At 43.2% G+C, this 53,854-nt stretch carries 51 protein-coding genes, 12 tRNA genes, 2 pseudogenes and 1 other annotated feature; of the genes and pseudogenes, 18 read left to right on the forward strand and 47 right to left on the reverse strand.

From position 1 onward, the window contains the following. From G4407_RS12220 to eno, 6 genes are all read right to left on the reverse strand, one after another. Nucleotides 1-74: transfer RNA gene (locus tag G4407_RS12220), tRNA-Pro, on the reverse strand. A gap of 53 nt (nt 75-127) precedes the next feature. Next, nucleotides 128-198, reverse strand: a tRNA-Gln gene (locus G4407_RS12225). Nucleotides 199-262: 64 nt separating this feature from the next. Further along, nucleotides 263-336 (reverse strand) — tRNA-Pro (locus G4407_RS12230). A 54-nt stretch (nt 337-390) separates the two neighbouring features. Then, a tRNA-Gln gene (locus tag G4407_RS12235) sits at nt 391-461 on the reverse strand. 137 nt (nt 462-598) lie between these two features. Next, a complete protein-coding gene (locus G4407_RS12240) occupies nt 599-1,042 on the reverse strand; it encodes a GNAT family N-acetyltransferase (RefSeq protein ID WP_173689123.1) in 444 nt (147 codons plus the stop codon). 153 nt (nt 1,043-1,195) lie between these two features. Then, a complete protein-coding gene (gene eno, locus G4407_RS12245; RefSeq protein WP_173689124.1) occupies nt 1,196-2,503 on the reverse strand; it encodes a phosphopyruvate hydratase in 1,308 nt (435 codons plus the stop codon). A 218-nt stretch (nt 2,504-2,721) separates the two neighbouring features. On the opposite strand from eno, the gene G4407_RS12250 reads away from it, so the two are divergent. Further along, nucleotides 2,722-3,564, forward strand: a complete 843-nt coding sequence (locus G4407_RS12250; protein WP_173689125.1) for a YitT family protein — start codon at nt 2,722-2,724, stop codon at nt 3,562-3,564. 103 nt (nt 3,565-3,667) lie between these two features. Further along, the gene (locus G4407_RS12255; RefSeq protein ID WP_243259134.1) at nt 3,668-4,381 is read left to right on the forward strand and encodes a GTP pyrophosphokinase; all 714 of its coding nucleotides are present in this window, start codon (nt 3,668-3,670) and stop codon (nt 4,379-4,381) included. Nucleotides 4,382-4,458: 77 nt separating this feature from the next. On the opposite strand, the gene G4407_RS12260 is transcribed toward G4407_RS12255, so the two are convergent. Both G4407_RS12260 and G4407_RS12265 read right to left on the reverse strand, forming a co-directional pair. Further along, the gene (locus tag G4407_RS12260; RefSeq protein WP_173689126.1) at nt 4,459-5,460 is read right to left on the reverse strand and encodes an asparaginase; all 1,002 of its coding nucleotides are present in this window, start codon (nt 5,458-5,460) and stop codon (nt 4,459-4,461) included. Nucleotides 5,461-5,489: 29 nt separating this feature from the next. Beyond that, the gene (locus G4407_RS12265) at nt 5,490-6,026 is read right to left on the reverse strand and encodes an HD domain-containing protein (RefSeq protein WP_173689127.1); all 537 of its coding nucleotides are present in this window, start codon (nt 6,024-6,026) and stop codon (nt 5,490-5,492) included. Between the two features lie 157 nt (nt 6,027-6,183). Between G4407_RS12265 and ymfI the strand changes: the two genes are divergently transcribed. After that, on the forward strand, nt 6,184-6,918 hold the full coding sequence (gene ymfI, locus G4407_RS12270) for an elongation factor P 5-aminopentanone reductase (protein ID WP_173689128.1): 735 nt from the start codon (nt 6,184-6,186) through the stop codon (nt 6,916-6,918). Nucleotides 6,919-6,921: 3 nt separating this feature from the next. Here the strand turns inward: ymfI and G4407_RS12275 are convergent, their stop codons facing one another. The 9 genes from G4407_RS12275 to G4407_RS12315 all read right to left on the reverse strand — a co-directional run bounded on the left by G4407_RS12275 (nt 6,922) and on the right by G4407_RS12315 (nt 13,880). Next, entirely contained in the window at nt 6,922-7,677 is a 756-nt protein-coding gene (locus G4407_RS12275) for a hypothetical protein (RefSeq protein ID WP_173689129.1), read from the reverse strand. A 206-nt stretch (nt 7,678-7,883) separates the two neighbouring features. After that, nucleotides 7,884-8,636: an exodeoxyribonuclease III gene (locus G4407_RS12280; protein WP_173689130.1), complete on the reverse strand. Its 753-nt coding sequence runs from the start codon at nt 8,634-8,636 to the stop codon at nt 7,884-7,886. Between the two features lie 27 nt (nt 8,637-8,663). Next, complete coding sequence (gene truA, locus G4407_RS12285) at nt 8,664-9,443, reverse strand: tRNA pseudouridine(38-40) synthase TruA (RefSeq protein WP_173689131.1); 780 nt, start codon at nt 9,441-9,443, stop codon at nt 8,664-8,666. Nucleotides 9,444-9,497: 54 nt separating this feature from the next. Beyond that, a complete protein-coding gene (locus G4407_RS12290) occupies nt 9,498-10,262 on the reverse strand; it encodes a type III pantothenate kinase (RefSeq protein ID WP_173689132.1) in 765 nt (254 codons plus the stop codon). 3 nt (nt 10,263-10,265) lie between these two features. Further along, complete coding sequence (locus G4407_RS12295; protein ID WP_173689133.1) at nt 10,266-10,931, reverse strand: ECF transporter S component; 666 nt, start codon at nt 10,929-10,931, stop codon at nt 10,266-10,268. A gap of 55 nt (nt 10,932-10,986) precedes the next feature. Then, nucleotides 10,987-12,186, reverse strand: a complete 1,200-nt coding sequence (coaBC, locus tag G4407_RS12300) for a bifunctional phosphopantothenoylcysteine decarboxylase/phosphopantothenate--cysteine ligase CoaBC (protein WP_173689134.1) — start codon at nt 12,184-12,186, stop codon at nt 10,987-10,989. A gap of 14 nt (nt 12,187-12,200) precedes the next feature. Next, on the reverse strand, nt 12,201-12,650 hold the full coding sequence (gene nrdR / locus G4407_RS12305; protein WP_173689135.1) for a transcriptional regulator NrdR: 450 nt from the start codon (nt 12,648-12,650) through the stop codon (nt 12,201-12,203). Between the two features lie 118 nt (nt 12,651-12,768). Then, on the reverse strand, nt 12,769-13,464 hold the full coding sequence (locus tag G4407_RS12310; protein WP_173689136.1) for an NUDIX domain-containing protein: 696 nt from the start codon (nt 13,462-13,464) through the stop codon (nt 12,769-12,771). 158 nt (nt 13,465-13,622) lie between these two features. Then, nucleotides 13,623-13,880, reverse strand: a complete 258-nt coding sequence (locus G4407_RS12315; RefSeq protein WP_173689171.1) for a PRC-barrel domain-containing protein — start codon at nt 13,878-13,880, stop codon at nt 13,623-13,625. Between the two features lie 278 nt (nt 13,881-14,158). Between G4407_RS12315 and arcC the strand changes: the two genes are divergently transcribed. Next, entirely contained in the window at nt 14,159-15,088 is a 930-nt protein-coding gene (arcC, locus tag G4407_RS12320) for a carbamate kinase (protein ID WP_173689137.1), read from the forward strand. A gap of 373 nt (nt 15,089-15,461) precedes the next feature. Here the strand turns inward: arcC and G4407_RS12325 are convergent, their stop codons facing one another. From G4407_RS12325 to G4407_RS12380, 12 genes and pseudogenes are all read right to left on the reverse strand, one after another. Beyond that, nucleotides 15,462-16,595 carry a toxic anion resistance protein gene (locus G4407_RS12325; protein ID WP_173689138.1) on the reverse strand — a complete coding sequence of 378 codons (1,134 nt, stop codon included), beginning with the start codon at nt 16,593-16,595 and terminating at the stop codon, nt 15,462-15,464. A 21-nt stretch (nt 16,596-16,616) separates the two neighbouring features. Next, entirely contained in the window at nt 16,617-17,993 is a 1,377-nt protein-coding gene (locus G4407_RS12330; RefSeq protein ID WP_243259135.1) for a 5-bromo-4-chloroindolyl phosphate hydrolysis family protein, read from the reverse strand. Nucleotides 17,994-18,006: 13 nt separating this feature from the next. Then, complete coding sequence (locus G4407_RS12335) at nt 18,007-18,558, reverse strand: nucleotidyl transferase family protein (protein WP_173689139.1); 552 nt, start codon at nt 18,556-18,558, stop codon at nt 18,007-18,009. Nucleotides 18,559-18,777: 219 nt separating this feature from the next. Next, complete coding sequence (locus G4407_RS12340; protein ID WP_173689140.1) at nt 18,778-20,742, reverse strand: ABC transporter permease; 1,965 nt, start codon at nt 20,740-20,742, stop codon at nt 18,778-18,780. Then, nucleotides 20,735-21,502, reverse strand: coding sequence for an ABC transporter ATP-binding protein (locus G4407_RS12345; protein WP_173689141.1), 768 nt, complete (start codon nt 21,500-21,502; stop codon nt 20,735-20,737). Before G4407_RS12345 ends, G4407_RS12340 begins: the two co-directional genes overlap by 8 nt. A gap of 423 nt (nt 21,503-21,925) precedes the next feature. Further along, nucleotides 21,926-22,948, reverse strand: coding sequence for a sensor histidine kinase (locus G4407_RS12350; protein WP_173689142.1), 1,023 nt, complete (start codon nt 22,946-22,948; stop codon nt 21,926-21,928). Continuing rightward, nucleotides 22,945-23,616, reverse strand: coding sequence for a response regulator transcription factor (locus G4407_RS12355; protein WP_173689143.1), 672 nt, complete (start codon nt 23,614-23,616; stop codon nt 22,945-22,947). The genes G4407_RS12350 and G4407_RS12355 overlap by 4 nt, the downstream gene beginning before the upstream one ends. Nucleotides 23,617-23,629: 13 nt before the next feature. Beyond that, complete coding sequence (locus tag G4407_RS12360; RefSeq protein WP_173689144.1) at nt 23,630-24,505, reverse strand: YitT family protein; 876 nt, start codon at nt 24,503-24,505, stop codon at nt 23,630-23,632. Between the two features lie 206 nt (nt 24,506-24,711). Next, nucleotides 24,712-25,821: a 16S rRNA (cytosine(1402)-N(4))-methyltransferase RsmH gene (gene rsmH, locus G4407_RS12365; protein ID WP_173689145.1), complete on the reverse strand. Its 1,110-nt coding sequence runs from the start codon at nt 25,819-25,821 to the stop codon at nt 24,712-24,714. A gap of 223 nt (nt 25,822-26,044) precedes the next feature. Further along, nucleotides 26,045-27,801: pseudogene (locus G4407_RS12370) on the reverse strand (S8 family peptidase). 67 nt (nt 27,802-27,868) lie between these two features. After that, nucleotides 27,869-28,903 carry a bile acid:sodium symporter family protein gene (locus tag G4407_RS12375; RefSeq protein WP_173689146.1) on the reverse strand — a complete coding sequence of 345 codons (1,035 nt, stop codon included), beginning with the start codon at nt 28,901-28,903 and terminating at the stop codon, nt 27,869-27,871. A 165-nt stretch (nt 28,904-29,068) separates the two neighbouring features. Continuing rightward, nucleotides 29,069-29,313: a binding site (T-box leader), on the reverse strand. Nucleotides 29,314-29,375: 62 nt separating this feature from the next. Beyond that, complete coding sequence (locus G4407_RS12380; protein ID WP_173689147.1) at nt 29,376-30,392, reverse strand: glycosyltransferase family 2 protein; 1,017 nt, start codon at nt 30,390-30,392, stop codon at nt 29,376-29,378. 143 nt (nt 30,393-30,535) lie between these two features. Between G4407_RS12380 and G4407_RS12385 the strand changes: the two genes are divergently transcribed. Beyond that, entirely contained in the window at nt 30,536-31,756 is a 1,221-nt protein-coding gene (locus G4407_RS12385; RefSeq protein WP_173689148.1) for a 6-phosphofructokinase, read from the forward strand. 243 nt (nt 31,757-31,999) lie between these two features. Here the strand turns inward: G4407_RS12385 and G4407_RS12390 are convergent, their stop codons facing one another. Continuing rightward, nucleotides 32,000-33,544, reverse strand: coding sequence for a hypothetical protein (locus G4407_RS12390; RefSeq protein ID WP_173689149.1), 1,545 nt, complete (start codon nt 33,542-33,544; stop codon nt 32,000-32,002). A 462-nt stretch (nt 33,545-34,006) separates the two neighbouring features. On the opposite strand from G4407_RS12390, the gene G4407_RS12395 reads away from it, so the two are divergent. Together G4407_RS12395 and G4407_RS12400 are read left to right on the forward strand one after the other, a co-directional pair. Beyond that, nucleotides 34,007-34,507 carry a DNA-deoxyinosine glycosylase gene (locus G4407_RS12395; RefSeq protein ID WP_173689150.1) on the forward strand — a complete coding sequence of 167 codons (501 nt, stop codon included), beginning with the start codon at nt 34,007-34,009 and terminating at the stop codon, nt 34,505-34,507. A gap of 160 nt (nt 34,508-34,667) precedes the next feature. After that, nucleotides 34,668-34,741: transfer RNA gene (locus G4407_RS12400), tRNA-Arg, on the forward strand. A gap of 452 nt (nt 34,742-35,193) precedes the next feature. Here G4407_RS12400 and G4407_RS12405 read toward each other — a convergent pair. The 5 genes from G4407_RS12405 to G4407_RS12425 form a co-directional block, all read right to left on the reverse strand. Then, on the reverse strand, nt 35,194-35,484 hold the full coding sequence (locus G4407_RS12405; RefSeq protein WP_173689151.1) for a DUF2325 domain-containing protein: 291 nt from the start codon (nt 35,482-35,484) through the stop codon (nt 35,194-35,196). Nucleotides 35,485-35,682: 198 nt separating this feature from the next. Beyond that, nucleotides 35,683-36,114 (reverse strand): flavodoxin, encoded by a 432-nt coding sequence (locus G4407_RS12410; RefSeq protein WP_173689152.1) that lies wholly within the window; start codon nt 36,112-36,114, stop codon nt 35,683-35,685. Nucleotides 36,115-36,167: 53 nt separating this feature from the next. Continuing rightward, nucleotides 36,168-36,767: a DUF3793 family protein gene (locus G4407_RS12415; protein WP_173689153.1), complete on the reverse strand. Its 600-nt coding sequence runs from the start codon at nt 36,765-36,767 to the stop codon at nt 36,168-36,170. Nucleotides 36,768-37,019: 252 nt separating this feature from the next. Beyond that, nucleotides 37,020-38,051, reverse strand: a complete 1,032-nt coding sequence (locus G4407_RS12420) for a 3-deoxy-7-phosphoheptulonate synthase (RefSeq protein WP_173689154.1) — start codon at nt 38,049-38,051, stop codon at nt 37,020-37,022. 26 nt (nt 38,052-38,077) lie between these two features. Further along, nucleotides 38,078-39,103, reverse strand: coding sequence for an alpha-hydroxy-acid oxidizing protein (locus G4407_RS12425; RefSeq protein WP_173689155.1), 1,026 nt, complete (start codon nt 39,101-39,103; stop codon nt 38,078-38,080). A 329-nt stretch (nt 39,104-39,432) separates the two neighbouring features. Here G4407_RS12425 and G4407_RS12430 point away from each other — a divergent pair, with 329 nt between their 5' ends. Further along, nucleotides 39,433-40,527 (forward strand): DUF4352 domain-containing protein, encoded by a 1,095-nt coding sequence (locus G4407_RS12430; protein ID WP_173689156.1) that lies wholly within the window; start codon nt 39,433-39,435, stop codon nt 40,525-40,527. A 145-nt stretch (nt 40,528-40,672) separates the two neighbouring features. Here the strand turns inward: G4407_RS12430 and G4407_RS12435 are convergent, their stop codons facing one another. From G4407_RS12435 to G4407_RS12460, 6 genes are all read right to left on the reverse strand, one after another. Beyond that, the gene (locus G4407_RS12435) at nt 40,673-43,255 is read right to left on the reverse strand and encodes a YfhO family protein (RefSeq protein ID WP_173689157.1); all 2,583 of its coding nucleotides are present in this window, start codon (nt 43,253-43,255) and stop codon (nt 40,673-40,675) included. Then, nucleotides 43,242-44,198: a glycosyltransferase family 2 protein gene (locus tag G4407_RS12440; RefSeq protein WP_173689158.1), complete on the reverse strand. Its 957-nt coding sequence runs from the start codon at nt 44,196-44,198 to the stop codon at nt 43,242-43,244. The genes G4407_RS12435 and G4407_RS12440 overlap by 14 nt, the downstream gene beginning before the upstream one ends. 159 nt (nt 44,199-44,357) lie before the next feature. Then, nucleotides 44,358-44,531 (reverse strand): chorismate--pyruvate lyase, encoded by a 174-nt coding sequence (locus tag G4407_RS12445; RefSeq protein ID WP_173689159.1) that lies wholly within the window; start codon nt 44,529-44,531, stop codon nt 44,358-44,360. 27 nt (nt 44,532-44,558) lie between these two features. Next, nucleotides 44,559-45,905, reverse strand: a complete 1,347-nt coding sequence (locus tag G4407_RS12450; protein WP_173689160.1) for an FtsW/RodA/SpoVE family cell cycle protein — start codon at nt 45,903-45,905, stop codon at nt 44,559-44,561. Then, the gene (locus tag G4407_RS12455; protein ID WP_173689161.1) at nt 45,892-46,233 is read right to left on the reverse strand and encodes a PadR family transcriptional regulator; all 342 of its coding nucleotides are present in this window, start codon (nt 46,231-46,233) and stop codon (nt 45,892-45,894) included. The genes G4407_RS12450 and G4407_RS12455 overlap by 14 nt, the downstream gene beginning before the upstream one ends. Before the next feature lie 187 nt (nt 46,234-46,420). Then, nucleotides 46,421-46,669 (reverse strand): hypothetical protein, encoded by a 249-nt coding sequence (locus G4407_RS12460; RefSeq protein ID WP_173689162.1) that lies wholly within the window; start codon nt 46,667-46,669, stop codon nt 46,421-46,423. A 136-nt stretch (nt 46,670-46,805) separates the two neighbouring features. Between G4407_RS12460 and G4407_RS12465 the strand changes: the two genes are divergently transcribed. The 6 genes from G4407_RS12465 to G4407_RS12490 all read left to right on the forward strand — a co-directional run bounded on the left by G4407_RS12465 (nt 46,806) and on the right by G4407_RS12490 (nt 47,387). Then, a tRNA-Glu gene (locus G4407_RS12465) sits at nt 46,806-46,877 on the forward strand. Nucleotides 46,878-46,912: 35 nt separating this feature from the next. Continuing rightward, nucleotides 46,913-46,985: transfer RNA gene (locus tag G4407_RS12470), tRNA-Thr, on the forward strand. Between the two features lie 28 nt (nt 46,986-47,013). Continuing rightward, nucleotides 47,014-47,087, forward strand: a tRNA-Ile gene (locus G4407_RS12475). A 19-nt stretch (nt 47,088-47,106) separates the two neighbouring features. Continuing rightward, nucleotides 47,107-47,180 (forward strand) — tRNA-Asp (locus G4407_RS12480). 22 nt (nt 47,181-47,202) lie between these two features. Further along, nucleotides 47,203-47,275 (forward strand) — tRNA-Val (locus G4407_RS12485). Between the two features lie 26 nt (nt 47,276-47,301). Next, a tRNA-Leu gene (locus tag G4407_RS12490) sits at nt 47,302-47,387 on the forward strand. A gap of 297 nt (nt 47,388-47,684) precedes the next feature. Here the strand turns inward: G4407_RS12490 and trxA are convergent. Together trxA and G4407_RS12500 are read right to left on the reverse strand one after the other, a co-directional pair. Next, nucleotides 47,685-47,993: a thioredoxin gene (trxA, locus tag G4407_RS12495; RefSeq protein ID WP_173689163.1), complete on the reverse strand. Its 309-nt coding sequence runs from the start codon at nt 47,991-47,993 to the stop codon at nt 47,685-47,687. Beyond that, nucleotides 47,984-48,442 (reverse strand): RrF2 family transcriptional regulator, encoded by a 459-nt coding sequence (locus tag G4407_RS12500; RefSeq protein WP_173689164.1) that lies wholly within the window; start codon nt 48,440-48,442, stop codon nt 47,984-47,986. Before G4407_RS12500 ends, trxA begins: the two co-directional genes overlap by 10 nt. 196 nt (nt 48,443-48,638) lie before the next feature. Between G4407_RS12500 and G4407_RS12505 the strand changes: the two genes are divergently transcribed. From G4407_RS12505 to G4407_RS12515, 3 genes are all read left to right on the forward strand, one after another. After that, a complete protein-coding gene (locus G4407_RS12505) occupies nt 48,639-49,727 on the forward strand; it encodes a sensor histidine kinase (RefSeq protein WP_173689165.1) in 1,089 nt (362 codons plus the stop codon). Then, nucleotides 49,712-50,416, forward strand: coding sequence for a response regulator (locus tag G4407_RS12510; RefSeq protein ID WP_173689166.1), 705 nt, complete (start codon nt 49,712-49,714; stop codon nt 50,414-50,416). Before G4407_RS12505 ends, G4407_RS12510 begins: the two co-directional genes overlap by 16 nt. A 164-nt stretch (nt 50,417-50,580) precedes the next feature. Continuing rightward, the gene (locus G4407_RS12515; protein WP_173689167.1) at nt 50,581-50,724 is read left to right on the forward strand and encodes a hypothetical protein; all 144 of its coding nucleotides are present in this window, start codon (nt 50,581-50,583) and stop codon (nt 50,722-50,724) included. Nucleotides 50,725-50,770: 46 nt separating this feature from the next. On the opposite strand, the gene G4407_RS12520 is transcribed toward G4407_RS12515, so the two are convergent. The 3 genes and pseudogenes from G4407_RS12520 to G4407_RS12530 all read right to left on the reverse strand — a co-directional run. After that, nucleotides 50,771-51,685, reverse strand: coding sequence for a DMT family transporter (locus G4407_RS12520; protein WP_173689168.1), 915 nt, complete (start codon nt 51,683-51,685; stop codon nt 50,771-50,773). Nucleotides 51,686-51,799: 114 nt separating this feature from the next. Then, nucleotides 51,800-52,372, reverse strand: a complete 573-nt coding sequence (gene pdxT, locus G4407_RS12525; RefSeq protein WP_173689169.1) for a pyridoxal 5'-phosphate synthase glutaminase subunit PdxT — start codon at nt 52,370-52,372, stop codon at nt 51,800-51,802. Next, nucleotides 52,372-52,755: pseudogene (locus G4407_RS12530) on the reverse strand (beta/alpha barrel domain-containing protein); the annotation flags it as partial. The gene pdxT and the pseudogene G4407_RS12530, both read right to left, overlap by 1 nt. Before the next feature lie 45 nt (nt 52,756-52,800). On the opposite strand from G4407_RS12530, the gene G4407_RS12535 reads away from it, so the two are divergent. After that, nucleotides 52,801-53,550 carry an aminotransferase-like domain-containing protein gene (locus tag G4407_RS12535; RefSeq protein ID WP_330586076.1) on the forward strand — a complete coding sequence of 250 codons (750 nt, stop codon included), beginning with the start codon at nt 52,801-52,803 and terminating at the stop codon, nt 53,548-53,550. Nucleotides 53,551-53,659: 109 nt separating this feature from the next. Here the strand turns inward: G4407_RS12535 and G4407_RS12540 are convergent. Continuing rightward, nucleotides 53,660-53,731 (reverse strand) — tRNA-Asn (locus G4407_RS12540). Between the last annotated feature and the right edge of the window lie 123 nt (nt 53,732-53,854).

Consider the following 53,854-nt stretch of genomic DNA (forward strand, 5'->3'; position numbering starts at 1 on the left):
TCGGAGTGACAGGATTTGAACCTGCGACCTCTACGTCCCGAACGTAGCGCTCTACCAAACTGAGCCACACTCCGATAACCGTACCGGACATCTTATCTGTCCGGTTAAATTCTTATTCAATTAAAAACTACGGATAGAGGACTCGAACCTCTACTAACAGAGTCAGAGTCTGCTGTGCTGCCATTACACCAATCCGCATCAATCATCTGTTAATATCTGTCCACCAGAATGAACAAAATATTATAAATTTTAGAAAACCAAATCGGAGTGACAGGATTTGAACCTGCGACCTCTACGTCCCGAACGTAGCGCTCTACCAAACTGAGCCACACTCCGATAACCGTACCGGACATCTTATCTGTCCGGTTAAGTCCTTATTCAATTAAGGAACTACGGATAGAGGACTCGAACCTCTACTAACAGAGTCAGAGTCTGCTGTGCTGCCATTACACCAATCCGCATCATCTGCATGTCCGCCCTGGTTCTCAACAGCGAACAAATTTATTATAGCAAATCTTTACGGAAATGCAAGCACTTTTTTACATTTTTTTAAAGAAAGTCATTTTGTGTACTTTTTCTACTTTTTTCTGACATTTTTCTAATGGAACTCTTTTATCATCTGATCATATTCCAGCCAGTCATATCCCTGCCTTTTGTACAGCTTCCAGGCTCTTTCATTTTCCTTCTCGACCTCCAGACGGAATCTTGTGACCCCTTCTTCTTTGTGTTCTTCCATATATCCGAAATACTCACTTCCAAGTCCTTTGGAGCGATACTCTTCCAATATATACAATTCCTCCAGCCAGTATACCATTCCGCCTGCCTCCTGTGAAAAGGTCTTGGCGATCAGTCCATATCCTGCGATCTCACCTTCCCATTCCAGGATAAAAAGCTCTGCATAGGTATCGCTCTTCATACACTCTTCAAATGTTTTTTCCAGATATGAATCCGGAACCGGATGATCCACTGCTGGCATCCGGTAAAAATCATGTGCCATTTTTATGTAAAATTCTTTATCTTCCGCTTTTATCTTTCTTATCATTTTCCGGTTCTCCTTTTATTATCCTCACGAAAAGAGGTCACTCCCTGTTCGCTTAGAAAGTGATCTCTTTTCCCATTCTTATACTCTGCATGATATCATGCACTGCTTTCATTTTCAATACCTCCTGCCCGGAGGCGGAATTTTCCGGAAATCTTATGAAAATCGTACAAATGGGTTCTCATATCTGGCAATATTCCCCAGCCTCTCCTCAATCCGTAGAAGCTGATTATATTTCGCCACCCTCTCAGATCTGCACGGTGCACCGGTTTTGATCTGTCCCGTATTGAATCCCACCGCCAGATCTGCAATAAACGGATCTTCCGTCTCTCCGGAACGGTGTGATACGATTGCCTGATAACCGGCTTTTTGCGCCATCTGAATCGCATCTACCGCTTCTGTCAGTGTCCCGATCTGATTGACTTTGATCAGAATTGCATTCGCGATCTCTTTTAAAATTCCGGCATTTAGCCGTTTTACATTGGTGACAAACAAATCATCTCCTACAAGCTGCATATCCAGTCCCAGCCTTGTTGTCAGAAGCTCCCAGCCTCCCCAGTCTTCCTCATCCAGAGGATCCTCAATGGAAAGAATCGGAAATTCTCCCGCCAGTTCTTCATAATAATCAATCATCTCTTCTGTAGATCTGGCTACCCGGTGTCCATGCATCCGGGCTTCTCCTTCGAATATATACTCTTTTCTCTCTTTATCATACAGTTCACTTGCCGCCACGTCCAGTGCAATCACGATCTGCTCTTTCGGCTTATACCCGGCCTTTTCAATTGCACGCATGATCATCCGGAGTGCTTCTTTTGTATCTGGAAGATTTGGTGCGAATCCTCCCTCATCTCCGACAGCTGTCGGATAATCGTACTGATCCAGGATCGAGCGAAGCATTTTATAAATCTCAGCACACATCTGAAGTCCCTCTTCAAAACACACTGCCCCGACAGGCATGATCATAAACTCCTGAATGTCAATAGAATTATCTGCATGTCTTCCCCCATTTAAAATATTCATCATCGGCACCGGCATCTGTTTTGCATTTACCCCTCCAAGATACTGATACAGCGGAATTTCAAGTGCATTTGCCGCTGCCCTCGCCACAGCAAGTGACACACCCAGGATTGCATTGGCGCCAAGGTTGATCTTATTATCCGTCCCGTCAAGTTCCAGAAGCATCTGATCGATCTTTGCCTGCTCCAGTACATTCATACCCAGGATTTCCCGGATGATCCGGTCATTTACATGCTCTACCGCATGTCTGACTCCAAGTCCCTGATAACGGTGCTGCCCGTCTCTTAACTCGATCGCTTCATATTTTCCTGTCGATGCCCCGGAAGGAACCATCGCCCTTCCTGAAAAATGACTCCCTGCAAGCACCTCTACTTCTACAGTCGGGTTTCCGCGCGAGTCCAGAATTTCCCGCGCAATAATATCTGTAACCGGTATATATTGTTCCATAATCCATCCTCCTTTTTTGCCTTTTAGTATGTCCTTTCGGGTGCTGAATCATGCACGAAAATCCCCGTATTTTCGTATCATCGTATACATTGCGAAAATGCTCTAAAACGGTTGACTTCATACATTTTCGGCGTTACAATACCAACGGAAATCGGGTGATATTTTTTCAGTATTTCATCCGTTTTCTGAAACTTTATGAATCAATCGGGGAATATAAAATGAGAGAAAAAATCAAAAATTTTATTGCAATGAGCGGAGCAACTCTGCTGATCGCAGTAGGGACTTATTTTTTTAAGTTTCCGAACAACTTCACATTTGGCGGAATCACCGGTCTTGCCGTACTGATTGCCAAAACCGGACTTATTTCTGCTGCCGACTTTTCATTCGTTGCCAACATGTCACTTCTGATTCTTGGCGCATTGATTCTCGGCAAAAAATTCGTTGCAAAGACAGCCTACTGCAGCGTCCTGCTTTCTGTTGCGCTTTCTTTATTTGAACGAATCTTTCCAATGAACCAGCCATTTACCAATCAGCCTATGCTTGAGGTAATGTTTGCGATTGCACTCCCGGCACTCGGTTCTGCAATCCTCTTCAATATCGGATCTTCCAGTGGCGGTACAGATATTATTGCCATGATCCTGAAGAAATTTACAAGTGTTGACATCGGACGTGCACTGGTTTGCTCCGACGTTGCGATCACCGTTGCAGGTTTCTTTATCTTCGACGTAAAAACAGGACTTTATTCCTGTTTCGGACTGATCATCCGTTCCTTCCTTGTAGACAGCTTTATCGAAAGTCTGAACCTTTCCAAATATTTCAACGTTGTCTGCAGTAACCCGGAACCGATCTGTGATTATATCGGCCACTCACTCGGTCGAGGCGCCACAATCTGTGAAGCACACGGAGCCTTTACCGGTGAACAGAAATACATTATTTTCACAGCGCTGAACCGTCAGCAGGCAATCAAACTCCGTAACTTTATCAAGGCAAATGATCCTTCTTCCTTTATTCTGATTTCCAACACCAGCGAGATCATCGGAAAAGGATTCCATAGCATTTAAAAGATTGTTATTTTTAAGACAATTTCCGCACTCTGTATGCTATGCACCTTCCCTCAGATATGCTATAATAATATAAGCAACCAGAATAAAAAGGAGTAATCATATGGAGACACAACTTAACTTGATTCCGGCTTCTGAGCATCCGACTGCGCTGGAATCACAGTGGTTAAATGCGATTAGTCCGGCTGATTTTATCAATAATAATAAGAACTTTGATGTTCTGATGATGAAGTATCGCTGTGCGATCCGCGAGATCCAGACAAAGCTTGAAGTCCTTGATGATGAGTTTTCAGCAGTAAACAAACGCAATCCAATCTCATCTATCAAATCCCGTGTAAAAAGTCCTGCCAGCATCTATGAAAAGCTGCGCAGACGTGACTTGCCATTTACAGAGGAAAGTATTGTCAGGAATTTGGACGATGTCGCCGGAATCCGGGTGATCTGCCCGTTTATCAGTGACATTTATGCAATTGCCAACCTGATCACTTCACAGGATGACATTACCGTTCTTAAAATCAAAGACTACATAAAAACACCAAAGTCAAACGGTTATCGAAGCTATCATATGATCGTTGAGATCCCCGTTTTCTTTACAGAAGGGAAAGCTCCAATGCGCGCCGAAATCCAGATCCGCACGATCGGAATGGATTTTTGGGCAAGTGTAGATCATCAGCTTCGTTACAAAAAAACAATCGGTGCTGACAAAGACATCGAGGCTATCGAAGCTGAACTTTTGAAATGTGCACAAACTGTAAGCGAGACGGACTGCCACATGGAAGAGATCAAAGACATGATCGGCGACTTTGAAAAAATCTAACCGGATAAAATTAAATATTCAAAAAGAGGAAGGTGTTCCATTCATCCGGAACCCTTCCTCTTTTATTTGCACCTGCTTTATCCTCTCTTTGTAAAAAGAATATCGTGATTGATCTGCGTGTAGAATGCTTTCTGCATATCCTGTTCTTCTCTTCCCATCAGCCACATCAGCTTTGTGATCACTGCTTCCAGCGTCATATCATAGGCTTCGATCATATTGAAATCCTGCTTAACTTTTTTCCCGACTTCATAGACCGTCATATTACTTCCCTCATTGGCAACCTGTGTTGTCATTACGACAAATTTGCCCTTACCTGACCATTTTTCCATCTCCTGATAGAATTCCTGAACAAGCGTCTGCGGAATACCACCTACGCCAAAGCTTTCAATTACCAGGCAGTCATAGTGTTCAAACAGATAGGACAGAATATCCGGCTTCATTCCCGGAATCAGCTTTAGTACATATACACTGTCCTTCATATCATAATAAAACTTAACTGCATGGCGGCACGGGATCTCCGGAATATACCGGACCAGGATACCATCCTGAATAACTGCAAGATACGGAAAATTGATACTCGAAAATGCATTATAACTCTTTGCATGCTCTTTCTTTGCACGTGTTCCGACAATTACCTTTCCGTCAAATACAAGGTTGACACCCTGGGAATCATCATCCGCCGCATAAATAAAGCTGTCCAGCAGATTTGTCTTCGCATCTGTCACATCCATATTGATCGGCTTCTGCGCTCCTGTAATAACAATCGGCTTGGCTGAATTCTGTATCATATAAGAAAGTGCCGCCGCTGTATATGCAAGCGTATCCGTACCGTGGCAGATTACAAACCCATCATAATATGCATAATTGTCTTCCACTGCTTTTACCATCATTTTCCAGTGTTCCGGTGTTACATTCGTGCTGTCAAGATTACACACCTGCTTTGTCTGAACCTCACATACATTTTTTACAGCCGGAATATAAGATAAAATATCCTCCGGTGTCAGTCCCGGTGCCAGTCCATCCTTTGTCTGACGGGATGCGATCGTCCCACCTGTACCTAACATCAAAATCTTCTTCATCTCTGATTGTCCTCTCTTCTACCTCATTATTATCCAAAATTTTTGTCAATCAGACTACAGTATTCTGCAAATGCTTCCGTCTCTGCAAATGCTTCCCGTAATGCTTCTCTGACACCTTTATAATACCATCCGATCGTTGCTTTGTCTTTCATCCGGAATCTGTTCCACAATTCCTCTCCACATACAGGATAATCCCGATCAATATCCCGCATATTCGACAGCTTGTCCGCAAGTCCGATCATCTGAACCTCAATTGGTGCTGTCTTAAGCCTTTCTATGGTTGCACTTTTTCTTTCCATCCAGGTCTTGGATTTATCTTCGCTTTCCTGTGATACGATTCCTGCAACTCTTGCTGAAAACATCGCTTTCAACACATTTGCATCCACACCCTCACAGTCCTCGATCGTATCATGCAGAATCGCTGCACTGATGATCTCCTCATCCTGTGTCATCGTGGATACTATCTTTCCTACTTCCATCGGATGTACAATATACGGTCTGTCGGTCCCCTTCCGATACTGACCTTCATGTACTTTGGTGGCAAAATCAATGGCTTCCTGTACCATGTTTTTCCTCCTCGCATCTGTATGACATTTTTTCAATACTTATCATAACACCAGCGTCTTTAAATCACAAGAAAATCAGTGTATAATATTGTCTGATTATGTAGAAAAAAACAACTGTAAAGTAATACTTATAAATAGCAAAAAGGAGTTTTTATAAATGAACAGAAAACAGATTCTTGTCACCGGCGCTTCCCGTGGAATCGGAAAAGCCTGCGCTATCCACTTTGCAAAAGAAGGATGGCATGTATTTTTAAACTGCCGCAAATCCATCAGTGAGTTGCAGGATACTGCTGATTTTATCACAAAGAAAACCTCCGGTTCCTGCGAAATCCTTCCAGGAGATGTAGGTGTTCCATCCGAAGTCAGACGTATCTTTGACCAGATTGAAATGTCCGGCTCCGGTCTTGACGTACTCATCAACAATGCCGGAATCGCATGGATGGGACTTCTGACGGATATGAGCGTTGAAGAATGGAACCGAATGATCTCCACAAATCTTTCTTCCGCATTTTACTGCTGCCGCGCAGCACTTCCTTACATGATCCATCAGAAAGCCGGACGTATCATCAATATTTCTTCGATGTGGGGAACTGTCGGTGCTTCCTGTGAAGTCGCTTATTCTGCCGCCAAATCCGGTCTGAACGGTCTTACCCGCGCACTTGCAAAGGAACTTGCTCCAAGCAATATCCAGGTCAATGCGATCGCCTGTGGTGTCATTGATACCGTAATGAACGATCTTCTGGATGCGGAAGAAAAAGCTGCACTCGCAGAAGAAATCCCTGCCGGACGTTTCGGGACACCGGAAGAAGTTGCGCTTCTCGCATGGCAGCTTGCAAATGCCCCTGCCTATCTTACCGGGCAGATCCTGGGCATGGACGGAGGATATATCTAACTCCTACTCCCAGATCTTGTCCCACTTCGCGTAAAGTGTAATACTGGATGCCGGGTATCTTTCGGATTCCCGGTTTTCCAGAAGCTTTGTCTGCTCCGTATATTTCTCATTCAGCTCATCTTCAAGTGTCCCATACTGCTCCTGTTTTGCAAGCTCTGCCAGTTCTTTTTCCTGCACAACTCCGTCATCAGTCCACGTATACCAGCCTTCAAATCGATATCCGTCTTTCACTGCCGTTGGCATACATCCTTCACTTAACCGGAGGCTCTGCCCATACACAGTATAATCTGCCGCAAATTTTCTTTTGTTCTTTCCTTTATTCTGCCCGGCTTCAAGCTCTTCACCATTTCCCCTTGTCGCAAACAGCCTTCTTCCTCCTGCTGTTGCCGTACCGTAATTCTCAATCTCACCACCTGCAGCGTCATAATAAATAACCGTATAAGGTGCCCAGACATATGCCGTACCAAACTTTTCTGTCTCTGGTCCTGTCCCGTTTCTGTCAAACCGGAATCCGTAATGGTATTCTTTTCCCTCATAAAAATAAGTGAAAAATCCTGGTATTCCTGCCGGGATCCCAACCTCCTGATTTACCGACTTGTGAAAATCAAACCGGATCAGCTCTGCTCCATCCGGTGTCTCTCCATCATCTGCGTAAACCGATATTCCTGCACTATTGCACGCCCAGACGATCACTCCACCAAGCATCACCGGCAGCAGATACCGACCTATCATCATCCAGATACTTCCAATCCGTCCCATACATGTCCCTCCTCATCCAAAAAGCAATAAATACCCATGTATATTTATATGCAGCCAGAATTTTATATATTCCCTCAAACAGGATCCTCCGATAGCCCCGAGCGAAAAATTGTAAAAAAATAAACTGATCAGATTCCATTGCACAAAAGTGAATCTGATCAGTTTATTTTTTTACAATTTGATGTCGCAGCCTGTCGATCTCATCCCTACTTCAAATCCAGTTCCACCGGACAGTGGTCAGACCCAAATACATCCGTCAGAATCTTCGCATCTTCCAGCCTGCTTTCCAGTGCTTTTGATGTACAGAAGTAATCGATACGCCAACCTGCATTCTTTTCTCTTGCCTTAAACCGGTAGGACCACCAGGAGTAGATCCCTTCTTTATCCGGGTAGAAATAGCGGTAAGTATCAATGAATCCCGCATCCAGAAGTGCTGAGAATTTTGCGCGCTCTTCATCTGTAAATCCGGCATTCTTCCGATTAGTCTTTGGATTCTTCAGATCAATTTCTTTGTGTGCCACATTCAAATCTCCGCAGAAGATCACCGGTTTTGTCTCTTCCAGCTTCTTAAGATAAGCAAGAAATGCATCTTCCCAGGTCATACGATAGTCAAGTCTTGCCAGTTCACTCTGGGAATTCGGTGTATACACGGTAATAAAATAAAAATCCTCAAATTCCAGTGTGATCACGCGCCCTTCCTGATCATGTTCTTCTATCCCAAGTCCGTAAGTAACTGATAACGGCTCTTCCTTTGTAAAAATTGCAGTCCCTGAGTATCCTTTTTTCACAGCCGAGTTCCAGTACTGATGATATCCCGGCAGATCAAGTACAAGCTGCCCTTCCTGCATCTTTGTCTCCTGCAGGCAGAAAATATCCGCATCTGCCTCTTTAAAAAAATCCACAAATCCTTTCTGCACACATGCACGGATTCCATTTACATTCCATGAAATAAACTTCATCTTCTCTTTCCTCCATTTCTTTGGTTTTTATTTTTCGCGGATCTTCTGTACCGCTTTTTCAAGCTCCGCTTCTGTATAAAAAACACGGTCTAAAAACAGTCCCTTCGCAGGTGCCGGAAAACCAGATTTCTTCCGGTCTTTTGCTTTCAAAATCTCCGGTATCTCTTCCGCTTTTATCTTCCCGGTTCCCACATCCAGAAGTGTTCCGGTAAGTATCCGGACCATATGATATAAAAATCCATCTCCAATCCACGATAACGTAAGTGTATCCTTTTCATACACGATCCCGACCGCATAAATCGTCCGTACCGTATCTTTGTCCTCTTTCAAATCTGTAAATGCGGAAAAATCATGGGTTCCCACCAGATACTCTGCTGCTTTTTCCATCGCACCGATATCGACCGGATGCGGAAAATGGAACCGGTATTTCCGATGAAATACTTCCATCTTATCACGCAGATCGATCCGATACTCATAGCATTTCCCGACCGCACTCTTTCTTGCATGAAAATCCCGTTTTTCTCTGCTGATATCCAGCACTCTGATATCTTCCGGGAGAAGTTCATTTAACTGCTTCTCAAAACTGTCCATATCAATTTCCTGTTCCAGATACAGACTGCACTCCTGCCCTAACGCGTGTACACCACTATCTGTTCTTCCGGAACCGCTGACCACCGTCTTTTTCCCTGTAATTTCCGAAATCCGCCGTTCCAGAATTCCCTGTACAGTGAGTTCCGTATTCTCCTGTCTCTGCCATCCACGATACGCCGTTCCATCATAGGCAACTGTTATCCGGTAAGTATTCATCCTTTTATAAAAGGGGCGAAAACTCTGCAAGTCCTCGTCCCTGTCACCTTTCTGTTATCTGTTTTTCCGATAAATGATCAGAAGTCCTTTCAGAAGCAGATCATCATCCAGTATGATCTCTCGCTTACAATACGGAACAATCTTTTTGGAAAGTCCGCCCGTTGCAATTGCTGTCACAGGCTGTCCAACCGCTTCCTCAATCCGGTCAATAATTCCATCAATCCCTGCAGCACTCGAATAAAGAACACCACTCTTCATACATTCGATCGTATTCTTTCCAACAATTCGCTTCGGTGCTTCCAGTCCAATTCCCTGAAGCTGGGATGCATTTTCTGTCAGCGCATTCAGTGAAATATTCACACCCGGATAGATCATTCCACCAATATAATTTTTCTTCTCATCGATCACACTGACAGTTGTCGCTGTTCCCAGATCGAAGATCATCATCGGTGCTTTATATTCCGCAATTCCGGCAACCGCATTTGCCACCAGATCACTTCCAAGCTGGGCCGGATTGTCCATCAGAATGTTCAGTCCGTTTTTCACACCCGGTCCGATGACCAGTGTCTCTTTTTTCAAAATCTTTTCGGCTGCTTCTTTTACGACATATGTAATCTGCGGAACTACCGAGCTGATGATCGCTCCTTCCAGTTTCTCCGGTTTGATCCCATGAATATCCAGAACCATCTTGATATCAATAGCATATTCCAGTTCCATCTTTGTCTTGATCGTGGAAAGTCTTTCGATAAAATAGGTTTTGTTATCATCCACGCATCCAAGTACAATATTTGTATTTCCTATATCAATCGCAAGTATCATTTTTTACACTCCTAATCTTTCCTGTACCCCTTTTTTCATCAGTGTTTTCCCAAGTACCAGCGTGATCACCGCCGCTACGATTGCCTCCGGAACCCCATTGATTCCGATAATGCTCAGAATAAATCCATATACCGCTTTTACGGTAACACCATTGGCTGCCGCATAGTCATTCCTGAAAAATACAAAAATAAGATTCATGACAAGAAGCGTATTGGTCAGTGCTCCGGAAAGTCCTGCCGCAACCAGTCCAACAGACGATACTCCGTTGTTCTTAGAAAGCTTCCTGATCAGACGGTAAACATAAAACGGTACTACACCGATCAGAATACGCGGCACAAAACAGATGATCAGACTTCCGATCCCTCCACTGTATTCACCCAGACTGTAAAATGGGGTAAATACGAATGATGTCAATGTCGGATTTATCGTATTATTGATAAAACTTGTAAGACCAAATACACCTCCAAGCGCTGCGCCCTTCTTCGGTCCAAGCATCAGAGATCCCATGATCACCGGAATATGGATGATCGTCGCCCTTGTAAATCCCAATGGGATATATCCGATAAACGGGGTGAATGCCAGCACTACAATAAGTGCTGCAAAGATTGCCATCTGTACGAGTCCCTTTGTTTTGGACATGGATGTAGTACGTTCATTGCTTTGATTCATTTTTCTTTTCCTCCTGTTACTATTCTCTTTACGAGATACAATACATTTTGGCTTTTTATTTATTCATGCACTCCAGAATCTTGTCCAGAATACAAGCTGCTGTCTCTTCCTTGCTGATCAGTGGAAGTGCAGTCTCATCTTCCTTCGTGATCAGTGTCATCTGATTTGTATCGCCCTGAAATCCTGCTCCGGCAACTTTAAGATTATTTGCCGCGATCATATCCAGATTCTTCTTTTCAAGCTTCTTTCTGGAATTTTCAACCATATTCTCGGTTTCCATTGAAAATCCACACAGAAACTGTCCGTCTTTTCTGTGCTCCCCGAGATATTTCAGAATATCGTCCGTCTTTTCCAGCTCCAGACTCATCTCACTGTCTGACTTTTTCACCTTTTCATCCGCAATATGCTTTGGCCGGTAATCTGCAACCGCTGCTGCCTTACACACAATGTCTGCATCTTCCGCTTCTTCCTTTACCGCCTCGAACATTTCCTTTGCGGTCGTGACCGGAACGATCTTCACAAACATCGGCTTTTTTATCTCTGTCGGTCCGGTGACAAGCGTAACATCCGCTCCTCTTGCCGCAGCAACGCGTGCAATGGCATATCCCATCTTACCGGATGAGTGATTTGTAATGTAGCGCACCGGGTCGATTGCTTCTCTTGTCGGCCCTGCTGTGACAAGAATTCTCTTTCCGGTCAGATCTTTCTCATAAGCAGTATCCCGGTAAATATATTCATACAAAGTCTCCGCTTCCGGCATCTTCCCGGCTCCGTTATCTCCGCATGCCAGATGTCCACTTGCCGGCTGGATCACTTCATATCCATAATGCTCCAGAAGTTTTAAATTATCCTGTACGACCGGATTCTCATACATTCTTGTGTTCATCGCCGGTGCAAGGATCTTCTTACATTCGGCACATGCCATCACAGTCGTAGTCAGCATATCATCTGCAATCCCGTGTGCCAGCTTACCGATCACATTCGCTGTAGCCGGTGCGATCATCACAATATCTGCCCATTTTGCCAGTGTCACATGTTCCACACTGTACTCAAAATTGCGGTCAAATGTATCGATCAGGCACTTATGCTGTGTCAGCGTCTCAAATACCAGCGGATTGATAAAATTCGTTGCATTCTGTGTCATCACAACTTTTACATCGTATCCTGTCTTTACCAGCATACTTGCCAGTGTTGCAATCTTGTACGCCGCAATACCGCCGGTCACGCAGAGCAATACTGTCTTTTTCCGTTCCATTTGTCTTTCCCCTTTTATTCTAATATTTTCTTCAGTTCATCCATGAATGTATTCACGTCTTTAAATTCCCTGTATACCGATGCAAAACGTACATAAGCAACCGGATCCAGCTTTTTCAGGCTTTCCATAACAATCTCACCGATCTGGCTGCTCGGAATTTCTTTCTCTTCCCGGCTGAAAATCGCTGTCTCAATCGAGTCGATCGTTGCCTGAATATCTGCTGCTGATACCGGACGTTTATAGCATGCCCGGAGTACTCCGCCTTCCAGTTTAGTACGGTCATACTGCTCCCGGTTGTTATCCTTCTTGATCACGATCAACGGTATGGTCTCCACCTTCTCATAGGTTGTAAAACGCTTGTTGCACGCATCACAGGATCTTCTCCTTCTGATCGTCGTTCCGTCATCTGCCGGTCTTGAGTCGATGACTCTTGTATCAATGTTACCACAATATGGGCACTTCATCTTTTTTCCTCCTGCCTGGTTCTTGATTGATTCTACTGCCGAATCACGCACATTTTTAATGTCTATAGTATAAATCCTGTATACAAGGTTGTCAACAAATTCACACTTTATCAATAAGCTATATAAGCCGGCTCTCCACCAGCTTCCATGCCTGTACGATCAGTGCCGCATGGTCACAGGCGATCCGGTCCGATTCTTTTACCTTATAATAGGTTTCTCTTACCAGACCGCTTCTTTCTCTCTTCTCAACAGCTGCTGAAATTGTAAGATCTGTGTCCTTATTTTCCAATGTCAGGCGATAAATGGTTTCTGTCCATTCTCCGTCCTCCTTCACCGATTCTGTCCGGCAATGAAGCTGCATCCATCTTGCATCCGCCGCATCATCGCCGGCCCGCACCTTTACCTGCCCTTCATTTACAACCGAAAGATACGCTGACGTGATGATCCGTGCTCTTGGATCACGGTCCACATTTCCATAGACTGCAAATTGCTCCATCGGAAGATCCGCCACGCCGGTCTCCTCGGTCAGTTCTCTTCTTGCCGTATCTTCCAGATTCTCATGGAGTTCAATAAACCCACCCGGAAGCGCCCACCAGCCAATGCTCGGATGATTCCGTCTTTTAACCATCAGGACTTTCCATTCTCCGTCCGCTTCCTTTCTTTTGCAGGAAAATATAACTGCATCCGTTGTCACACAAGGATTCTTATATTTATAAGGATCATACTCCTCCAGAAATTCTTCCAGTGTCTGTCCCTTTTCATTTTCGTTTCCGTTTCCCCGGAATGGCTCGATTTCTTTAAAAAATGCTGTCATTTTTCTTCTCTCCTTTGTCTTTTTACTTGTTCTCATTTATTTCACTGAGCAGTCTGTACTCTTCTTCCTCTTTTACTATTCTTATGATACCAGGGTCAAAAGCACGTAGCAATCTGGTATCAAAGGGGGGCAAAATACCTTTTGACCCCAACATCTTCTTATTTACACGGCTTCAGACATTTGTCCTCTTTAATTTCCACAAGAATAATATCCTCTCCAATCCTGCGGATACACTCAAACGGAATAATATACTCCGCATCATACCCAAGAAATCCACAGATTCTTCCCGGTCCCGGTACGATCAATGCTTCCACACACCCTGAACAGATATTGATCAGCAGATCGGCAACAAAACCAAGCCGCTTGCAGTCACACATATTAATGACCTCCCGCTCTTTTAATCCGCAAAATCGAATCCGTTCCTCTTTCATACTGCACCATCCACCGGACTTCTTATTATATTATATGAACATCTTCCCTTGTTGTCAGCATGTTTTGTGAAAATCCCCGTCCTTGTGCCATTTAGCTTCTGCCCACCAGTAATTCCTTTTTATACTGTGCATTTTTGCCAACTAATGATTGCAATTTCCATAAAAAAATACTATAATTTTTATATATTTTTTATCGCTGTTGTCTGCGTTATATGTTTTTCATACGCAGACAATTCAAATTCTGAGAAACAGAGGGATGTAATATGAAGAAAAAAGTTGTTGTTGCATTAGGACACCGCGCACTCGGAACCACACTTCCGGAGCAGAAGGTTGCCGTTAAAAAAACTGCAGTTTCCATTGCAGATCTTGTTGAAGAAGGATACCAGGTAGTAATCACACACAGTAATGGACCTCAGGTTGGTATGATCCATACTGCTATGAACGAATTCAGCACCAATCATCCGGATTATACCGCTTCTCCGATGTCAGTCTGCTCTGCTATGTCACAGGGTTACATCGGATATGACCTGCAGAACGCGATTCGCGAAGAACTGATCGAACGCGGCATCTACCGCAGCGTATGTACTGTTATCACACAGGTAACTGTTGATCCATATGACGAAGCATTCTACACACCAACCAAGGTTGTCGGACGTATCATGAGCGCAGAAGACGCTGCCGTTGAACGTAAAAAGGGCAATTATGTAGTAGAAGTTCCTGGTCAGGGCTTCCGCCGTGTCGTTGCTTCTCCAAACCCGGTTGATATCGTAGAAGTTGATTCCATCCGCACCCTTACCGATGCAGGACATATTGTAATCGCCTGCGGTGGTGGCGGAATCCCGGTACTCCAGCAGAACAATCATCTTAAAGGTGCCAGCGGAGTCATCGAAAAAGATCTTACTGCCGGCAAGCTCGCCGAGCAGATCGATGCAGACGAGCTCATCATCCTCACCAGTGTGGAAAAGGTATGCTTAAACCACGGAAAAGAAGATGAAGAAGAACTCGATACTATCTCCGTAGAACAGGCTAAGCAGTACATGAATGAAGGACACTTCGGAATCTACAATATGCTTCCAAAATTCCAGGCATCCGTAGGATTCGTAGAAAAGAAAGAGGGAAGAAGTGCTCTGATTACTTCTTTTGATACTCTGAAAGATGCTCTGAAGGGTAAAACCGGAACTGTTATTGAATAAATGTACAAAAGGGACGACATAAAGGACTCCGTTTTCTGTGGGTAGAAATGGTGAAGAGTCCGTAGAGAAAAAAGGCGCCAGTAATTTGGATACCGGGCTGATTCGCGGAATAATCCTGATGATTATTCCACTCAGCAGCCCTCTGGCTTTCGTGCTTGTAGCACGAAACCAGATCCGAATTACTGGTGCCTTTTTTCTAACGGACTCTAGCACCGTTTCTAATCACAGAAAACGGAGTCCTTTATGTCTGTGCGCTGGCAAACTTTTAGTTTCATAAGCATTCACACTAAGCACTTTATTCCTACCACCTGCCATCTCCTCCACTCGCACCACCCCATAACGGGGCAGCCTCCAGACGTCATCCACCAAATGCTTACCCCTGAACCTGTAACAGCTTCGCTTTCAGTTCAGCTTCGATGCGCTGCATTTCCACCTCTGCCTGCTGACGTTTCTGGCGGCCTTCCTGTTGGATCTGCATGACTTCATCGAAGGTTGCGATCAGCGATTCATTGGTTGCTTTTAAGGTTTCAATATCTACGATTCCACGCTCGGATTCTTTGGCAGTCTCTACTGTAGCAATCTTCAGCTTTTCTGCGTTCTTGCGCAGGAGTTCATTGGTCATATCGTTGACTTCTCTCTGAGCTGCTGCTGCCTGTGCGGAATGTTCCACACCAAGGGCGAGTACCATCTGGCTTTTCCAGAGCGGGATCGTATTGACGAGTGTAGACTGGATTTTTTCTGCCATCATTGTGTCGTTTCCCTGCACCAGACGGATCTGTGGTGCGGTCTGCATGGCGATTGTCTTGGTCAGTTCCAGATCATGCAGTTTTTTTTCGAAACGTTCACATCTGGAATCCAGATCTTTTGCTGCCTGTGCATCCTCGGCAAGTCCGCTTGCCATCGCTTTATTCTTCAGTTCCTGAAGCTCGCCGTTTCTTGTCTCGGCAAGCTTCTGCTTTCCGGCAAGCACATACATGGACAATTCTTTATAATATGTCAGGTTCACTTCATACATCTTGTCCAGAAGCGCAATGTCTTTCATAAGCTGCACTTCGTGAGATTCCAGTGCTTTGACAATATTGTTTACATTGGTTTCTGCTTTTGCATATTTGGCTTTCATTGCCTGGATCTTGTTTCCGCCTTTTTTGAAGATTCCGAGGAATCCTTTTTCCTCTTCCTCATCAAATCCTTTCAGTTCTGTCACCACATCACTTAACAGTGTGCCAACCTCTCCAAGATCTTTTGTCTTTACATTTTCCAGTGCTTTTTCTGAAAAATCTGCGATCTTCTTCTGGGTTCCGGCTCCGTACTGAAGAATCATGTTCGAATTGGCGAGATCAATTTTTTCTGCAAATGCACTGACCATATTCTTTTCTTCCGGTGTCAGGACGATCTCCGGTGTTTCCGGTTCTGCCTCCTGATAAATCTGCGGAGTCTCTTTTTTTTCTTCCTGAAACGGATCCAGCGTCAGCTCCGGTGTCACATTAAATTCTTCAAAATCGTTCATACTCTTCTTCCTCCTGCGACTTTATTTTTTTATTCCGTCCTCTTTCAGACCTTCCTGTGCAAGCATGGTATTCAATACGGAAATATCCGATGAGACATCCCACATGGTATCTTGAAACAGGTCATCCAGAAGTTTCTCAAACGCCGTATTTAAAGTATCGAGCGTTGCCTCAATCTCACGCTTTGCAGTCTGGATATTTTCTCCATCAACCGGCTGTCTGTCAAGCTGTTCATATGCTTCCAGAAGCTTGATCGTCGTCGGAAGATAATATTCCATCAGCTTACGGATATCCGAAACTGACTGTGGATTTTCTTCCACCCGGTCAAAGATCCGGTCTACCAGCATCTCCATCCGGCTGATCTTTGCAGAAATCTCTTCTCCCGGAATGGCTTCATTACACTCGTGGATCTTTCTGATAAAAGCATCCCCCTGGTCAATGATCTTCTGCACCTCCGGTGTCAGCTTTTCATTCTTTGCATCTTTCTCTTTTGTATTTTCCTGTGTCTTCTCTTCTTTCTTTACCGGCTCTTCCGCTTTCGACTGCTGTCTGCGAGTTTCGATCTGTAAATATTCTTCATAAGCACGGTTTGACAGGATCAGGCATTTCTTCTCACCATCCATATGCCCCTGACGGAACCAGCCTTTGGAAATCATTCTTTCCAGATCCTTTGTCACAAATTTTATGGATTTTCCGGAATTGCTTCCGATTTCTGAAATATTGCAGTACTCTCTGCCTGCGATCCTGCGGCTGTAGTTCTTGAATCTTCCAACCTGTTTCAGAAGCTTAATGCCCCAGCCTGTGATCATGCCACTTGCTGCCGTAAGTAGCCCAAATACCGCACGCATGATCCATAAAGCCCCCGGACTTTCCGGCAAAGAAGCAATACAAGATGCAAGGAACAGAATCAGGAATATCAGTGCCATGCTTCCGCCTGCTGCGATCATGACAATTCCGCCTGCCTTTGTTCCCGTCGTCGATCCATACAAGACAGGTGACTGCTGTGCATTGCTGTATCCATACCGGCTGCTTCCCTGTGATTCCGCCTTATAGTCCTGCATATCCGGATTCCACGCTCTTCCATTTCCATCCGGTCCGCTCCACCTGTAAGTTCCGAACGGAGGTACACCTCCTCCAGGCGTTCTTCCCCATCTGTCAGATCCGCCCATCTGTCCATATCTTCCACGCGGTCCTCCCGGACCTCTTCCCATATTTCTCGTTGCCTGATCAAACGCATTTCCAAAAGAACGCATGCCCTGTTCCGCGCCATTTACCGCACCGTTCACTGCCCGGTTGATCGTATCCGTGATCGTCTGGTTCAGCCTCCGGTAATCCTGTGAGTCTACAGCATCCTGCACAGTTCGTCTGATCTCTTCTCCAAATCTTTCCCAATCCTGCATTTCAGCTTCTCCTTTATTTTGAAAACTTGATCCTGTCGTCAATTCCGTGCGAGAGAACATAATCATAAACGGTCTTTGGCACCAGATCATCCCACTTTTCATCTGCCAGGATCCTCTGCCGGATCTGGGAACCTGATACCCCTTTTTCCTCTTTGGTTCTTCTCCAGAGGACTTCCACCGGAATTCCAAGCTTCTCAAAACGCTTCTCATTGTTCGCAGTCCATTCATCACAGATACTCATAAAGCAGACCGCACCCTCCGGCAGATACTGCCCCAGATATTCCACTCTGTCAATCGGAAACGGGATGATCTCAAACTCTTCTCTCGGCACTCCGAAACTGAGCAACGTATCACGAAGCATCTCATAACGCTCAATATAAGTCAGAGGATTAGCGCTCCGTCTTACCCGGTAATTGTCTTCCTCACCCCCTGATACGTGCAGATCATCCGACATGGTGATTCCTATATAAAGCCTTTTGCAGCGCATCTTTGCCGCCAGAATGTATTCCACATGTTTGAGATGCAGAATCTGAAATCTTCCATATACCAGCCCTTTTTCTATCATTTATACGTCCCTTGCTTTCTGTAATTTTATCTTTTCAATGATGTTGGGGCAAAAGATATTTTGACCCCTTTGATACCAGATTGCTACGTGCTTTGCACTCTCGCAATCCTCTTTTCAATTAGTCTATCTGTATTCTACTACAGAACGGTCGTTCTTAGCAAGAAATACCTCTGTATACGACAAAAAGATGACTTTCGTCACCTTTTTTGTCTTTTTCTTCTATTCAACGATTTTATAATATTCTTTTGCTGTTATCACAAATACGATCACATAAAAGACGGCAAAGATTCCCACTGTACCGGCAGTGCATCCGAAGAACAGCTTTGTATTTTTCAGATAAAATATGGCTAAAAGCTTTGTGATCACCGGAAATGCAACTGCAATATGGATGATCGCCATCACAAGCGGCAGGAAGAATACCATCAGGATCTGGCTGCGGATCGAGCTTTTGACCTCGCGTTTGCTCATCCCTACCTTCTGCATGATCTGATAGCGTTCTCTGTCATCAAAGCCTTCGGAAATCTGTTTATAATAAATGATCAGCACCGTTGCCATCAGGAACAGGCTTCCCAGATACATTCCAATAAAAAATACACCGCCATACAGACCAAAGAAAGTCTCTTTTTCAAGATATCTTCCCTGTACACCAGTATGTTCAAATTCACTTTCTGCCTGTGTTTTCAGCTCTTTGACAGCTTTCAGCTTCTGTTCTTCGCTGCCTCTTAAATTGAATGACTCCCTCCATTTTACCGGTTTGTCCTCTGCCTCGAGCTGATATTTTTTCAGATAGTTTTCCATAAACTCTTTTTCATCACTGACAATCATATAATATACATTTTCTGTATTAGAATCACTCTTCTTTCCAAAAGGTGCCTTGTCCAGCTCTTTTTTGATCGTCCAGTTTTCATCATCAATCTGGATGGTATCCTTGCCGTAATTTTCCCCATTCGTAAAAAGAATGGCTTCCTTATCCCCAAGCTCCAACCTTTCGCCGGTCAGCTGATTATAATCTGCCAACCCAATCACATCAAAAAACACCACATCGGATGACGAATAATCCTTTATCATCGCAGAGGTATATTCTTCTCCGTTTTTTATCTTCACAAGCTCTGCCATATGCCAGCTCTTCTCATCTGTGATCTCTACCTGATTATCCCGGCAGATCTTTTCCGCCATATCGTGCAGCTTCTGATTTTCCGCATCATCAGATACTGAATTTGTAATATACACTTCCTGCGGATACCTTGTTCTTAAGACATCCTCCTTTCCGATGTACAAAGATACGGTAGACGAAATGATCACCAGAACCATAGTACTGAGCACACAGATATTTGACAGCCCGACTGCATTCTGCTTCATCCGGTAAAGCATGCCGGATACGGATATAAAATGCTTTGTTTTATAATAGAAATTTTTGTTTTTCCGAAGCAGCTTTAAAAAAGCAATACTTCCTGCTGTAAAAAGCGCGTAGGTTCCGATAATGACACAGATTACTGCGACAAAGAAAAGTTGAAGCGCCTTAAGTGGTTCTTTTGTCGTAATCGCAATATAATAACCGATTCCAAGGAAAATGATGCCAGCCACAGTCAGAATCCATTTGGTTTGCGGCTCCCGCTCGCCCTGACTCCCCGCATGCAGAAGCTCGATTGGATTGGCAAGCCGGATCTGCAAAAGATTATAGATCAGAGTCAATGCAAAGATCAGTGTGAAAAAGAGAACGGTATTTCCTGCAATCTCCCATGACATCCGAAATGCCAGTTTATCGTCATAATGAATCATTCTTTTCAAAAGTGCATACATCAGCTTTGCAAGCGCAGTTCCGAAAAAGATTCCACCCAGAATACTGACCGCACCGGCTACAACCGTCTCGATCACCAGCATTTTCGCAAGCTGCGGTTTCCCCATTCCGAGAATGTGATACACTCCGATTTCTCTTTTCCTTCTTTTGATCAGAAAACTGTTGGTGTAAAACAGAAAGATCAGTGCAAATATTTCAATCACATGAACACTCAGACTTAAAATAATCTTTAATGCCTCCTGGTCCATCGGAGAATTTGCCGCCAGATTTGCCATCATATAATACATCATCACCGTCAGGACAGCTGTCAGCACATATGGAATGTATGTCTTCCGGTTATTTTTCAGATTGGAAATGGCAAGCTTTGTGTAAATCGATCTATTCACGGTGCTCACCTCCTGTAGTGAGAACCGTCAAGGTATCGGTAATCTTCTGGTACATCTCGTCACTGGTCAGATTGCCACGGTAAAGCTGATGAAAAACTTCCCCATCCTTGATGAAGAGGACTCTCTTTGCCGTGCTCGCTGCTTTGACACTGTGCGTTACCATGACAATCGTCTGCCCGTTATCGTTGATCGCATTAAAAAGTCCCAGAAGCTCATCCGTCGATCTGGAATCCAGCGCACCGCTCGGTTCATCGGCAAGGATCAGCTGCGGTTGTGTGATCAGAGCACGTGCAATGGCTGCTCTCTGCTTCTGCCCGCCGGATACTTCATATGGATATTTGTTCAGAAGCTTACTGATCCCCAGTTGCTCTGCGATTGACATGATCCGGCTCTCCATTTCCGTGTATTTCTTACCGGACAGCACCAGTGGAAGAAAAATGTTGTCCTTCAACGTCAGTGTATCCAGAAGATTGAAGTCCTGGAAGACAAATCCCAGATTCTGCCGCCGGAAAGCTGCCATCTCTTTTTCCCGGATCTTGCCGAGATCATTCCCTTTTAAGTAGACCTTTCCACCGGTCGGCTTATCAAGTGCAGCCAGGATATTCAGAAGTGTAGTTTTACCACTTCCGCTTTCTCCCATAATTGCTACATATTCGCCTGCTTCTACGGAAAAGCTGACGTTATGCAGCGCCTCTACCTGATTTCCTCCGAAACGGGTTGTGTATATCTTTTTTACGTTCTTTACGTCAAGTAATGCCATGTTTTTTTGACCTGCCCTTCTTTTTTATTTGATAAATCCATTATAAAAAAGCCGGGCGTTTCCTTCCATCGAAGTAAATGACAATTTTGGTGGGGTTTCTTACATTTTTGTAAGGATTGGGGTTGAAAAGACTCATTTGGGTGAAAGGAACGCCACCAGAAACAAATAAATATTCCAAATTCCTTTGTGCAAACCATTCCGATGAACCACTTGGGGCGGGAATCATGTTCGGCAATGGCCTCCATGATTCCTGTGTTTCATCTCCATTGCACAAACATGGAATTTTCCATATTTATTTGTTTCTGGTGGCTGTGTGGTTCAAATGGATGAGCATATTTTAATCACTAAATCCTTAACCAAAAAGTAAATCATAGTTCGGTTCTATTGTTGGAAGTTTTTTCGTTTTTGTACCAATAAACTCCATTACTCTATTCGTCTGGATTCACGGTCAAAGTTTAAATATACTTTTGTTCCTCTTTCAAGATCGGATTCAATCCGAATCGTATGATGTAAGCGATCCATAATTGTTTTGCACAGATATAAACCAATTCCGGTAGACTTTTTATTTGCTCTTCCGTTGTAACCAGTGAATCCTTTTTCGAAGATTCTTGGGAGGTCTTCTTCGGCGATTCCGATTCCATTGTCAGCGATTACCAGTGTCTGATTTTCTGTGTAAATTGATATTTCTCCGCCTCTTGCGTATTTAACTGCATTGGAGAGGATTTGTTCAATGACGAAGGTCAGCCATTTTTCGTCGGTCAGAATCTTCTGATCCTGGATTTCAAGGTGAAGTCTTGTTCTGGTCATGATGAACATCTGGGAATATTTGCGGACTGCCTGGCGAATGATTTCTTCCAGGCTGCAGATCCGGAAGGCGTAATCGGAGGTTGCGGACCCCATTCTGAGATAGGTGAGTACCATATCCACGTATTGTTCAATCCGGAATACTTCCATTTTCATGCTTCGGGTAAGTTCCTGTGCTTTCGGGCTTTCCTGTACTTCTTCCAGTTCCTCTCCGCTCTGGATCAGGACGCCGAGTGCTGCAATTGGAGTCTTGATCTGATGAACCCACATGCTGTAATAATCGGACAGCTCCTGTTTTTCAATCTGCACAGAGGATTCCAGCTCTTTTTTCTCTTCATAAAGCTGCCGGATCAGTTCCTGGTACATTTCGCTTTCCCGGCTTTCTGCCTCCGGAAATCCTTCTGCCTCTGTCCGGATTTTTTCCTGATTTTCTTCCAGTACTCTTTGTCTTTTTACATATCGTATGAAAACAAGTGTAAACCAGATCACATTCCACAGAATCACCAGAAGGAACGCATATCCTGCAATTTCCACCGGAATTTCATAGATCCAGAAGATGACTGCAAAGAGGATGCCCGAAACCAGAACCGCAATTCTCTCCGGTCTTTTTTCTTTCCAAAATACCCTTAAAATCTCTGTCATACCAGCATGTACCCGATTCCTTTCTTTGTCCGGATCACATCATGCATTCCGGCTTCCTCCAGCTTTTTCCGAAGTCTCGCCACATTTACTGTAAGTGTATTATCATCGATGAATTCGTCACTTTCCCAAAGTCTGGTCATAATCGCATCTCTGGTCACAAATTTTCCTGCGCTTTCAAAAAACATCTGGCAAATCTTGAACTCATTCTTGGTGAGTTCAATCTTCTGCCCGGCTATTGTAAGCGACGCATCTCCCAGATTCAACAGCATTTCTCCATGCTCAATGATATTTGCTGTTCCCTGCAGTGCGTATGCTCTTCTCAGTACTGCCTGCACCTTTGCTGTCACTACATTCAGATCAAACGGCTTCTCGATAAACTCATCTCCGCCCATGTTCATTGCCATCACGATATTCATGTTGTCGTTCATCGATGACAGGAAAATGATCGGCACATTGGACAGCTTCCGGATCTCCTGGCACCAGTAGAATCCATTGTAAAACGGAAGCCCGATGTCCAGGATCACAAGCTGTGGACCTGCCTTTTTAAATTCTTCCATTACATTTTTGAAATCGCGTACACATACTGTCTTATAATTCCACTTTTTCAAATGCGATGCCAGTAACTCTGCGATCGTGTTATCGTCTTCAACGATCAGTATTTTATACATTTATTCCTGCCTCTTAAACTCTCTTCTGGAAGTTTCCGTACACCTTAACTCCTTCATCTACCGTAGTAAATGCTTCCGGATCCAGTAAATACACCATGTTCAGGATATCTTCTACTTCAAATTTATTCACGATCGTTACCAGAACATAATTGTCTTCACTCGTAAATGCACCTTCACCATTCCATTGCGTAACACCACGTCCGGTTTCTTTCATGATCGCCTCTGCGATTCCCTTCTTCTTCGTGAAAATCAGCATTCTCACATTGATGTTCTGGAAATGCATCCTGTCCAGAGTTACTGTGTAGAAGAACAGGTAGACGACCGAATAAATCACCGTTGAGATATCAAAAACTAAAAGATAAATGGCATACAGTACCAGATTGAAGATGGTTCCCAATTTTCCAACGGACATTCCCGCATATTTTTTCGCCATCCAGATACCGATAACCTCGATTCCACCGCCGCTTCCTTTTGCCGTCAGCATGATTCCGATTCCGGCTCCGGTTACAACACCACCGATGATGATTCCAATGACCGGATCATCGATCACTGCTGTCGCCGGCGATGGTACGATTGAAGTAAATAAACTGATTCCTACCGTTCCAAGGATTGTATTTATAAAAAAAGTCTTTCCGATTTTAAACCATGCAATAAATAAAATCGGAATGTTGAGCAGTAAATAAATGATACCATACAGGTTCAGACCTGCGATTTCCTTAATCCCGATCTGTCCTGCTCCATAACTTAACAGCTGTGCAAGACCGACTGCTCCCCCGCTGTATAAATTCATAGGGATAATAAATACGTTCAGACCGACTGCGTAGATCAGACAGCCCACTATGATCCAGACAACCTGCATTCCCCTCTTCTGTGGCAAAAAATTGTTCATACTCTTTCTTTCCTCCTACTTTCATTTTGATACCAGATATTTCATAACTTTTCCATACAGTATATCATGCTGGCATCTGAATTTGTAGACTAAAGTACAAATTCTTTTTTGCCCTTTTTTTGCTGCTTTCAGTTCTTTCTGTCGTTTCTGATCTTCAAGTTCAGCTCTGCTTTTCCAGAATACCGAATATTCTTCTCGCTACCAGATTAATGATCAAAAATGCCTCTGCCAGCGCCACAATCAGAATGCTCTGCCTTCACAGCCCAGCGCATCTTCGTAGATCTTGCACGCCCATTCTGTGCACACTCTTCTGCCGAAGGCCGGACTACATCTTTGGCATATTCGGAATAAACTCCCTCGCGATATCCTGCTTTTAAAGCTTTCTTCACCAGTTTATCTTCTCCTGAATGGAACGTCAGGATCGCCACTCTTCCACCCGGTTTCAAAGCGCCCGGCAGTTTTTCCATAAATTCATAGAGTACTTCAAATTCATGATTCACGTCAATTCTGAGTGCCTGGAAAGTCCGCTGACAGGTCTTCCTGATGATATCTTTTTTCTCCTTATTTTCCGGAAGGAAAGACAAGGTCTGTTCGATCACCTGGCGCAGCTTTGTCGTGGTATCAATCCGATGTCCTTTACGGATTTCCTCTGTGATCGCCTTTGCCAGTTCTTCACAGTACGGCTCATCCGAATTTTCATATAACATCCCGGCAAGTTCTTCTCTTGAAATTGTATCCAGTCTCTCGGCTGCACTGATCCCTTTTTCCTGATTCAGTCGCAAATCCAGAGGTCCGTCTACTTTGAAAGAAAATCCTCTCTTCGGGTTGTCAATCTGCATGGAAGACACACCCAGATCAGCCAGAATAAAATCAAATCCCCCAACTTCTTTTGCGATCTCATCGATAGTACAGAAGTTCTGAAGACGGATTGTTAAAATATCCTCACCAAATCCCTGTTCTTCCAGACGTTTTTTTGTTTTTGCAGATTCTTCCGGATCCACATCAGTCGCATAAATGTGCCCCTTTCCTTCCAGACATTTCAGCATCGCTTTTGTATGTCCGCCATAGCCAAGCGTTGCATCAAATCCCACCTCTCCCGGCTGGATCTTCAGGAAATCAAGAATTTCCTGCACCATGATCGAAATGTGCATTCCGGCAGGTGTATTTCCTTTCTGAATGACATGGGCAATCATGTCCTGATATTTCTCCGGCTGTAATTCTTTGTATTTTTCTTCAAATTTTCGTGGATATTTTCCTTTGTACCTTGCGCGGCGCTTGTGAACGCCCTGCTCAGTGTTCTTTTCCTGTTCTGACATACATTGTCTCCTTACTTGTTGATTTATTTTCGGTTTTTCAAATCATATTCTGCGTTTTCTTGTGAATATTTATCAAAATTCACTGTATTTATTATATCATCCCACCTTTAATAGTAGTTATAATAATTTTGCATTTTTCAAATCACTCTCTAAACTTTTTCTTATATTCCAGCACCATAGTATATACAAAATATAATCTATAACTACCTCCCCTATTTGTTTTTCACTCCTGCGGAATACTTTGTACTACGCAAATTGCCCCATACCCCACCTCCCGATTCGGATACTTCTCAAATCCCGGCAGCTCTCTCGCCCCGCGCCGGAGATACGCCTTCACCTTTTCCCCATACAAAAACGGATCATTCCCTCTCACAATCCCCCACTCCATCAAAAGTGCCGACGCTCCGGTTACAAAAGGCGTCGCAAAAGAAGTTCCACTCACCGTAGTCATCCCTCCGCCAACTGCTGCCGTCCTGACATTCACTCCCGGCGCCACAAGATCCGGCTTCGTCCTTTCATCCTGCCAGGTATATCCCCTTCCTGAAAAAGGTGCATAGGAAAAAGTAAGCGCATCATACGCTCCAACCGATATCACTTTTTCCGCAGTCGAAGGGATCGTTAAGGTCACTTCTTCATCCGGATACAGAAATCCCGTTCCCCGGTTTAGTACATTCTCACTTGGCAGCCACAGATCATACTGTCCTTCCACAACCCTTGTCGGATTCAGGATAATCTGCCAGACTCCCGACGTAATATAATCCGTCACCGGAATCATATCGATATAAATTTCCTGTGCCACATTATACGGGCTCGGCTTTCCATAATATAATAAAATCTCCGTATCTCCAATCCGAAATCTCTGCGGACCGAGAACAGACTGAATCGGTCCAATCTGCGTCCCTGCCGGAGATACGAATGAAATTTCCACTTCGTCCGTATACGCTTTCCAGATCTGAATATTCAGCGTTGGTTCTTCCGACTGCACTGCAAGCTGTATTCTTTCTTCCTTCCTTTCCTGCATCACCCCGGACGTATGTCCTGCACTTGCTGCCTCATTTCCCGTTCCCACACAGATCACACTCTTCCAGAAATTCGACAGATCATCGATATACCGCTCCACCAGACTTCTTCCGTCATGAGAGCCATAGGTATTTCCAAAACTCAGATTGATCGCCACCGGCATCCGCACCTCCAGCGATTTCCTCACCACATAATCCAATGCCTGCATCAGCTCTGTCGTTCGCGGGAATCCATCTGGCATAGGTGAACCCATTTTTACTACGATTAATTCACTGTCTGGCGCCACACCGGCATATAGCTTTCCGCTTCCTCGCCCATTTCCGGCAGCAATCCCTGCAACGGCAGTCCCATGTCCGGATATATCCTGACTTGGCACCATTCTTCTCCTTTCCTCTGTCGAAGCAGTCTCAAGTGCCCTGTTAATCTGCTCCTGGGTAAATTCCACTCCCATCCGATAGCCTTTTGGTGGATTCTTTTCCTCATCCGCATCCGGTATTAGGACTGATCCCACAGCACCTTTATCCTTGTCGTTCCATCCTCATTTCGGAAATCTTCATTCGCATAATCAATCCCTGAATCAATAATCGCCACAAGTACACCCTGTCCACGCAGATTAAGAAAGCGGATATCCTGTACCTCATTGATACAGGATACCCGCTTTCCATTTGCTATTTGAAAAAATAAACGTTTCGGTTTTTCTATATATTCTACCTCCGGAATATCTGAAAGTATATCAATTCCGGATTGACTGATCCGAATGATTGCGTACTCATTCTGAAGCTCAACCACCTGACTCGCCAGATCTCTTACCTGGTCCAGATTGCCCGAATATTTAATAATCAATTCCCATTCCCTGTCAATCGGATGATACCCGACATCCAGATTCAATGATTTTTCTCTTTCTTCATCCGTCGCTCCAAGTGCCAGATTTAAAAGATTTTCCAGTTTCTGATCTTCCATATCTTCTTACGCCCTGTAAGTTATTCCTGATATTTTATGACGATCATTCCGAAATTATTTCTGTATTTTATGCTACATTTTCTGCAGCCTGCTTTTTATTCGCACGCTTTCCTGCTTTTCTCTTATCATATGCTGCAAATAATCCTGCAAGAAGTGTTCCTGAGATAGAATGCCATGTACAGGATACAGCACAGATAATTGCAGATTCCGGTGCCACCGCAAACTGTGCCGTTGTGGTTGCAAGGTTGGTAGCAAGTCCGGCGTTCTGCATCCCAACTTCGATGGAGATCGTTCTCTTCTTTGCAGTATTCATACCAGTCAGTCTTCCTGCGCCGTATCCCAGCAGATATCCAAGTCCATTATGAAGAAATACTGCCACAAAAATTACAACTCCTGATTCAAAGAATTTGTCTCCCTGCGAAGAAACAACTCCGCCAACTACACATGCAAGTCCAAGTACTGCAACTCCAGGCATTACTTTCTGAAGCTCTGTAAATGTCTTTTTCTTTCCAAACAGATAATTCAGTAAAAATCCAAAAGCTACCGGAACAATAACGGTCTCAACAATAGATACAAACATCGGAAGTCCTTTGATCGTAATATGTGTTCCGCTTGCAAGAAGTGAAACCATAAGCGGTGTCATAACCGGTGAAATGATTGTGGATACCGTAGTCATTCCTACGGAAAATGCCACATCTCCGCCACACAGATAAGACATGATATTGGATGATACACCACCCGGGCAACAGCCCACAAGAATCAGACCAAGTGCAATTCCATCCGGAAGCTGAAGTACTTTCGTCAGTGCAAATGCAAGAAATGGCATGATCAGATACTGCGCGATTGCACCTATACAGATATCAAAAGGTCTCTGTGCCAGAATCTTAAAATCTTCGGTTGTCAGTGTCAGTCCCATGCTGAACATGATGATTCCGATGATGATCGACTGACAGGTGAACTTGTTGGATACCGGATCAACGAACAATGGGTTATTTACCCATCCCATCATTGCCGGTACAAAGAATGTGACTACTGCAATAGCGATTACCACCACTGATGTATAGTCTGATAAAAATTTGCTTGCTTTTTGTAATGCTTTCATTACAGTTTCCTCCTTTTTCTTTTCGTCCACGCAAAACTGTTCTTCTAATCTTCCGATAACAAAACTCACAGGATTTTTTGTATACACAACAATAAAAAGGAATGTGCCTTTTGTTTCATAGGAACTTCCTATGAAACAAAAAAGTCCCTTTCCAGAATCAATCTGAAAAGGGACGAATAAAATCCGCGTTACCACCCTAATTCCACAGAAAATAATCTGCGGCACTTCACATACCAACATATGCTATCCATATAACGGTGGATCCCGGCGAAGTCTACTTGCAGATACTTTTCTGCTTTGGACCCGCTTCTTAGAGAGGATATCCTTACCCGGTTATTACCTGTTCACACCATCCACAGGCTCTCTGAAAATAATGACGGATACGACTTTGTTCTCATCAACGAATTTTGGTGAACCATATTTTCTTTAATCGTTATTATAGTCTTCTCTTCGGAAATGTCAAGAACGAATTTTAATTAAATCCGACAATTCTTCTCGCCACAATGTACGCCAGAGACGAAATCTTTCTTCCTGATCTGCCCGGAAGATTCATGGTCTGTCCAAGGATTCCGTAACGGATCTTCCAATAAGTTCCGTAGTGATTCTTCTTCAGATACTGCCACAGCTCCCGTTTCTTTTCCAGATTCTCTGCATTTTTGGAACGAATCAGAAGAATCGAAGACACCGTCATCATAATTGCAAGATAATTAGTCATATAGGCCCGCAGTTTTTTATTAGAAATCTTGCGCATATCATACATATCAATCATACTCTTTGTGACAAAGATCTGCTGATCCACACGACTGATCATCACCTTTTCATTGACAGACTGATCTTCTCTTCCAATGTAATAACGATAAAAATCCACATCCATATAATACATCTTACGCACATGCGGAAGTGGATAGTAAACATAAATATTGTCCACATAGAACGTATGCTTCGGCAGCCTGAGCTGACATAATTTCAGGAAATCTGTCCGGTAAATAACAGAATGCATCAGAATATACTGTCCCAGATGGAAATGTTTCACATCATTCCAGCCAAAAATCTCTTCCTGTGGAAGCACATTCTTGTACTCAATCACTTTCTTGTGCTCCATTCCTTCTTTTTCGTATACATAGTTGGCAAGCAGCATATCCACCTGCTTTTCTTCCTCTTCAAACTTTTTCAGAACATCCAGAATCTTGTACAGTGCTTCTTCATCTACCCAGTCATCACTGTCCACAACTTTAAAATATTTTCCCTCTGCGTGGTCAAGACCTACATTGACCGCATCTCCGTGTCCACCATTTTCTTTATCAACTGCATGGATGATCGTCGGATACTTTTCTTCATATTCATGCGCAATCTTTGAAGTATCATCCTTTGATCCGTCATTAACTATAATGATCTCTATATCTTCTCCACCTTTTAAAATAGATTCCACTGCCCGGTCCATATAAGCTGCCGAGTTATAACACGGAATCGCAAACGATATATATTTCATGTGTATTCTCCTTCTCAATTTAAAGCTCACGTTCCTAGTATAGCCTATTTCTTTTTGTTTTCCAACTGATATTGTAAATTTCACATTTTTCGGCTATAGTTAAAGCTATATGATTACTATGAATAAAGAGGAGGATTTCAACTATGAATCACAATTTACTGGTCGGACAATCAGGTGGTCCTACTGCTGTAATCAACGGAAGTCTCTATGGTGTTGTCTCAGAAGGTCTGGCAAATCCGGAGATTGATAATGTCATCGGTATGGTCAACGGTATCGAAGGTTTTCTTGCCGATCACACAATGGACATGGCATCTTTAAAAGAAAATGGCGAACTGGAACGTATCCGCACCACACCGGGTTCTTATCTTGGTTCCTGCCGTTATAAATTACCGGAAGATCTTTCTGATCCGGTTTATCCTGAACTTTTCCAGAAATTTACCGAAAAAGAAATCAGCTATTTCTTCTACATTGGCGGAAATGATTCTATGGATACCGTAAGTAAATTATCCCGCTACGCAGCAACAGTCGGAAGTGATATCCGCATCATCGGAGTTCCGAAAACCATCGACAACGATCTGGTTCTGACCGATCATACTCCTGGCTACGGAAGTGCTGCCAAATATGTTGCTTCTACAGTACGCGAAATTGCAATTGATGCCTCTGTCTATGATAATAAACCATCTGTCACCATCGTCGAGATCATGGGACGCCATGCCGGATGGCTGACCGCCGCAAGCGTTCTTGCCCGCAAATTTGAAGACGATAATCCGGTTCTTATTTATCTTCCGGAGGTTGCTTTCTCCCCGGATGCATTTATCGAAAAGGTAAAAGAAAAGCTTACTAAAACTTCTAATCTCGTTGTCTGCATTTCCGAAGGAATCAATGATGGTAACGGAACCTTTGTCTGTGAGCTTGCAAGTGATGTCGGCACAGATACCTTCGGTCATAAAATGCTGACCGGCTCCGGAAAGTATCTTGAAAATCTTGTAAAAGAAAAACTTGGTATCAAAGTACGCTCTGTGGAGCTCAATGTCTGCCAGCGATGCTCTTCCTCCTGTTTATCTGCCACAGATCTGGACGAAGCCGCTGCTTCCGGCCGTTTTGCTGTAAGTGCCGCTTTAGACGGTGAAACAGGAAAGATGATCAACTTTATCCGTAAGAGTGATGACCCATACATCCTTGAATTCGGAACTGCAGACGTGAACGAAATCTGCAATAAAGAAAAAGCTGTTCCTGAAGAATGGATCACAAAAGACGGTTCCGACATCGGAGATGAATTCATCACTTATGCCCGCCCACTGATCCAGGGAAGTGTAGAAGTACCTATGAAAGATGGGCTTCCATACTTCGCATTCCGCAAATAGTCTTGTTCACAATTTGTTCATTTATCTTTCAAAAAACCTTCATTTGTTAAACACTCTTTCTTCACAAGTGTTTTATATACTAGAATCATCAAATGAAGAACATAAAAGATTTCAAACAAATTATTTAATAAGACGTGCAGAAGTTAATAATAGAATAACTTTTTCATAATACATGCCGGGGGCTTTTAAGTCACCCGGTATCCTCCCTTTTATGGGACTTTTTCAAAAGCTCCTTTCAGCATTTTATTCTCCAACCCGGATATTTTCTCCATCGATCACAATTTTATATTTTCCCTGAAGCTGTTTAAATGCTTCTGATTCTGCAAGTTCAGGAACTGCCTGCATGGCCTTTTTTACTGCTTCTGCACATAATTCTCTTTCCATTTCCGGATTTTCACAATAACGCTCCAGATAGTTCATCCACAACCTTTCTGAATCCGGTAATACTTCAATCGCCTCCCTGCTGATCTCCCACACTTTTTCATATTCCTGCACTTCTTCATAAATTAACTGCAACTTTTCATAAATCTCTTCTAATTCTTCTTCATTCGATTCTAATTTTCTGATCTGTTCATATTGTTCAGCCGCTTTTAAATTCTCGCCAAGTTTAAAATAGCTTTCTGCAAGATATTTTCTGACCTCACACTCCTTTTCTCCATTTGTATCCCACCGGTACCACGTCTGTCTTCTAATCATCTCCTCACCAATTCTCTTTGTCAGCCTGTGCCATTTTTCACTCTCTTCCAGAACACTTACCTTCAATAGCGGGTATTGGTACAAATACGCTTTCATCTGTATTTTTTCTGCACGTTTCTCCAATTCATCTAATATTTTTTTTACTGCATCTTCTGCGTTTAATCCATCCTCCTGCTGCTGTATACTCCCTTCTTCCAGACTCGCTATGACCACCCGGTATGCATCGGAAAACTCTGTCTCCTGCATTTCCTTATCAAGACTATCCAGGCTGTTCACATAATCTTCCCACGCTACATAATAAATAAGTCCCATTTCCAGATAAGGACTGTCCCCCTTTTGTTCCACAACCTCTTTTTTCTCCTTTACTCCTTCCTGAAATCCCGTCTCTGGCTGATCCTGATCTGCTGCAATCGCTTTTGTTTCCGGCTTTTTCACCGTCCCTCCGATGATTACTGCACTCATGATACAAACCGCCAGAATTGCAAGCAAAATCTTTTTTGCCGAAACCTTATCCCTCGGTCTTTCCATTTCCTTTTCCAGAAAACCAATTTCTTTTTGCATATTTTTCAATACTTTTATGGCATTTTTCCCACTGCTATAACACTTTCCAAGCATTCTTTTCCAGACTCGCTCTTCTTTCCGTGTAAATGCCTTTGGCTCCAGACATTTTTCTGCTGTAAATTCCATTATCTTTGCCAGACCATACAAATCATCTGACCGCTCTGTCTTCTGCGAAAGAACCCTTTCTTTCCTTACAAAAAGCATACGAAGCTTTTTCTTCTTCATCTGCTTTAAAAGTTCCTCGTTTTCCGGTTCATTGATATCCAGAAGGCAAAGCATTCCGTCTCCGGTTATGATTACTGCATATGGGTTCACATATCCATACGCCGCATCCTCATTTCCACAACGATAATACTGTTCCAGCTGTTTTGAAAGCTGTCTGATCCAGTTAAATACTGTTTCTTTTTCCACCCGGATCCCCTGTTTGATATACTCCATCAAAGAACAGCCCTTTGCATAGTCATTTACCATATAACTCCAGCCATTCTGATCCACAAAACGGAGTACCGCATAGTCTTTTCTTTCTTCCATCCTGTTCCTCCCTGTGTCTGTTCATTCATATTAACTTGTCCTGAAAATGCTACATCGAATCATGTGTCTGATATCATAACTTTTCTTGTGATCTGTTTCAAAATAGAGAATGTCACCCGGCGTATCTTCGCAGAGTATTTTATTATACCGGATGCGATTTCCCGTGAAATAAAATTAGAATCGAATTAGAGTGACTTCACTATACACTGACATCCGCCACTTTACAAGCAGAACTTTTTTCAATAATTCACAAACTTTTTGTTCCAAAATCAGTCACTGATCTTTTCATTTTCTATACTCCCCCGACAGTCACAGGGATTCCCGGTCTTGTGCATTCTGCCGGACTGGTTACTGTTCACAGTACCTGTGACCAGCAACCCGGACTGTACTTTTTCCCACTTGCTTTTCACTCCCGTATCGCTTATCCTTTTATTGAATATATTTATGAAAGAAGGCATACCTATGACTGAAGCTTCACATGTACTTCACGAAATCCATCCTGTATTTAACACAGACTCCCGCATTCTGATCCTTGGGAGCTTCCCTTCTGTAAAATCACGGGAAAGTCAGTTTTTCTACGGGCATCCAAGAAACCGTTTCTGGGATCTTATTGCCACACTTACAGATGAACCACTTCCTGCCGGCATAGAAGAGAAAAAATCACTGCTCCTTGCACACCACATTGCCATCTGGGATGTGATCGCCTCCTGTGATATCGAAGGCTCCAGTGACAGCAGTATCCGCAATGTCGTTCCCAATGACCTTACAGAGATTCTTCAGACGGCATCCATCCGGCAGATTTTCACCAACGGTAGCACTGCAGACCGCTTATATAAAAAATACTGTTTTCCACAGACTCAGCAAAAAGCAATCTGTCTGCCGTCCACAAGTCCGGCAAATGCAGCCTGGTCAAAGGAACGCCTGCTTACCAAATGGAATCAGATCTGTTCTTATCTTGAATAAGAGCCAGCAAACCGGTCTTAATCGCTCCGTTCAAAAATGAGTTTCAAAAATGAGCTCAAAAGTTTTTTAACTTTTTTCATTTTAGCACTTGACATATTATCTTTCCTGATGTATACTCAATTTTGTTGTTGAGCAACACAGTTCAGCACACAATATAAATGTGCGTTTAGCTCAGCTGGATAGAGCGTTTGGCTACGGACCAAAAGGTCGGGGGTTCGAATCCTCTAACGCACGCTGTACGAGGTCTTTTGTGAGAAAGACCTCTTTTTTATTTACGCGAGCAACGAGTCAAAGTCCGTGCTTGCACGAAACCTTGGCGACTGCCGCGATAACTTGAAAAACTCGCGGAGCGTGTTTCTCATAGTTTATGCCCAGCTTGGCACATTCTCGCGCCGAGCGCGTTGCTGAGCGCCAGCGGCGCTCGTTAAGCAACGACCGAAGCGGAGCGTAGACCGCTTGCGACATTCTTCATCTTCGTGCGAGTGCGCATCTCCGGCACGCAGTGCCTTTTATTTCATAGGAAGTTCCTTTGGAATTTCCTATGAAAAAATAAAAAATGCCCAGGCAATTTTCATGCCAGGACACATTCATTTCTTTTCACTTTTCCACTCTGCATTCTATCCAAGCGCTACTCCCAGCGTTGTTCCAATAAAAGGGATCATGATCCCGGTAAATAAATTCATGCTTTAAACTGCTGCTCCCGCTTCCTGTGTTAAAATTTCTGTCAGAGCCGCACCACTGCTTGTATGGCAGCGAACCACCTTCGCATTGCTTCTTTTTGCCTCATCAAGCGCGGTTTTTACCATCTTGTGCGATACTGTATTTGTAAAAAGTACAAACAGGTCAGGCTGTCCAAGCTGCTTATTCAGATCGGCAGACATATGCGTAAATACTTTAGCTTTACATTTAAACTGTTTGCATATTTTTTTATACTGACAGACCATTCTGTCATGACCTCCTACAATTACAACGCTCATTCTTATCCATCTCCTTAATTCATTCTAATAACGATTGTGATTTTTTTGTATGCCGCCCCGCAGAAACGGAGCGGCTCTTTTTTGATGATTATTTAGCTTTTAATTTTTGATTTTTATTTGTTTTTGATTTGATTATAATTTTATTTGATTATTTAGCTTTTTCGGTTTTCTGTTTTATTTAAAAGGTGTTTGTATTTCTTATAAGCCAGCCACCTCCCTGCCGAGTGACTCACACTCATCTATTGCATCTGCTCCCGGTGTTCCGTGGCAGATAAGTCCTTCTCCGCCGACGATCTGTGCGCCAGCCTGTTCCATTCTTTCAGCCCATGTACGCATCCATTCGCCATCGCCCCAGTCATAGGATCCAAACAGGGCAACCTTCTTTCCTGAAGCAAATCCTTCCAGCTCAGATACGAATGGTTCTACCGTTCCGTCTTCCAGTTCTTCTGCTCCCATTGCAGGGCATCCAAGCACCCAGACAGCCTGATCTTTTAAGACAGCAGGTGAAATGGTCTCCATCGGTACTACATCAGCACTTTTCCCTGCTGCTGTAATTCCTGCTCCAATTGCCTGTGCCATTGCTTCTGTATTTCCTGTTCCGCTCCAGTATGCTACACAAATATCACTCATTTTTAAATTCTTCCTTTCTTTTTTCTTTCTATCATCTACCAGGTTTTCTTCATTTATGCAGGCTGTATGTCAAATGGCTGCCTCACACTTCTTGCTGCATGCCACAGATCCTTCCCTGCCTGCATTTCCCTGATAAATTCCTCTTTTACAACGTTGTAGATAGAAAACATTTTCTTGCGTTCCTCCACGTTCTCATACACTTTCCAGTATCCCTGATACAGGAAATCTTTTCCGTTGTGTTCAATAAACCCTTTCACATCTGCAAGTGGATATCCGAGGAAAATTCCAAGTTCATGTGGAAATTCTGCACTTCCATGCTGATATCCTTCAAATCTCAGATTCATGATCTGAAGCATCTCTGGAAGCTCAAATCCCTGATATCCAAGTGTATCAAGAAATTCGCTGTATTCTTTTTTTCCAAGAATTTCAAGAATCTCTTCTTCTCTGTAGATCAGCCATACTTTTCGGGCTCCGCTGTCGCAAAGCATGCTGTATGAAATTCCCATCTCTTTCAGACTTTCCGCAACTTCCTTTTCACTTACATTTTTCAAGGTCAGAATATTGGATGGCTTTACACCGGTCAATACCGGAGCGCACTGCCATGCAATTTCCATCTGAGCTGATGTCTGTGCATCTTTCTGCATCCAGTTCATGTTGTTTTCCTCTTGCATTGGTTTGCTTTAATTTATTTTAGTTAGCTTTTTCTAACTACCTATAGTCTACTATATTAGTGGGATTTTGTCTATAGAAATTTTTGAGAAGTTTTCTCATCAACATACAATTCATGTTTTTACACCCTACATTCTATCTGCCCTGAAAATATATCATACTGTACTTTTGCAATCATTTCTGCCAAAAAAAAGTGTATCAAAGTTTTTCAACCTTGATACACTGTATTTTTACAATTAACAGTCTTCCGCAATCTTATCGATCAGTCTCACTGTATCTTCCCATCCAATACACGGATCCGTAATCGATTTACCATATACCATATTTCCGCCGATATCCTGTCTTCCTTCTACCAGGTAGCTTTCTACCATTACACCTTTGATCAGTTTTTTCAGCTTTGGATCATAATTTCTTGTGTGCAGTACCTCACTTACGATTCTGAGCTGTTCTTTGTACTGCTTGTTAGAATTGGAATGATTGGCATCAATGATCGCTGCCGGATTCTTCAGATTCTTCTGCTCATACATATCCAGAAGCCTCTTACAATCCTCATAATGGTAGTTTGGAATCGTTGTTCCATATTTATCCACGCCGCCGCGCAGGATCACATGTGCCAGATCATTCCCACCTGTCGTCACATCCTGTCCACGATAAATGAAGCGGTGTGGTCCCTGTGCCGCGACAACAGAATTGAGCATTACCGATAAATCTCCACTTGTCGGATTCTTCATCCCAATCGGGATATCCATTCCGCTCGCAGTCAGACGGTGCTGCTGGTTCTCAACCGAACGCGCACCAATCGCTTCATAAGAAAGAATATCATCCAGATAGCTTCTGTTCTCCGGATAAAGCATCTCATCTGCTGCTGTCAGATAAGTCTCCTGCATGGCTCTGATATGCATTTTACGGATTGCAATGATTCCGGCAAGCAGATCCGGTGCCTGCTCCGGATCCGGCTGATGCAGCATTCCCTTGTATCCCTCTCCGGTTGTACGCGGCTTGTTCGTGTAGATTCTTGGAATGATCATCAGCTTATCTGATACTCTGTCATTTAACTTTGCAAGTCTGTTCACGTACTCACATACCGAATCTTCATTGTCCGCCGAACATGGTCCGATGATCACCACGAATTTGTCTGATTTCCCTGTAAAAATATCACGGATCTCCTCATCCCTCTTCGCCTTGATAGCTTTTATTTTATCCGATAACGGATATTCGTTTTTCAGGTCTGCCGGTAATGGCAGCTCTGCGTTCACTCTCATTCCCATTGTATTATCCTCCTGCAGGTATTTTTCTAGTCCTGATAATATCTTACCATATCTCTTGTAATTTCTGAAACAGAATGTGCACCGCACATCTGCATGGCATCTTTGAGTTCTGCTCCCAGCTTATCAATGTAAAGCTTCACGCCTTCTTCTCCGCCTCCATAGACCGCTACAACGAATGGCCGGCAGATCAGCACACCGTCAGCACCAAGTGCAAGTGCCTTGAAAATGTCTGTACCGGAACGAATTCCTCCGTCAACCAGGATCTTCATAGAACCGTTCACTTCTTTTACAATTTCTTCCAGCACTTCTGCAGTTGCCGGACACTGATCCAGCACTCTTCCTCCGTGATTAGATACGATGATCGCATCGGCACCTGCTTCTTTTGCTTTCCTCGCGCCTTTCGCTGTCATCACGCCTTTAACGATAAATGGTCTTCCAGCCATCTTCACAATCTCGGAAAGCTCCTGTACATTCTTGCTTCCTGCGGGCGGATTCATATTTTTCAGAAACGGAAGTCCTGCCGCATCAATATCCATCGCTACCGCAAATGCTCCTGACTTCTTCACCAGTTCCATCTTCTCCCGCACAGTATCCAGATTCCAAGGCTTTACTGTAGGTATCCCGCATCCACCATTTTCACGGATTGCCTCCGTTGCAGCCTCCATTACCTTCGCGTTCACTCCATCTCCGGTAAATGCGGCGATTCCGGCATCTGCACAGGCTGATACCAGTACATTATTATAAGAAACATCATCATACCTGTCACTATAGTGCAGATTCACGGCTCCAACCGGTCCTGCAAAGAACGGCATCTTAAATTCTTTTCCAAATAAATTCACAGAAGTGTCTGCCTCTCCGCCATCACAGATCGTATCCATGTTCACGCGGATCTCCTGCCACTTTTTATAATTTCTGATCGCAGTATCACCAACACCTTTTGCGCCCGGTCCCGGTATCTGGTTTTTACATGCTCTTCCATCACAGACCGGACAGGCTTTGCAGTAAAGCCCCATAGATAATTTTGCGTTTTCCATCATTTCCTGATATGTCATATCATTCCCTGCTTTCTTTTGTTTTCCTGTATCTGGCAGTTTCGACTTTCTGCCACGTTACTTAGTCAATATGATATGTTACTGTTACAGTACCTGTGACCAGCAACGTATCTCGCCATTTTAAATCGCCTTTGGCGATTGGCAAGATGCCATTCAAGATAAAACGTGCATCCTCCGTGCCAATCAGCGCAGTGATTGACACGGTAGTAAACAGTAACTATGATATCACTTTTCTGTCTGTTCGACAAGAATACCTCCTTGTTTTTGACAGGATTTTCCCCTATAATAAAAAACAGAACACTTGAATCATAAAGGAGACTTAACTTAGAATGAAATGCCCTGTATGCGGTCATAAAGTCCGCCCCAGCAAAAAATATCCCGGCAAATATCTCTGTGATACCTGCCGTAAAAGATTCCCGGCATCCGCTGTGATTCCGGATGATACAGATACCCGAAGTGCCAGATCTTCTGCTCATAAGCATGGATCTGTTTCCGGAAAAAAGCGCCCGGCTGCCAGACAGCAGGCTTTTTTCGACGATCCCCTGAACGGACCGGAGATCTACCACAGCACAGCAGCTGCCATGCGCAGCATGCGTAAAAATGTTCCGGAAGCAGAGGCTCAGAAGAAAACCACTGAAAAAAAAGAGACTGAAGAAATTTCTACAGACAAACCTTTTTCTGGAAATGAATCCTCCGGACAGGAGCATGCTCCGGTTCCAGAACCAGTTATCAGCTCCGTTCAGACAGATGAACCTGCTGCCAAACCAGCGCCGGTTTCCAAAGACGATACCGCAGGCACAAAGTCCGATGCATCTGCTGATGATGTAACTTCACCAGAGCAGGCAACAAACCCAAAAAAGAAGAAAAAGAAACACAAAAAAAGTCTGCCGTTTATCATCCTGGTTCTCATCCTGATCATTATTGCGGTTGTATTCCTTTTTTCCAAAATGCACACTTCTTCTGCCAATCCTTCCGGCACTTCGACACCGAAGAAGACAGCTGACGCCACCAAAGAGATCTATAAGCAAAACGAGACCGCCACATACAATGGCATTGAGATCACGATGGACAGCTACGTAGAATCCGAAGGAGATGACTGGTCTGTCCCGACAGAAGGCAATGAATTTATGTTTGTCCATATGACGATCGTCAATCAGACATCTGATGATCTGGTTATCAGCAGTATGGCAAGCTTTGAAAATTATTGTGACGATACCAAACTTGACTACAGTGCAGCTGCATTTACTGCGCTTGCAACCACAAGCGACCAGCCAAAGCTCGATGGAACGATCGCTCCCGGCGAAACCCTGGAAGGATATCTTTCCCTGGAAGTCCCGCTGAACTGGTCTACCGTCGAAATCCGGTATACCGATAAGATCTGGTCTGATGATGCCGTTCATTTTCAGATCAAGCGCCAAGAGTAAACCACTACCTGCAGATACATGGATAGCAAAAAGAAAGTTTCTTTGAAATTTCCTGTTAAACAAAAAAGGATACAGTCTGGGAGCCAATGTCATCTTAACTTAATGACATTGGCTCCCAGACTGTATCCTTTTTTATTTCAGAATCTCAAAGATTCACTCCGCGCATTTTTTTCTTTTTTACTGCCCCTGCGATCACAATCAGAACTCCAAGACCTGTCAGTATTTTTCCTGCTGTCACTCCAGGCGCATGATACAAAATTCTGATTTTATGTTTTCCTGCTGCCAGATGAAATCCCAGAAACGCTTTATTCACTTTTTCACATTTCACTTTTACGCCATCTATCGTCACTTCAAACCCTTTATCAAACGGAATGGAAGTAATAAACATTCCATCCTTCTGACTTTTGATTCTACCCTGGATCAGATTCCCTTTCGTCCGCTCTTTATCCACCCTGAATACACTCTGATAAAGGTCGGTACCTCCATTTAACACGCCGGTATATGCACTCATATCTTTCATCGTATACTCTCCTTTTCCAAGAGATAAACGGACCGATTTCTGCCCCTTTTCCAGTCCTACCGCATAGGTAAATACGGTATTTCCGTTATAATATACATGCTGGATTGACGAAAGTTTATTTCGCTCTCCTTCCAGAGATATTTCGATATCCTTTTTCGGTTTTTTATTCTCGATCCGAAACTGTACAAACAGAACTCCATCTTTCTCTTCCTGTTCCGGGACAGCCACTTCGAACTCCTGTGCCTTTTTCATTTTCACCTGATATCCGTTTTCAGTCGGGACAACCAGTGAAATCCCGTTATTCTTTTCCGGAATCCGAAAATCACATTTCTCTACGTCTTCAGCCAGTGCTTCTTTCACCTGTTCTGCCGATACAGTTCCGTCCTTTGTCACAGCATATCTGGTAAATACCAGCTGATTATACGGAAAATCCAGTCTGTCATATTCCGCTTCCGACATCGTCTGATCCGTTTCACAGGCAATCGGTGCTGCATTTTCATTACAGTACACATCCCCTCCCCCGGTCATCCACTTTTTCTCATATCCCGGTACATTCTGACTGGAGATCAGATATTTCACTCCCATCAGCTGCCTGAATACCGGATTCTGTGAAACCGACTGCATCAGGAAATTTCGGTACGGCTGCTCTACCTGAAAATCATTTTTACGGAAATTCTGGTAATCAGCATTATAGGAAGAAGAATACAGGGATGTAATATATTGCTCACTGTTCCACACACGATTCAGATTTTCCGCATTTTTCTCTTCATTTCCAACCTGCTCGACCCGGTAGAATCCACCATCTGATGTAATTGCCTTGTCCACAGCTTTCCCGATGGCCCGGCTGGTATCTTCCTCATATGCTTTCCTGCTCTCCAGATTTCCACTCTTTTCCCAGGAATAGCTTCCGGTAATAATAAGGCTCAGGATCACCGGTCCCAGAACAGCTACTGTCAGATACTTCCGAATCCATACACTATACGCCTGTGCCACGCAGATCAGCAGTGTTATGACCGCATCCAGTAAAAGCAGTTTCCAAAGGACTTCGCTTTTCATATCATCCTTCTTCAGATAAATATATATAACAACCGCCAGACATGGCAGAAGCATCCAGATTCTCCCTATTTTCTGATTTTTCAGCTTCTCCAGATATTTTGCCGTAAGATAGCACATAAGCGGCAAAAATGGGATCAGCGACTTCGGTCTGACATAAAGTGCACCATTTAGCAGATACGAAAAAAACGGAACTGTCAGCACCACCAGACAGCCAAGCGACAGTATCTTCTCATAAGCCTTTTTATAAAAAAGTCCGGTCAGCAAAATAATCAGCATCAGACAGCTAAGTCCCGGTCCATATGCCCCATACAGAAATTTTTCCAAATTGATCTGCGGTGTCAGAAGCTGCCAGAAATCTGTTTTTTCTCCCCTGCTTCCGCTTCTCCCGAGAAGAGCCATCGCAGTCGGCACAAGAAGAACTCCTGCAAACATGATTGCCGTCAGGATCCTTCCTGCAAACCGCAGTCCGTCACCTGAAAATCCTTTTACCGTAATCATCTCTTCTGCCCGCTCTTTCGTCCTTGCATACCGGTAAATTCCATATAGACCAAGCGCCAGTATTCCACCGATGCTGAAATAAAAGCTTGTCATGATCATCAGGAAGGTTCCGCCGATCAGCAAACCGGATTTTTTCTGTTCAAAATACCGGTCAATTCCTAAAAATGTCAGACAAAGAAATGGCATATAATTTACAAACATGATCTGATGTGACGACTGATAGATCATAGGCCCTGCGAAAAGGAACATCAGCGCTGTCATCCCGCTTACCGCAGCTGTAAATTCCCGGCTTTTCAGCCACCGGTACAAAATTATAACCGCTGCTGCCAGACAGACAATACTTGCCACCATCATATAATCCGACATCTTCACATTTGGCAGAAGATAACCGATCAGAACGACCGGACTAAACAATCCATAATAAGAAAAATTGTAAATATTCTGACCGCCGCCAATATTTAATGCAAACTCAGGAAAAAACTGCCCTGTACGATAAAACTGCTGCCGGAAATATTCCGGGAACACACTGTGCTGACTGCTCCAGTCCACCTTTGCCCCAAAAATATTTCCTACGCCTGTAGAGTACAGACAGGCGGTAACCGTAAGCAGGACCAGTGCCATTTCCCATAGCAGATCCTTTCTACGCTCTTTCATGCTTCTGCTCCTTATCATCGCTGGAATCCTTTAAAATAAAAATCGGACGTTTCTTCGTCTCAAGATAAGTCTTTGACAGATACTCCCCTACAATTCCGGTACAAAGAAGCTGTACTCCACTGACCATGAAAATAATACAGGCAAGTGACGGCCAGCCAGATACCGGATCTCCCCAGACCAGCGTCCTTACTATGATCACTGCGATCATAATAAAGGAAAGCAGGCAGAACAGTACACCCACTACCGAAGCCAATGAGAGCGGTGCCACTGAAAATCCGGTAATTCCCTCCACAGAATACTTAAACAGCTTCCACATGGACCACTTGGTTTTTCCAGCAGAACGCTCAACATTATCGTACTGCAGCCATTTTGTACGGAATCCAACCCAGCCGAAGATACCCTTTGAAAAACGGTTATACTCGCTCATTTCCAGAACTGCCTGCACCATCTTCCGCTTCATCAGCCGGTAATCTCTCGCTCCATCTACAATCTCTGTCTTTGAAATAGCATTTACAAATTTGTAAAAGCTTTCTGACAGGAAAGAACGGATACGTGGCTCTCCGGTTCTTGTGGCCCTTTTTGTCGCTACATTATCGTATCCATCCTCCTGCAGGATCTCATACATCTCAGGTAATAGCGCCGGTGGATCCTGAAGATCTACATCCATAAGTGCAACATAATCGCCTTCCGATGCTTTCAGTCCTGCATAGATCGCAGCTTCCTTTCCAAAGTTTCTGGAAAATGAAAGATATCTGCATCTGCTGTCCTTTTCATTCAGGTCTTTCATGATACCAAGCGTCGCATCTGATGAACCATCATCTACAAAAATCAGTTCAAATACAACATCCTTCATCTCGTCCATTACACGGCACATTTCTTTATAATAAACAGGCAGTGCTTCCTCTTCGTTATAACATGGTACGACTACCGAAATCTTATCCATATTCTTCACCTCGGGAATAGAGTTTACACTCCCTTTATTAAGTATGCACATTCATTTTCCTTAATATTTCCTGAAAAATTTCTAAACAGAAAATTACATTAAAAAAAAGAATGTGCTCCGGCACTTTCCAGTCCCAGGGCACACCCATTTTCCATACCTTTATTCAACAATTGTATACTGAAGTAATTCATAATGAAGGCGGCTTCCTTCCCGGATCTCTTCCGGAAGAAGTGCTCTTGCTACCATCTTTGCCTCTTCCTCCGGCAGATCGGTCCGCTTCAGCATCGCATAGTCTCCGTCGATTCTCTCTACAATATAATCACAAACCAGCATTTTGTTCCTCCTCTTTTTTCTTCTATCTTAGCTCGCCGTCGCTCTTTTTTCAACTACAAGCTCAGGAGTTACATTCTGATGCCGGTAAATACTCAGCAAAATTCCCATCAATACTGCTGAAACCATCTGACCGCTTCGTCCATATCCGAAGAACAGACACCAGGCTCCCTGACCGAACCCGGATACTCCAATGTTCGCCATCAGTGACAGTAGGAACTGAATTGCCAGAACCATCACACAGCCAAATCCCATCATCATACCAAGCTGGTTCTTCTGCTTCAGCGTGCTTCTTAAAAACCAGCACAACAAACCGGCAATTATTGCAATACAAAGAACCATCACAAGAATTCCACAATACCCCGCAATTCCAAGCATCATATAATCCGCGGAACTGATACGGTCCCCAGTCCAAAAGTCCTCTACTCCGGTGGCGCGTCCAACTGCCATACATTTCGACAGTAGCTCCCGTACTGCCCCAAGCGTTGTTCCTTCCATCATTTCTGACTTATTCACTGTAAACATCGCCAGGATACGGCTTTTCTGATATTCCGCACCAAAGAAAAAAAAATATGCCAGTATGCCAACCGGAACTCCAACAACACTGATACCTATTCCGGTCATCACCTTTGTAACCGCAACCTGATACCATCCCTTTTCCAGTGCAAGCATCAGCATAAAGATACAGGAAAGTCCAACCGTCCCTGCCATCACAAGATCCGGACAGGTGATCAGGATCCCTGCGATAAGCAGCATCCAGACTGTGGCTTTAAGAACAGCACCATATCCTTCTCCCCGGTACTGATACAACACTGCACCATACAATGGAAGAAACAGCCAGCTCATCAGCGAAAGACTTACAATGAAGCCGCCTACTCCAATCCACCTTGTCGCACCATTGACCTGAAGGGCGAAAAAATGTCTCATCAGAACCAGCAATAACAGATACCCACCGGTCAGAAGCCTTGCATGCTTTCCTATCCAGCTGTAATCCATATAGCACACCATGATCATAACCGGAAATGCTATCGCTATTCGGAATATCTGCCGGATCCCTGCAACATATCCATAGTTTTCATTTTGTTGCAAAAAGAATGCCGCAAAAATTCCACTCAGGATTTCCATCAGAGCGATCACCAGAATTGCTTTCCACGGCATCTTCGGTCTGTGGATCTGATCCATCTCCACACCGACTTCAACCGGATCGCCCATCTCACGTACTGCAGATTTTTCTGCCTCCGCCTCTGTCATTCCTTCTTCAAGAAAAGCCTGTTTCTGGTCTTCGATATGATCTTCCACTTCACGTGCGATCACCGGACACATCTTTTTACAGCGGATCTGGCTTGTCAGCAGTTCCAGATAATCACGTCGTTCCAAAGCACACACCTCCGATCACCTGTAAAATAGCTTCTGAATACTCTTTCCATTCTTCTTTTTTTACTTTATACTGCTTTTTTCCTTCTTTTGTAAGCTGGTAATACTTCCTCATCTTGCCTCCGGCTTCCTGCTCATATACGGTAAGCCATCCTTTCTCTTCCATGGAATGCAGAAGCGGATATAAGGTTCCCGCTTTCAGTTCAAATACATTGTTCGACTTTCCTTTCAGAGTGTCGATCATCTCATATCCATACATATCCTTCTCTTCCAACAGACTTAAGATCAAAAGCGTCGTACTCCCTGATATCAGGCTTTTATCAACTGCCATCTCGTTCTCCTTTCTTATATCGGTCATCTATATATTATCTGTTTGTCATTATATATCGGCAATCTATATACGTCAATACTTTCACTGGAATTTATCTCTTCTTCATAAGTTTTTAAGATATTTCAGGATTTCTTTATCCGCCCGTCACATTCTTTCCATAATTTCCCGTTATACTAAATGCATAAAGTTAAGGGACGCCGATAATCCTATACGATATCAGCTCTGTAAGGTTATCAGGATGTCCGCCTAAAAAATCAGGCATACGTCTTTGACTTATACCTTTTATATATATCTTCTCTCTACTCTGCCGATACAGTTTTGTATCGGCTCTTTTTTTATTCTGTAATTCTTTTTCTCCTTTCCTCTTTCCTGAAAAAAATTCTTTTTTAATATAATAGAAATGTCCCCGGTGTATCATGCCTTTTTTATCTGTCAAAATATTTCTGCAAAACCTTCTGATAAATAAAATAAAAATATTTAACTTTTTTCAAAAAAACACTTGCAAAAAGTATAGCCTTATGATATTATAATTTTCGGTCACTGTTGTAACACAGTTCAACAAAATTGATTTTGGCTCCGTGGTCAAGCGGTTAAGACATCGCCCTTTCACGGCGGTAACACGGGTTCGATTCCCGTCGGAGTCACTTGGTTTAAGCCAATTGTATATACACAGCAATATGCCGATGTGGCTCAATTGGCAGAGCAGCTGATTTGTAATCAGCAGGTTATCGGTTCGAGTCCGATCATCGGCTTTTGTCCTTAGTGGGACGTATTTAATTTGGACCTTTAGCTCAGCTGGTTAGAGCAATCGGCTCATAACCGATCGGTCCCGGGTTCGAGTCCCTGAAGGTCCACTTTTTAAAAATTTCATATGGCCCGATGGCTCAGTTGGTTAGAGCGCCGCCCTGTCACGGCGGAGGTCGTGGGTTCGAGTCCCATTCGGGTCGCTTAACTGATTATTCAGTTTTCGGGATCATAGCTCAGCTGGGAGAGCATCTGCCTTACAAGCAGAGGGTCATAGGTTCGAGCCCTATTGGTCCCATTTTCATTATAATTTCATAATGATATGCCGCAGTGGCGGAACTGGCAGACGCCCGGGACTTAAAATCCCGTGGGTAGTGATACCCGTACCGGTTCGATTCCGGTCTGCGGCATTAGTTAAAAATGGGAGAAACGTTGAATTTACAGCGTTTCTCTTATTTTTTTGTTTCAAAAAGTTTGAACACCTTTGAACACTTTATGATGATACACCGAAGATAATTTATGCGTATCATCACGGGAAAATACATGGTCACTGTATTACTACAACTCACCGATTTTAACTACACGGCACACTGGCGATTATCATGACCAGACTTACACCGGCAAGTGTTGTCCAGCTTCGCTGGACACACGAAATACAAAAAGGATGTGCCTCGGCACATCCTTAGATAACTTATTCTATATTCTGCTTACCGAATCAGCTGTTCCAGCTCACTCTTTTCCTGAACTCCTAAAGTTCTCTCTGCGACCTTTCCATCTTTGAATACAAGAAATGCCGGAATTGACATTACCTTATATTCTCTGGCAAGCGCCATCTGCTCATCCACATTCACCTTACCTACCTTTATATCTGTAAGCTCCTGTGCAAGCTCGTCAACAACCGGTCCCATTGTCTGGCATGGTCCACACCATGTTGCCCAGAAATCTACCAGTACTGGTTCTTTTGCATTTAATACTTCTTCTTCAAAATTCTCTGTTGTTAAATTGATTACTGACATGATAGACATCCTCCTGTTTTATTATCTTTTTCTTCTTTAAGGGCAGTAAGCCGTTCCTCTACTTTCTGGATCGTGATTCTTTCCAGATAATCATTGCAGCTCCTGTTCATCCCTGTTACAAGTTCATCCATAACTGCAGACATCCCACTTGCAACCAAACACTTTTTATCCGGGTTTCCTGAACGCCAGGATGCTTTTACAAGCGTATTCTCCAATGCGTCACTGATCTGCCTCAGCGTAATCTCCGAATTTGCTTTTGCGATCCGGTAACCGCCTCCCATGCCTTCTCTTGTCTCGATCAGACCGGCTTTTTTTAGTTTTCCCATCACTCTGCGTATGCATACAGGATTTGTACATACATTATCTGCGAGTTCTTCACTTGCAATAGTAGCATTGCTGCGATCCAGAAATACAAGTGCATGAACTGCTATTGCAAATTCGCTTGTCACGCTTCTCCCCTCATTTCTTATATGTTAAACTGTAATTTTTTTAATTACATTTTATACTGTAACAATATCACATACAGTTTTCCATGTCAACCTCTTTGCCTGGATTTTGTTATGATTTTTTATCCCTGTTGACATTTGCGAGGAAATATGATAGTTTTTTTGTGAAAATTTTGTTTATTTATGAGGATTATCTGCTATGAATAAATTATTACATAACAATACACTTTTTACACTCACACTACTTGGCATCGCAACCGCACTTGCCTTTCTTTTTTTCTCATTCGTTTCTGAAAATACTGCAAACATTGCATTACTTTATATTATTGCCCAGATCTTGATTGCACGATATACGAACGGATACCTGTACGGCCTCTTTTCTTCTGTTTTCTCCGTAATCTGTATCAATTTCTTCTTTACCTATCCGTTTTTCCGACTGAATTTCACATTGAGCGGCTATCCGGTCACATTTATCGGAATGTTGATCATTACACTGCTCACCACAGCAACCACCTCCCGTCTGAAGAAACAGACAGAAATTCTTGCAAAGCAGGAAAAACAAGTACAGATCGCACGTCAGGAATCCCTTCGTGCCAACCTGCTCCGTGCAGTTTCCCATGATCTGCGTACACCACTGACCAGCATTATTGGAACCACTTCCTCTCTTCTTTCTGATGGTTCCATCTTATCAGATGCAGAAAAAAAAGAGCTTCTTGAAAATATTGAAAATGACTCCAGCTGGCTCCTCAATATGGTTGAAAATCTTCTCAGTGTAACAAGAATCAATGATACCGTTACACACCAGGTCAATAAAACACCGGAAATCGTAGAAGAAGTCGTCTCAGAAGCGGTACAGCGTCTGAAAAAAAGATTTCCTTCAGCAAGCATTGTCGTCCATGTTCCGGATGATTTTCTGATGATTCCAATGGACGCAATTCTGATCGAACAAGTGCTGATCAACCTTCTTGAAAATGCATTGATCCATTCAGGAAGCAGCCATGCTCCGGAGCTTACCGTCACAGATCATCCGGACCACGTAGCCTTCTGCGTCAAAGATTTCGGACACGGTCTGAACCCGGACGATATTCCGGATATTTTCAGTGGCATCTGCCACAATACCGGTTCTGTCGACTCCCACAAGGGTATGGGGATCGGCTTATCAATCTGCAAGACGATCATTGACGCACACAGTGGTTATATCGAAGCCAAAAATCACACCAATGGTGCTTTATTTCTGTTTACATTACCAAAAGATGAGGAGGAAAACATTCCATGCAGCCAAAAGTAAACATTCTTTTTATCGAAGATGAACGAAATATCCTTGCATTTGTAACAAAGCTTTTGTACGGACACAATTATAAAGTAACAACTGCCGCAACCGGTACCGAGGGACTTCAGCTGATAAATTCCATCTGTCCTGATCTCATTCTTCTTGATCTCGGGCTCCCGGATATGGATGGGCAGACGATCATCCGGCAGGTTCGTGATTGGTCTGACTGCCCGATCATCGTCATCTCCGCCCGCACAAATGAGCGTGAAAAGGTAAAAGCGCTTGATCTCGGAGCTGATGACTATATCACCAGACCGTTCGGCTCCGCAGAACTCCTTGCCCGTATCCGTACCTCACTCAGACACAGCAACCGGATGAATACTTCATCCGATCAGCTCTTCCGCCCTTACAAATGCGGCGACCTGGTACTCGATTTTGAAAAACGTACTCTTACCATCTGTGGAGAAATTGTTCACCTCACTCCTATCGAGTATAAAATCCTGGTATTTCTTGCACAAAACTGCGGAAAAGTTATGACCTACTCTTCGATTATCAATAATGTATGGGGACCTTATGCCGACGATAATAACCGGATTCTCCGCGTAAATATGACAAACATACGCCGTAAAATAGAAACAAATCCGGCAGATCCTAAATATATTTTTACTGAAGTTGGTGTCGGATACCGTATGAGTGAAGAGCATTAGTCCGGTTCCGCATGGCATAAGCACGAGAGATTATATTGCACTCTCATGATCAGAGTATGTCGTTAAAGTTCTGCTAAGAAAGCTTTCAATCTCTTTTCAAACCATAAATTTTTTCATAAAATATCTTTGTCAAAAGAAATACAAAGAACTGGAGTGAGAGAGACATGAATATTGGAATGTTACTTTTGGTTATAATTGGAGGCTTTGCAGGTCTTTTTTCTACACTTTATATTTGTATCAGTCTTCCATTCACAATTGTATGGAAGATCTATCGCCGGGTTGCCAAAGGTATCCCGATCATGAAGTAGCTGTTTCGTTTAACATCCTAATTCCAAATAAGAATGCCGGAGCAATTCATGTTCCGGCATTCGTCATCTTTGTTCTATTATTTTTTTCTTTATTTGTAAGATTACACATTACAATTGCTACCATCACAAGAATAACCCCGAATATTTCTCCTGCTGATAAAGTTTCTTTATATAATATTACACCAATCAGGGTAGCTGCAACCGGCTCAACTGATGCCAAAATAGAAGCTTTTCCATTATCCATATTTTTAAGGCCGGCAGTATACAGGCAAAATGCAAGCACTGTACTTAAGAAACCAAATAATAATGACCATCCCATCATTTTTATGCTTGCGCAGCTTACTTTGAGTACTTTTTCAAAATTGCATAAAGGAATCACACCGATTGCCGCAACAAAAAAGGTATAGAACGAAATTGTAAAACTATCATATCCTTTTTCTAATGCAAAGCGACCAAAAATTGAATATAATGCATATCCAAATCCAGCACCAATACCTATTAAAATTCCTTTTCCACTAAGTGCCTGTGAACTTCCAATAATTCCAGTAACAAACACACAACCGACAAAAGTAAGTACCAATGCAATTGATTTTCTTCCTGTAAATTTTTCGTGAAATAAAAAATATGAAAGAACCATAACAAAAGCCGGTGCCGTATAAAGAAGTACCGCTGCAACAGATAGTGAAGTCATCGTAATCGCTCTGAAATAACAATAATTAAAAAATACAATACTTAATAATCCAGTTCCCAGAAAACACCACAAATCTTTGAACTTTATCTTTAATAAGCTTCTGTTATAAAATAGCAAAAAGAAAAACAATATACATGTCGTGGCAATTGCCCTTACAGCAACAATATCCAGGGATTCTAATCCACATTTTTCAAACTTGCGTACAAAAATCCCCATGCTTCCCCAAAGTATCCCTGCCAGAATTACCATTCCTGATGCAAGTTTTTTCATTATCCTGCCTCCTTATATCCAAAAAGGATGATAACGCAACAAGCATTGTTGCGCAATCACCCTCGAAATACTGCTTTTACTATAATACAAATATGCAGGACTGTCCAGTCTAAATCAGACTGAATCTTTTACTATATCTAAAAATTTTTGATGGATTCTGATATCTTCATCCAGTTCCGGATGAAACGCAAATGCAAGCTGATTGCCATATCTTACACCAACCGTTTTTCCTTCAACAACCGCAAGAACTTCCACATTCTTTTCAGCAGACTCTACATATGGCGCCCGGATAAATGTCATTGGTACAATTCCAATTCCTTTTACCTCAGCTTCCGTATGAAAACTTCCAAGCTGCCTTCCATATGCGTTTCTCTTTACGCAAACCGGTAAAGTTCCAAAATGCTTTAGTTCATCATTTTCCAGGTTTTCAGCCAGAAGAATCATTCCCGCACAGGTTGCCAGTACCGGCATTCCATTCTCAATTTTTTCTTTCAGGATCTCATACATTCCAAGTTCTCTTAAAAGTTTTCCCTGAACCGTACTTTCTCCTCCTGGAAGAACCAGTCCGTCAAAATCCTGTTCCAGATTTTCTGCCTTTCTAAGCTCTACGCAGTCAGCTCCAAGTTTTTCAAGCATTTTTTCATGCTCAATAAAAGTTCCCTGCAATGCCAATACGCCTATTTTCATTATTTTCCTCTTTCTGCCATCAAAAGTTCAATTTCCTGCTCGTTAATTCCTACCATGGCTTCTCCGAGGTCTTTTGAAAGTTCTGCGATCAGTTTTGCATCTGTATAATTTGTTACCGCCTGTACAATTGCAGATGCTCTTTTTTCCGGATTTCCAGACTTGAAAATACCAGATCCAACAAATACACCTTCTGCTCCAAGCTGCATCATAAGTGCTGCATCTGCCGGTGTAGCTACACCTCCTGCCGCAAAATTTACCACCGGAAGTTTTCCCTTTTCATGTACATATGCTACCAGTTCATATGGAACCTGAAGCTGTTTGGCCGCCTCAAAAAGTTCATCTTCCCTCATACTTGTAATCTTTGCAATCTCGCTGTTCATCATTAAACGGCGAAAATCTATGAAAGCTTTCATGTTCCATACCACTATATTGATATTGATAAAGAAGGCATTTCTGTATCTTCACTGGAAAATCAGAATATCTCTGTCATTCATATCTCACCGTCCCATCACTTTCCCACCGGAATTGTAATGCCGATCAGCAGACGATATGAACTACTCGGATGGGCTGCCCGGAAACCAGACCGGTATATTATAGAAGACGATTATGACAGTGAACTTCGTTTATCTGGAAAACCTGTTCCTACGCTGCAAAGTATTGATGTTTCCGGCCACATTATTTATATCAATACCTTTACAAAAACACTGTCTTCGACTGTCCGAATCAGTTATATGATCCTTCCTGAGACACTTGCAGAAAAATATTATGAAACTCTTTCCTTTTATTCCTGCACGGTTTCAAATTTTGAACAATATGCTCTGGCTAAATTCATGGCGAATGGAAGTTTTGAAAAACACATAAACCGTCTCCGAAACTACTATCAGACAAAACGGGATTCTATTTTATCTACTTTTAAAAACAGTCCTCTGGACAAATATATTACAATCACAGAAGAGGAGTCCGGTGTCCATTTTCTAATGCATATCAATACACCTAAGACCGAAGAACAGCTTCTGCTGGCAGCGCGCTCCAAAGGAATTAAACTTGCACCTCTATCCGCCTACTATAATGGTTTTACTGACTCTTCTGTTCTAAATACTTATGTAATGAATTACTCTTCTATCAACCTGAATAATCTTGATCAGATTGCTGAATCTCTATATCAGATTGTTAAATAATGAAATCAAAATCCCTCTGTAGAACGTTAAGTTTACAGAGGGATTGAATTCATGAGATTACTTATTTTTCGCAAATAAAAAACTGTAAGCACTTGCTTACAGTTTTTAACTCCCCGAGTTGGGTTCGAACCAACGACCCTTCGGTTAACAGCCGAATGCTCTACCGCTGAGCTATCGAGGAATATTAAAGATACTTTCATGTACCTTCAAAACCACATACAAACTTAAATCTTTACTCCATCCATTTTCTCTTACCCTGTCCTACCTTCTTGGTTATGCCCTCGACCGATTAGTAACAGTCAGC

The organism is Allocoprococcus comes, assembly GCF_013300725.1.
Classification (GTDB): domain Bacteria; phylum Bacillota; class Clostridia; order Lachnospirales; family Lachnospiraceae; genus Allocoprococcus; species Allocoprococcus comes_A.

What these genes read in the sequence shown, in the direction of transcription:
- G4407_RS12240 (WP_173689123.1), bottom strand. Translation starts at nt 1,042, where the DNA reads ATGATAAGAAAGATAAAAGCGGAAGATAAAGAATTTTACATAAAAATG.
- eno (WP_173689124.1), bottom strand. Translation starts at nt 2,503, where the DNA reads ATGGAACAATATATACCGGTTACAGATATTATTGCGCGGGAAATTCTG.
- G4407_RS12250 (WP_173689125.1), top strand. Translation starts at nt 2,722, where the DNA reads ATGAGAGAAAAAATCAAAAATTTTATTGCAATGAGCGGAGCAACTCTG.
- G4407_RS12255 (WP_243259134.1), top strand. Translation starts at nt 3,668, where the DNA reads ATGGAGACACAACTTAACTTGATTCCGGCTTCTGAGCATCCGACTGCG.
- G4407_RS12260 (WP_173689126.1), bottom strand. Translation starts at nt 5,460, where the DNA reads ATGAAGAAGATTTTGATGTTAGGTACAGGTGGGACGATCGCATCCCGT.
- G4407_RS12265 (WP_173689127.1), bottom strand. Translation starts at nt 6,026, where the DNA reads ATGGTACAGGAAGCCATTGATTTTGCCACCAAAGTACATGAAGGTCAG.
- ymfI (WP_173689128.1), top strand. Translation starts at nt 6,184, where the DNA reads ATGAACAGAAAACAGATTCTTGTCACCGGCGCTTCCCGTGGAATCGGA.
- G4407_RS12275 (WP_173689129.1), bottom strand. Translation starts at nt 7,677, where the DNA reads ATGGGACGGATTGGAAGTATCTGGATGATGATAGGTCGGTATCTGCTG.
- G4407_RS12280 (WP_173689130.1), bottom strand. Translation starts at nt 8,636, where the DNA reads ATGAAGTTTATTTCATGGAATGTAAATGGAATCCGTGCATGTGTGCAG.
- truA (WP_173689131.1), bottom strand. Translation starts at nt 9,443, where the DNA reads ATGAATACTTACCGGATAACAGTTGCCTATGATGGAACGGCGTATCGT.
- G4407_RS12290 (WP_173689132.1), bottom strand. Translation starts at nt 10,262, where the DNA reads ATGATACTTGCGATTGATATAGGAAATACAAATATTGTACTTGGATGC.
- G4407_RS12295 (WP_173689133.1), bottom strand. Translation starts at nt 10,931, where the DNA reads ATGAATCAAAGCAATGAACGTACTACATCCATGTCCAAAACAAAGGGA.
- coaBC (WP_173689134.1), bottom strand. Translation starts at nt 12,186, where the DNA reads ATGGAACGGAAAAAGACAGTATTGCTCTGCGTGACCGGCGGTATTGCG.
- nrdR (WP_173689135.1), bottom strand. Translation starts at nt 12,650, where the DNA reads ATGAAGTGCCCATATTGTGGTAACATTGATACAAGAGTCATCGACTCA.
- G4407_RS12310 (WP_173689136.1), bottom strand. Translation starts at nt 13,464, where the DNA reads ATGACAGCATTTTTTAAAGAAATCGAGCCATTCCGGGGAAACGGAAAC.
- arcC (WP_173689137.1), top strand. Translation starts at nt 14,159, where the DNA reads ATGAAGAAAAAAGTTGTTGTTGCATTAGGACACCGCGCACTCGGAACC.
- G4407_RS12325 (WP_173689138.1), bottom strand. Translation starts at nt 16,595, where the DNA reads ATGAACGATTTTGAAGAATTTAATGTGACACCGGAGCTGACGCTGGAT.
- G4407_RS12330 (WP_243259135.1), bottom strand. Translation starts at nt 17,993, where the DNA reads ATGCAGGATTGGGAAAGATTTGGAGAAGAGATCAGACGAACTGTGCAG.
- G4407_RS12335 (WP_173689139.1), bottom strand. Translation starts at nt 18,558, where the DNA reads ATGATAGAAAAAGGGCTGGTATATGGAAGATTTCAGATTCTGCATCTC.
- G4407_RS12345 (WP_173689141.1), bottom strand. Translation starts at nt 21,502, where the DNA reads ATGGCATTACTTGACGTAAAGAACGTAAAAAAGATATACACAACCCGT.
- G4407_RS12350 (WP_173689142.1), bottom strand. Translation starts at nt 22,948, where the DNA reads ATGACAGAGATTTTAAGGGTATTTTGGAAAGAAAAAAGACCGGAGAGA.
- G4407_RS12355 (WP_173689143.1), bottom strand. Translation starts at nt 23,616, where the DNA reads ATGTATAAAATACTGATCGTTGAAGACGATAACACGATCGCAGAGTTA.
- G4407_RS12360 (WP_173689144.1), bottom strand. Translation starts at nt 24,505, where the DNA reads ATGAACAATTTTTTGCCACAGAAGAGGGGAATGCAGGTTGTCTGGATC.
- rsmH (WP_173689145.1), bottom strand. Translation starts at nt 25,821, where the DNA reads ATGTCAGAACAGGAAAAGAACACTGAGCAGGGCGTTCACAAGCGCCGC.
- G4407_RS12375 (WP_173689146.1), bottom strand. Translation starts at nt 28,903, where the DNA reads ATGAAAGCATTACAAAAAGCAAGCAAATTTTTATCAGACTATACATCA.
- G4407_RS12380 (WP_173689147.1), bottom strand. Translation starts at nt 30,392, where the DNA reads ATGAAATATATATCGTTTGCGATTCCGTGTTATAACTCGGCAGCTTAT.
- G4407_RS12385 (WP_173689148.1), top strand. Translation starts at nt 30,536, where the DNA reads ATGAATCACAATTTACTGGTCGGACAATCAGGTGGTCCTACTGCTGTA.
- G4407_RS12390 (WP_173689149.1), bottom strand. Translation starts at nt 33,544, where the DNA reads ATGGAAGAAAGAAAAGACTATGCGGTACTCCGTTTTGTGGATCAGAAT.
- G4407_RS12395 (WP_173689150.1), top strand. Translation starts at nt 34,007, where the DNA reads ATGACTGAAGCTTCACATGTACTTCACGAAATCCATCCTGTATTTAAC.
- G4407_RS12405 (WP_173689151.1), bottom strand. Translation starts at nt 35,484, where the DNA reads ATGAGCGTTGTAATTGTAGGAGGTCATGACAGAATGGTCTGTCAGTAT.
- G4407_RS12410 (WP_173689152.1), bottom strand. Translation starts at nt 36,114, where the DNA reads ATGAGTGATATTTGTGTAGCATACTGGAGCGGAACAGGAAATACAGAA.
- G4407_RS12415 (WP_173689153.1), bottom strand. Translation starts at nt 36,767, where the DNA reads ATGAACTGGATGCAGAAAGATGCACAGACATCAGCTCAGATGGAAATT.
- G4407_RS12420 (WP_173689154.1), bottom strand. Translation starts at nt 38,051, where the DNA reads ATGGGAATGAGAGTGAACGCAGAGCTGCCATTACCGGCAGACCTGAAA.
- G4407_RS12425 (WP_173689155.1), bottom strand. Translation starts at nt 39,103, where the DNA reads ATGACATATCAGGAAATGATGGAAAACGCAAAATTATCTATGGGGCTT.
- G4407_RS12430 (WP_173689156.1), top strand. Translation starts at nt 39,433, where the DNA reads ATGAAATGCCCTGTATGCGGTCATAAAGTCCGCCCCAGCAAAAAATAT.
- G4407_RS12435 (WP_173689157.1), bottom strand. Translation starts at nt 43,255, where the DNA reads ATGAAAGAGCGTAGAAAGGATCTGCTATGGGAAATGGCACTGGTCCTG.
- G4407_RS12440 (WP_173689158.1), bottom strand. Translation starts at nt 44,198, where the DNA reads ATGGATAAGATTTCGGTAGTCGTACCATGTTATAACGAAGAGGAAGCA.
- G4407_RS12445 (WP_173689159.1), bottom strand. Translation starts at nt 44,531, where the DNA reads ATGCTGGTTTGTGATTATATTGTAGAGAGAATCGACGGAGACTATGCG.
- G4407_RS12455 (WP_173689161.1), bottom strand. Translation starts at nt 46,233, where the DNA reads ATGGCAGTTGATAAAAGCCTGATATCAGGGAGTACGACGCTTTTGATC.
- trxA (WP_173689163.1), bottom strand. Translation starts at nt 47,993, where the DNA reads ATGTCAGTAATCAATTTAACAACAGAGAATTTTGAAGAAGAAGTATTA.
- G4407_RS12505 (WP_173689165.1), top strand. Translation starts at nt 48,639, where the DNA reads ATGAATAAATTATTACATAACAATACACTTTTTACACTCACACTACTT.
- G4407_RS12510 (WP_173689166.1), top strand. Translation starts at nt 49,712, where the DNA reads ATGCAGCCAAAAGTAAACATTCTTTTTATCGAAGATGAACGAAATATC.
- G4407_RS12515 (WP_173689167.1), top strand. Translation starts at nt 50,581, where the DNA reads ATGAATATTGGAATGTTACTTTTGGTTATAATTGGAGGCTTTGCAGGT.
- G4407_RS12520 (WP_173689168.1), bottom strand. Translation starts at nt 51,685, where the DNA reads ATGAAAAAACTTGCATCAGGAATGGTAATTCTGGCAGGGATACTTTGG.
- pdxT (WP_173689169.1), bottom strand. Translation starts at nt 52,372, where the DNA reads ATGAAAATAGGCGTATTGGCATTGCAGGGAACTTTTATTGAGCATGAA.